We start from the raw sequence: 57671 nt of genomic DNA, 5'->3' as shown, positions 1-57671 counted from the left end.
CTACCTTCTCTCCTCCGATATACACGCCGGAGATCTTCCGAACATTCCGAATATCCGCCAGCGGATCGGCGTCCAAAATCAGGAAATCAGCCCAATGACCTTTCGACAAAGTACCCAAATCTTTCAGGTTCATAAATTCAGCGGCATTTTTGGTAGCCGACTTGATGATTTGCATCGGCGTGAGGCCAGCCTCGGCCATCATTTCCATTTCCAACTGCTCGAAATAGCCCATGAAACGCTTCGGGATGCCGCTGTCAGTACCAAAGACGATAGGTACCCCCTGGTCTTGAAGCGTTTTTAAATTTGCCATGGCCGTCGGAAGCTGTTGCTCATACATCTGGGCAGCCCGGCTCCCACGTACTTTCTTCTGGCTGGCCGGATCAAGCAGTGGCTCGATGGTGGCCTGGTCGTATTCTTGCAGAAAATAGGGGTCGGAAAAGAATGCCGCCGTGTCGCCATAGACGAAGGTCGAAAGTTCGCGGGTCAAAGTCGGACAGTAGCCGACGTTTTTTGCCTTGATGAGTTGAATGAATTCTTCATCGACGGGCAGGTCGCGTACGCTGTGCGCCAGAAAATCGCTACCCGCCTTAAGTAGTTTCTTGGCATCGGCGAGGTAGTACATGTGGGTGGCGATTTTATAACCCAGTTCGTGCGAACGCTTTATCACCGCACGATAGACTGTTTCGGTCATTTTGGGAGAGGTACCCAGGTTGTCATCTACCCTTATTTTCATCCAATCCACGCCCATTTTTGCATTCTTTCGGATGACCGCCACGGCTTCGGCGGGGGTTTCTCCGGTAATCACTTCACCCGCGATAAACAGACGCGCCCGTTGGGTGGCAGACGAATCGTTGACCGCCCGCAACGGCACAGCTTCGGACTGATCACCACCCAGGCTTACGACGGTGGTAATACCGTAGCGGGCGTAAGTCGCTAGATTGTCGATGATATTTTGGGTGGAGTAATGCCCGCCTTCGATGCCCTGTACGTCGCCCACGTGGCCATGGGCGTTAATAATGCCGGGCATAATGAACTTGCCCGATGCATCCACCACTGAGGCTTTCGCAGGAACTCCGACATTCTCTTTCGTGCCAATTGACACGATTCGGCCGTTTCGGATGACCAATACGGCATCCCGAATCGGTTCCCCTCCGCGACCATCAATGATGGTGGCTCCGGTGAAGGCAGTGTAGCTTTGGTCAGCCGATGGCTGACTTTTGCACTCAACCATACTGAGATACAGCAGGAGAACAATTTTGGCAGAAAATTTCATTGGGATTGATGTTTATATATCAGCTCTCTGTATGCCTTAAAATTATCGCGCCGGAATCCTGAAAATCGGGTACCGCATATACTCCTTTTCGCGGTAGGCCGAGTGCTCATAAATATAATCAAGCTGTGCATCGGCACTCTTGGCAAACGCCTCATCTCCCGCAATTTTCTCTTTCATAGCTTTTTGCAGTTCAGGTGAATCGCTTAGCAGTTTCGCCGCTAGGTCTTCAAACACATAAGCCGAAAATCCTTCTTTCGCCTGCAAAATGGTATCGAAAAAATTCCACTTGAAAAATGAATCCACGCCCTTCGGTTCGAGGGTCTCGACGATATAGCGATTCATTTCCTGGTTTACGGGAACGTACCAATCGCCTTTTCGAAACGATAATTCTTTCGATTCTTTGTTCATATCTACGCTTGTGTGCCAGTAATGCCCTTCGTAGGGTTGAGATGAAGTTTTTACATCTCCAATCTGATACACTTCTACCTTCATGACTGAATCCTGCGTCAATGAGCGCATCTGAACACCATTCAGTTTTAGCAGCTCGATTACGTTATGCCAGCCCTGCGGAATGACGTAGGCTTCCGGCCTCTCCACAGTCTCGACGGGTTCGTATTGGTTATAAAAAGGTATCGTTTTGGTAAAAGGCTTGTCCCGGTTATAAAAAAGCCGCTTTTGGCCGCTTACCTGGCTATTGGGGTACTCTGCTTCAAAACCTTTGAATTCGATCTGAGAAGGCTTTTCGCGATTAACCTGCCAGGTCAGGGGAAACGTTTTCTGTGTCTTCACGGCTGCTTTGGTTTCCCTTCGCATCGCAAGAATTGAGCGGCGGTACTGCGCCAGTAGTTTAGTGGTACCTTCCAGATACGCGTAGGTTGCTTTCACCCGCTGGTCGTAGGGTTTGAGCATATGGGTTTCGGTCATCACGCCGATGGTGTGAAACAGGGCCGCGTAACCCGTGGAATAGCGGGGCCAGTCAGGAAACTGCACGAAGCCTTTGTCCGGCGTCTGCCCCCAGGCATTAACATAGGGCGTAGCTTCGTAGCCCGCTTCTTTCATGTGTTTATACAAATACGGCAGGAAAGTGTTACGCTGAAAATCACCCAGGACGCCGCCAAGTTTGTTCTCTTGCGTATAGTCCAGCGTCATCACATATTGGTAATCGGCTCCGTTGCTCACGTGGGTATCGACAAACAGATCAGGGTCGAGCTCGTGAAAAATGGCGGCGAAACTACGGGCGTTGCGGGTGTCGGCTTTGATAAAATCACGGTTGAGATCGTAGTTTCGGGCATTGCCTCGAAAGCCGTACTCCTCCGGCCCGTCCTGGTTGACGCGGGTGGTGCTGTTGCGGTTCAAAGCTCCGCCAATATTGTAAAAAGGAATGATGGCCAGCACTATGCTATCGAGTTGAGGAAAGCGTTCCGGGTGCAGGGCCAGATTACGTAGCAGCATCATGGAGGCATCTACGCCGTCGGACTCACCGGGGTGAATAGCGTTATTGATCAGCAAAATAGCTTTCCCCTGCGCTTTGAGTTTAGCAATGTCGAATTGCCGGTTCCGGGAGTAGAGTACAAGGTGCAGCGGCTTGCCACTATCGGTAGGCCCTTTAGTCTGTATCTGGATCTGCGGAAAATCCTTTGCCAAGCGCTGGTAGTACGCAATTCCCTCTTCGTAGGTAGGGGTTTGGGTACCTTTGCTTTTTTCAAAACGGGTTTCGTATTGGGCAAAAGCGCAGGTACTTGACACAAGTAAAAAGGTGATTAATAAAAATTTTGGCATCGTTTCAGGTGAGAACGGATTAGTTTCAATTCTTTTGTAAAATGGCAAGGTGGGATTGACGTCCAATGTAAGACAAATTTTCATTCAGCAGGAGTTTGGTTATTCACCCCGGCCATTTTCTTATTTTAATCATCAAGGATTCAGGCAAAATGAGAAATCCCCTACTTTATCTTACATGTCTGCTTCTGATTATTGGACACCGCACTACCGCCCAAACCGTGCAAATTGACGCCGATGCGGCCGCACGCTACGTCTTGTCTTGCCAAAAGCCAAACGGAGCTTTTGGACCGTACGACATGGACTATACCGATCTGGCCTGGACGTATCCGGCGGTGTATACCCTAAATCTTTTAAAAGTACCCGTTCCCCACGCCGACTCCTGTTTCAAAAATGGGCAACAGGCATGGATTGAAAAAGCTCTCTGGAAAAATGGTCCCTGGTACTGGTCATTCTACCAAAAAGTGGATTTGTACCGATTGTTTGGTCAACCCGGACCGGATGAACCCGGGGTAACGACGAAAAAACCCTGGCAACTTTATTACAAACCCCGAACCAGCTACCTCGAACTACGCAAGTATTCCGAGGGGGAGTTTTTCGATCTGCCTTCGCTTTGGCACCTCGTCGGGTCAGCTAAAACAATGGGAGCCACCATTACCAATCCAGAGGTAGTAAAGTCTTTTATCACGAAACGCCAAGCGCCTGGCGGAGGCTTCGTGGAAGGCTTGGATTCCCTGGCCAGGACAACGGAGGATAACGCCCACTTGATGGCTACCTGCGAGGCGGTGATGACGCTGGCTGCCTTGGGAGTACCCATGCCGAATAAAGAGAAATGCATCGCCTGGCTCCGCGCCTGCCAGACATCATCGGGCGGTTTCCGGTGGAGTCCGTCGGCTACGGCGCACAGTAACCAACCGGACGTGTGGTACACCTGGGCCGCCATCCGGGCTTTGAAAACTTTGGGATCAAAATCAGCGGACGAAAAAGCCTGTCTGCGCTGGATCAATTCCTTACAAAATCCTGACGGCGGCTTCGGCGACCGGCCCGGCTGGAAGTCCCGGTTGTATAGTACCTATTACGCCGTGCATTCTGCGCAACTTTTAGCGGGAAACGCCCGACGTGGTATTACCCAAAAGCAAATGACTGACGAAACTACGGCGACAATTCCGGAAGGAAAGTACCGTATTTTCCAGGCGGAGCACAAGAGTCCTCCGGGCGACAGCAGTATGGTCGATGCGGCCGCTGAAATGGGTTTCAATCTTTTAGCGGTCAAGATTACGGAGAAACAAATCGATACGCTCGAAGGAATGAGCCAGATGGTGAAGCAAGCGCGTGCCTACGCCAAGCGAAAAGGCTACTCCCTGGAAATCGTGGATTTTCCCGAGAATTACAGCCATCGGCTGCAATGGCCCAGCGGACAGCGGGCCGACCATGTTTCCAATTTGCTCATTCCTCCCAATCTCTCGACCTCGGAGTTATCGGCTTACAATGCGGCTTATCAAGCGGGAAAAATTGGCCTGCCCTGGACAGACTTTAAGGAGCAGGTCATCAAACCCATGCTGAAACTGAACACGCTTTTTTACCCGGAACTCGATTATACCATGACCAACGCGTACCAAGTTTACGACGACGGCTTGGATGGACAAGCGGGCTACAACGCCATTCCGGGGGCGCACTTCGGCAATTCCGACTGGATGCGTCACTTTCCTTATAAGGAACGGTGGATCGGCCAATTGCCCATCGTGGCCGACGCCGATGCCCACGGTGACATCAACCAATGGCGGAAGTACCTCGATGAGTTTCGTAACGTATACATTGCCGAAGATTATCACTACGCAAATTACATCGACGCCGCGCAAAATGGGCGACTGGTCTGCGTGATCCGGTACGAGTCGGGCGAAATCCGGTACTACGGTGCTCCGGCGGCGGTGGCGTATCTCAAAAAACATCGCTCGGAATGGCAGTGGTGGTAGTTGGCTACCTTCTCACTCCACTTCCGATTCGTCACCTTTCTTTTTCCCGGTAGGCAAAGGCTGTCCCAGCAAATCCCGGTTGGGTGTGAAACCGTTGCCATCTACATCCACGAAAATAGGATTCGCGAGGGCAATGGGCAGCGCCGTTTTCATTTTCCCACCCGTCACCAGACCAATATTCTCGTCCTTTCCGTAAGCCATCACAATAATATGACCATCCGTTTTCAAAACCAGGGGAATGGTTTCTGCGAAAATGGCGGGTGATTTTTTGAACATGACCGGATGCGTTTTTTGGCTAAAAATAAGGCTGCTGTCCGCCCGGCCATTGACTAGAATCTGGACCGTATTGACGGGCGCCCAATCGGCGGTCAGTACTTTCACCAGAATATTGACCTTCCCGTCCTTCGCTTTAATCTCTTCACCGGGCAGCGCCCCGTTTACCCTGGCATCCAGAAAAGGCCCGTCGCTGATCACTACCCGACCTTTTTTGACCTGTTCAGCAACTTCCACCGGGTCGATTTCGGCGGGTTTGTCGTGCTTGACGTACACGTAGTTGAACAGCGAACCGCTACCATGACCCACCGTGTGATTGTCCGAATTGGCGGTGCCAAAAATCCGGTAGCCCATGTTCAGCATCTGCAGCCAGTGGAACGAGCGGGTATCCGTGTTGCCGCCATTGACTGCCTCCGGCAGATCCGCCAGCGTTTCCCGGATTTCCATGACATCCGTAATACTCTCCGTTCCGAAGCCTTTGTCTATTTCACCATCCCGATCCTTGTCAAAATATAGCCAGCCAATATTCGGGTGGTTTTGTTGCATGAGTTTGAATCGGTCTTGATCATAATGGTACAGGCGACTCATTTGTACCAGCGGGTCCTTATCCGTTTTGGGAGCGCCGTACCCGCGCCGACCCGCTTGCGTCCGCAACGGAAAAGCGATTTGGTGGTTGATGTCGCCCGGTCCGGGTCGTCCGCTTAGCTCGATACCCGCCGCTGAGGCAATCAAGTTTTGAAACCCCAACGATCCAATAACGTCGGTATAGGAGCTGATGCGGTTGTGCTCAGTAGCCGGGGCAAACTCAATTCCGGAAGCTGCCAGATTAATGATCCGGTCCTCGCGGCCCACGTTGGAATCGCCGCTACCCGTGGAGTGGTTATGCAAATCGGCAATGATCCAGTTGGGCGTCGAGAATAATCGGTTCATCTGAATCGCCAGAGGTTTGGTTTCTCCCCTAGCTACTGAAATTTTCCTGACTTCGGCCTGGTACTCCGGACCGTGTGATACAATAACCTGGTAGTTGCCCGGCGGTAGCGGTACGGTAAAATCTTTGGTGTGACTGTAAAACAAATTGAAAGCGCCTTCGCTGCGCGTGTCGGGACCCAGCATCGGATTTTTCGTTCCCTTTGTGCCCCGAAACTCCACTTTCACGGGCAGCATGTCTCCATTCGTACCGGTTACTTGTAGCAGCAACTTCGTTTGGGGCTGCATCACGAGGGAAATCGTTTTTTCCGTGGGGATCGAAATTTCCCGGCGTAAAGTATCGTGACCTGGTTTGGTAGCGTCCACGAAATAACGGCCCGGCGGCAGGTACAACCGCGCCCGCCCGGAGGCGTCAGTCAGGGAGGAAGACAGTACCGCCTCCTGCGCATCCCGAACCGTGACAAAGGCTTCCGCCACGGCTTTCCCAGATGTATTTTTCAGATCGATGTTCAGCGACGGGTACTTTTCGCCACTGAAAGTCATGTACTGATTTTGCAAATCCGCTACGTCGGCTCCGGTGAGGAGCACGCGCGAAACCGTAATCTGCTGGCCCGGCGATAGCCGCACGGAATCCTCCGCGTACTGAATTTCGTAGCCCAGTTTAATCAGGTTTTTGCGCCCCACTTTCCCTTCGGTGTAGAGTTTTTGATCGGTAGTAGCTACGCCATAAGCTGCGTGATACCAGTCGTTCTGGAGATAAGCCAGATGACTTGATTCTTTCGGAGCCACGTTGTCCACTTTGTTGTCGCAACGCAATTGATCATAGATGCGAACTGTAACGGGTTCGCTGGTTTTGTTCTCGTAAGTCGTCGTCACCCGCAGGAAACCTTCGCCGTCATTTAGGGTGTAAGTCGTCGAAGAAGTGAAGGGTTCGGCGGGCGTCGGGTACCTGATTGCCCGCAACTGAACGCTGGCCCCGGTGGCCCGCAGAACAATGATGGTGTCGGCGGAAGCCACATCTACCCGCGCGCCCTGCGGGTAGTACACCACCAATTGGTCGTTGTTGGCCCGTCGACTGGTGTAGTCGATCACCGCCCCCTGAATGGACGACACCATCTGGTTGGCCTCCCGGTCAGAATAAGCCGCCCCAATGACGGCCACGACCAGATCATTGCGCATAAGCCAGTCGCCTTCCATGCCATCCACTTCCTTCCCACCCGGAAGCAGCGAAAGGTTTTTTTGATTCAACCGAACGATTTCACCGCCGAGGACCGGGGCCACGGTGAGCAAGCAAACGACCATCAATCCCCATAAAAGAAAAGCACCTTTCCTATTCCTCATATCTTTATCTTATTCTGAAATACTTATCTTTTGAACTTTTGGTCTTTTTGCGCTTCATCAGTGCTTTGCCCGCCTCGATAGCAAGGTCGGCTTCGATGATATCGCCCCCCGAGTCGATAATGGCGGTATAGCCCTTATTCAGGGTACTTTTTACTATTTCTTTTTCGGCAAAATCCTTATCGATGGTGCGGGAACTACCCATGATCGCCATCACGCCCTTATCGTGTAAGTACGGGAAAATAGCAGGATCTTTTGGCTGCGTGTGGGTGACAAATGCGACGATATTTTCCCAGGGAACGCCCGTTTGTCCGAACCGATCGGCGGCGGCCTGGTCGGGGATGAAGACCTCCATCATCACGTCTGGATTCAAGGCATAGCTACGTTTGGCATCGTCAAAGTTGTAAGCCATAACCATCGCATTGGCCTCCGCTTTATGCTTCCTGATTTCCTCCACCCGGGCGGCAATGGGTACATCCTTCTGATCTATGATGAGTACCGTTTTGCCCTTCGCCCATTCCAATGCTTCACCAAGAGTAGGAATAGAATAGTCCGTAACCTGTCCTTCCGTGTCTTTCAGCCGAAGCTTTCTCAATTCTTCAAGCGTGTAGTCAGACACCTTTCCCTGGCCCGTGGTAGTACGGTCGAGCGTCGGATCGTGCATGAGGACAATCGCGCTGTCTTTGGTATAACGCGGGTCAATTTCCAGGATGGCCCAGGTATACTTCATTGTATTCTCGAAAGTAGCCAGGCAATTCTCGGGAAAACCAGGCCTGGGCCCACCCCGGTGAGCGCTCACAAAGGGAATTCGATCAGGACTAAAACGCAGGAAAGCCCGCAGTTGAGCGGGGCTTTCAAGGTCGAGAATGTGAAGCTTTGAAGTCTGGGCAAACGAAGTAAAGCCGGGGATAGCGAAAACGACAATCAGTAGTAAAATCCGGTATCCCCGGTCATAGATCCTGCGCATCAGTATTGGGGGTTTTGCACGAGTTTCGTGTTGTTCAGCTCGGGCAGCGGAATGGGCAGCAGTTCATTCTTCCCTGCCACAAACCCTTCCGAAGCCAGCATGGTAGCGGCGCGGCCTGTGCGCACCAGATCATACCAGCGGTGGCCTTCGGTAGCCAGTTCCAGGCGGCGCTCTTTATAGATGTTTTCCAAAGTGGCGGCTACAGAATTCAGGCCCACGCGGGCACGGACGGCGTTCAGCAGCGTAGCTGCCCGCGCCAGGTCGCCACCTCCCTGCACCAGCGCTTCCGCCTCCATGAGGTAGGTGTCGGCCAGGCGCATTTCAATGTAGTTTTGCGGGTAGTTTAGCGCGGAAGGTCCGGCCCCCTTGCTTTCAAAAACCTTCAATGGCGCGTATTTCTGAATGAAATGTCCGGTATCCTGATAGCCCGGAATATAGGTGGCTTTTTTGGCCTTCACCAGGCTATCCACATCAGCCACTGTGGCTTTGAAACGGGGGTCGTAGTGCAGCGCATTGTAAAGCCCTGGCGTAATCGGGCATCCACCCCAGCCCGAGTAGTATTCCGGGCCATTGTAGCTGCGGGGGCCAAACATTTTGCTGGCCACCAGCCCTTCTACCTTTGAAGTGTTTCCCCAGCCCGACGCGGCGATGGACGTGTGAGGTATCTCGATAATCGATTCGCTGCTGAATGGGTTATCTGGTTTGAACAAGTCGTTGAAATTTTTGACCAACTGATAGCCGTACTTGTTGGTGGCGCCTGGCGTACCGTTGACCTGAGCGAGCAGTTCGGCTGCTTTTGCCCATTTCTTTTCGAACAAATACACCTTTCCCAGCAATGCCCGGGCCATGCCCGCCGTCACGCGCCCGCCGTCGGTAGCGGCAACTATTTTATCCGGCAGGTTGGTTTCGGCAACCGCTTCGGTCAGGTCTTTTTCGATTTGTGCGTAAACGGCCTCCGGTGTGGCCTGCGTCACGTTATAAATCTCACCCGTTTCAAGTGGTGCGGTGAACATAGGTACTTTGCCAAACAGGCGCACCAGTTCAAAGTAGTAGTAGGCTCGCAGGAATTTGGCCTCGGCTGCGTATCTCTTCTTAACCGGCTCGCTAAGTCCGGGAATAGTGCCCTCCATTTTATTCAGAATGGTGTTTACCCGGGAAATACCGGCAAAATCTTTCTCCCAGAAATCGAGCTGCGGGCCGTTGGCGGCGTCCAATGTGAAGGCGTCCATGGTATTCAGAAAGGGTACATCGGAAGAGCTGCCCCCGCCGCCATAGCAATCGTCAGAGGCGGCATTCAGGCAGGCAAAGTTGCCGTACTGGGCGGTCCCTTCCCAACCCATGGGGTCATAAGCGGCCACCAAACCGTTGAAGACCTCCTCGGGATTCTTGTAGTAGTTGGTTTCGACCTGTGTCGCCTTCGTATCCACGTCCAGGAAACTCTCCTGACACGAACTCAGAAGCTGCAGGCTGGTCGCCAGCAGGGCGGTATAAATAATTTGTTGCTTTTTCATACTTTGTGTTTTTCTTAAAATTAAAAACCAAGATTGAGACCCAGCAGGAACGAGCGCGACTGCGGATAAATGGCCCGGTCGATACCATAATTGCTACCCCCGATTTCAGGATCGTAGCCAGTGTATTTGGTGAACGTAACCAAGTTGTTGCTGCTCACGTAAATCCGAGCCTTTTGCAGCCCGATTTTGCCCGAGATGGCCTTGGGCAAGGTATACCCAACCTGCATTGTTTTGATCCTGAAATAGTCTCCGCGCTCAAGATGGAAATCAGAAGGATTGGCGAAATTTTTATTTGCATCCTTGGTAGTCAGGCGGGGGTAAGAGTCCGAAGTACCCTCTCCCGTCCAGCGGTCCAAAACGCTGGTTTGCCAGTTGGCCGTGGGAATATCCAGGCGGCGCAGTCCCTGGAAAATATCGTTGCCGGCTACGCCTTGCCCGAACACCAGGAAGTCAAAGTTTTTCCAGGTAGCATTCGCGGTGAAGCCGAAAGACCAGTTAGGAATAGGATCGCCGATAAACGTGCGGTCGTCCGCATTGATCTGGCCGTCGTTGTTAATGTCCGCCCAGCGAAAATCGCCGGGTTGGGCTGCCGGCTGAACGGGCTTGCCGTCGGGGCCCGTGTAGGCTTCGATTTCCTGCTGATTTTGAAAAATACCCTGCGTCTGGAAACCGTAGAACGAGCCGATCGCATGGCCGACTGCCGTGCGGGTAAGTTCGTAGGTACTATTCTGTAAGGTAGCACCGCCCTGCAAAAACTCTTTGTCCTCACCCAGGTACTTTACTTCGTTTTTCAGGTAGGAGATATTCCCCCGCAAGTTGAGCTTTACGCCTCCGACCTGCTTGCGGTAGCCGAGTTCCAGCTCAACGCCCTGGTTGCTCATGTCGGCCACGTTTCCGAAAGATGAACCCGTCGCGCCAGCGTACCCGGGGAAGGAAACAGTCTGAAGGATGCCCGTCGTGAGTTTGTTGTACCAGTCGAAGGTCAGATTCCAATCCTGGAAAAGAACCATGTCGACTCCGAAATTAAGCTGACTGGTTTGTTCCCAGCGCAGGTCAGGATTAGCGGGAGCATCGGGGCTGTATCCGATAATATAGTTGTCGTTCCCGAAGGTGAAGTTGCGGCCGCCACCCACGGTGGACAGGTACCGGAAATTACCCAGCACATCGTTTCCCGTCAAGCCGTAGGAGGCCCGGAATTTCAGGAAACTGATGGTATTCTTGATCGTCCAGAAGTCTTCCTGGGAAGCGACCCAGCCCACGGAGGCCGATGGAAAGTAGCCGAAACGGTTGTTGAAACCAAAACGCGACGAGCCGTCCCGGCGCAGCACGCCCGTAAACAGGTACTTTTCGTTGTAATTGTAGGTCAGGCGACCGAACAATGAACTGACCTTATGGTTGATCCCTTCGTAGCCGGAAGCATTGATGTCGTTGGCCGAAGTACTGTAATTCATCGAAGCCTCCTCGAAAGTAGTGACCGGCAGATTGAAGTAGGTCACCGTGAGGCCGGAGGAATTGTTGTCGAGATAGGCCCCCTGGCCCACCAATGCCGTAAAGTCATGCTTTCCGGTGGTGCGCCGGTACGACACCGTGTTCTCCAGGTTCCAGTTCATGGTTTTTCCGTTGAAGCGGGTGAAGGAGGTTTGGGTGGATATCTGGTTGGAGTTCAGATAACTCATCGGCGAAAAACTTTCGTTGCCGTTGAAAGAAAGCGTCGTTCCTACCGTGGAGCGTAGTTTCAGCCCTTTTATTGGTTCTGCCTCCACGAACACATTCCCCACGATGTCGTCTGACCAGTTGTAGTTTCCCCGTACCGTTTGGATGAACGCCAGCGGATTGGTCACCTGCTGCGCCACATTATCAGATATTCCGTAGGGGTTCCCTGCCGCATCCCGCACCACGGGCTGCGTAGAATAAGGGACGGCATTGGCCAGTGCGGGGTCAGTAACCACGATAGGCGTCATCGGATCGAGCATGATGGCCGAACTCAGCGGTCCGCCAAAATTGCTGTTGGCGTTGACGCCACTTTTGTTATTGATGTGCGAATAACCGAGCGTTTGGCCAAAAACCAACCAGTCCTTGATTTTATGCGAAGAGTTGAGCCGGATATTATACCGCTTGAAGCCCGAGACTTCCGAGGCAACAATCCCCTCTTGGTCGTAGTAGCCGAATGAGGTATAAAAAGTGGAGCGATCGGTCCCGCCGCTAATGCTCAGTTCGTGGTTCTGAATGCGGGCGTTATTGTCAAAAATCAACTTCTGCCAATCGGTGCCCTTACCAAACGATGACGGATTGGCGAAAGGCGCTTTCTTGCCATCATTGACCGCCTGCTCGTTCATTAGCGTGGCGTATTGGGTTGCATCCAGCAAGTTGAGTTTCTTAGCCGGTGCCTGGCTGCCGTAGTAGCCGCTGTAGTTGACCCGAATTCCTCCCGAGGTACCTTTCTTGGTCGTGACCAGAATAACCCCGGCGGAAGAACGAGCGCCGTAGATGGCCGCCGAAGCAGCATCTTTCAACACTTCAATGGATTCTATATCACTTGGATTCAGGTAATCGATGCCACCTGTGCCCACCACCACGCCATCTACGACATATAGCGGGTTGCTCGCGCCTTCGTTCAGTGAAGTCGTACCCCGAATCCTGACCGTAGCCGTGGAACCGGGCGCACCCGAACTGGATGCAATCGTGAGGCCCGAAGCCCGGCCCTGCAATGCCTGTTCCAGACGCCCGATCTGTTGGTTTTCGAGGTCAGTAGCTTTCACACTGGAAATGGCGCCGGTCACCACGCTTTTCTTCTGGGTACCGTAACCCACTACCACCACTTCCTGCAACGCCTGAATGTCGGCGGTCATGGAGACGTCGAGTAGTTGACGGCCATTGAGTTCGACAGACTTGGTTACGTAACCTATATAGGAGAAAACCAGGGTATTCACGTCGTCATTCAGGCTGATTTTGTACTTTCCGTCGGCATCCGTGACCGTTCCCTGCACCGTTCCCTGCGCCACGATGCTCACGCCCGGCAGGCCCTGGCCATTTTCCTGATCCGTCACCCTCCCGCTCACCGTTTGAACTACCTTCGCGGGGACGATCCTTTCGTAAGGTTGAGTATGGCCCGAAGTGCGAACAAGATTTTCCAACTTGGAGGAAGAGTCGGAGGTTTCCCGCTGACTGGGAACTACCCGGCTTTCAGGCTCTTTGGGATAAATGACGTAGTACCTTTCCCGTAGTTTTTCATATCTCAGTCCCAGCGGATTGAGCAACCGTTGCAAACTCTCGTCGATGTTCGTCGCCTGCTCAAAGGACACCGAACTCACCGTTCTGCCTTTGACTACCTCGACTTCGTAGTTGAGGTATACCTTGTATTTTTTCTGCAGATCGCGCAGCACAGCCTGCAAGGTCCGGGCTTTCAGAGCCAGGTCAGGTTTCTGTGCTTCCAGGTGGGCTTTCTCACCGCTACCAATGGCTGGCATTACGCCGCCCATCGATAACACACCCACCCAAAGCAAGGCCTTGATAAGTAACGAATTTTTCATTGATTTTGAAGTTTATTGATTTGATAATTAAAAAGTTAACTCTTAGCCCGTACTGAATGGCACCGGCCTAGGGCTTGGTTTTGAATACGATTGTCTTCTGCTCGTAGTCGATGTCCGCGTCGAGCGTTTTGGACAGAGTCTGGAGCAGGAGCTGGACGTCATCCGCCGGGAAAGTACCCCGGAAGGTTTTTTGGCCCAGCTGACTAGTCTCGATTTTCACCTCAAAATCGTAGTTGTCTTCCAGCAACCCGGCGATTTCGTCCAACGATATATCGTCGAATATCAGCAGGTTATCCTTCCAGGCGGTGTGCGTGGCTGGGTTCACTACTTCTTTGACCAACGCCTGCTGGCTGGCCCGAACCATATCGCCCGGTTTCATCATCACGGCTTTCCCGGCTACGTTGTCCAACACCTTCACCTTGCCGGTTTTCAAAACTACCTTCGTTTCTCCGCGCCGGTGCCGCACGTCGAAGGTGGTTCCCAGCACTTCCACGGTTACCTCCTCGGTCCGTACCCGGAACTTGCGATAGGCAGGAGCCGAACCGGCTTCGGCTGTTTCCTGAACCACTTTCCTTACTTCAAAGAAAGCTTCACCTTCCAGGTGCACATCACGGCTACCCTTCTGCCAGTCTTTGGCGTAGGAAAGCCGGGAGTTGGCATTCAGGGTCACACGCGAACTATCGGGCAGAAATACAATCTTCGTCTCACCGTAACCACTGCTGATCAGCACATTGGGTTCGGAGAGCAGATTGGGATAAAGGAAAGCGACAAGGCCCGCGATCAAAGCCACCGAAGCCGCCAGCCAGTACCATCTGCGGGTATTGTACGATTGGCCCGCCAGAGGAATCACTTTCTCTCTCTCGTCGATCCTTTGTTGAATCGCGGAATTCATCCGGGCCACGCTGGCTTCGGAAATTTCATCCGGTGTAAAATCCAACGATTGGATGAGGGCTGCGGCTTCCTGCACTACCGGAACCCGGGCAGGATTTTCTTTCTGCCAGTTGGTCCAGAAAGCCGTGTTGGAAGGGTCGGGATGCCTTACCCAGTTGAGAAAGAAATCATCCGTCAGGAAATCCTCCAGAGAATAGTCGTCATACTTCATGAAGAAGAAAAGCTGTTGTACGACAGGAAATGGGAGAAAGAGCAGAAAGTATCCCTGTTTTTTTCAAAAAAATTAGAGAAAGCTGCTATTTTTTTGAAAAAGCGGCGAAACAGCGCTTATAGGAAGTAAAGCAGGATCAGAATTATGGAGCTGCCGATCAGCACATTAGAGGAGGTCATTTTCTTTTTCAGCGATCCTAGCGCCTTATAGGTCAATTTGTACACTGACTTGACGTCGATATCCATCGTATGGGCAATTTCCTCGAATGTTAGCTCATTATAGAAGCGCAGCAGTATCACTTCCCGCTGACGGCCCGAAAGACGGTCGAGTGCTTTCTGTAAAATAGAACTGGTTCGGGCCGAGGATTGCTCCACGATCAGGCGCACCTCGAAAGAATCCTCAGAAAGTACATTCTCCAGAAAAGCAGTACCGGTCGATTGCCGGTTATTTTGCGCCTGACGCCGCAGCAAAGTCCGGCGCAGTACTTTGAAGAGATAGTACCGAATCGAGTCCGTTGTCCCTAAACGTTCCCGTTTTTCCCACAGCTCCACAAAAATATCCTGAATGCAATCTTCCACAAGGTCGCGGTTCTGCGTAAGCTTAAAACCGTAGTTGTAAAGCGCTCTGACCTGCTGCTGATAGACCAGATCCAGTGCATTCCTGTCCCCCGCCCGGAAAGCATTCCACAGCTCAGAGTCGTTTGTGGCAGAAGAAGGAGACATAGGATTATTTTATCTTAAAGCAGTACGTTGCCTGGCCCGAAAGGTACGCATCGTTGCTGCGCCACTGAAATATTCCACATTAAGGAATCTTTAAAATTGAAAAATAAATTAGTTAAATACAATTATTCATTCGATAAAAGCAGGTTCTGCCATTTAACAACGGACAAAACCCAAAAAAGCGCCGGGACATGTCCCGGCGCTTTTTTGCTCTGACCAAATGCCAAGCAGAAGGCCACTTACCTATTTGTAACAAATCAGTAGTATTAAATCGAAATCTGGTACTGCATGATCAACGCCCCGCGGCGACCGTCGGTCGTCAGCCTATTCGGAGTTGACGAAGCCCGGTAGATGGGCCGGTTCTCGTAGTTCAGGCTCAGTTTCGCCGTGTGGCCTTTCATCAACCAGTTCATGCCCAAGTTCACCAGATTCATCCCCTTTTCCAGACGATCGTAGCTGGAATGCTGCACCGAGACATAAGGCTGCAAAGTACCCTGCTCACCGAGCAAACCCTCAGCCATTTTATAGCCCAGTTGTCCATAAATCACATTTCCTGTGCCAAACATCGGGTAGGCGTTGCCTTGCGTACTGCCCACGCCCGGCAGCGGTTGGGTAGTGCCCGTGGCAGGATTCATCAGGCCATTGTAGCGGAGGTAGCCTTTCCCATAGTCTGTACTGAAATAACCCAGGTATGACGAGATAGCCGTTCCTTTTTCCTTGTCGAGCGGCATATCAAGATAAGCCGCAACCGACCACAAATTAAGGTTAGTATAAACCGTATCGGAAGCAGCTGTTTCCTTGGTCCAAGTCGCATTTTTTTGCGTCACAAACCCTGCCTCCAGGTTCAACACTTTACGCTTCCCGAGGTGGGTTCCCGTCATGTAGCCGGGGGTAGTATTGTCCTCGGTATCGAAGATGTTATAGATGAACAGTCCCTGAAACTGCTTCTTGTGATTTTTACGGGCAAAGGTGGCATTCGGCCCCAGAGCGGGTGGCGTACTGCCGTTGGTTTCAATGGGAAAAGGGTCCGTCACGTCCACGCGGTAGTTGAACTTGCCCAGTTGCCCCCGGCTATACACGCTCAATTTGCGCCCAAATTCATCGGTTTGGTCGACCGTGGCCTGGGCAAAAACGGGGACATCCATGGTCATGATGGTACCGATGCTGGGCTGCGAAAAGCGTGACAAACCGCCGACGATCGTCAGGCCGCCACCGAAGCGCACAAAATTAGTACCCTGCCGATGGACTTCGTACTCGCCCAGCGCATCGTGAAAAAAGGCTGCAATCTTTCGGTTGCTGGGCGTACCGTTGGCGTTGTAGCCGGGAAAGGCGTTGTTTTTGTTAAAATTGTTCATGCCGAATTGGGTGTACAAAAACACGCGGTCGGTGATTTGCCCGAACATTTGAATGCGGGTACGGCGTAGCCCAATGTCGAAGGTCTGGGCGGCAGGGTCGCCAAGTGAGGTAGTTCCTGGATTGCTTTCGTTGAATCGCAACCAGGTCTGATTCAGAAACGTAACTTTGAAATAGTGGGAACCGGATTCGTTGAGGTTATAGCGCAGATCGTTGCGGATGTTTGGGTCTTCTTTCTTTTTTTCCTGGGCAAAGGCCGGAATAGAAATGAGGAATATTAGCCAGAGGTTATTTTTCATTCGTATCGGTACGCTTGGGTTGTGTCGGTTGTGTTTTGCCCAAAAGTACTGAAAATAAAAAACCGCGGGGACGGGCGAGCGAAGGATAGTGACCCTTCGCTCGCCCGTCCCCGCGGTCAAATACGCATCTACTTCCACCCACAGAATGGCTCAAGCCACTCTTGACCAGGGTCAATAGGTGAGCCGTCGGGCGCGTCGTTGGGCTTTAGATTGGGCATGCCCTCTTTGTCGCCTTTTTCAAATAAATCGATTTTTTGCAGAGTGTACACCAGCTGGGCGTGATCCTGTTCGGCAGGAAAAACTTGTTGCTCCTGCATCCATTCCTTCAACTGGTTGAGCTTGAAATACGCCATCGACCGCGCCGCCGAAGAAGCCGCTTCCGAAGAAGCCAGATTCATTAACTCCTGCACGACCATGCTTTCCGTCTGGCGCAGGACCGCAGCCTCGTAGGCATCGCCGCTTCCGGACCGGCTCCGTGAATTTGAGCTACGCTTCCAGGTCTGATTGACCAGCGCATCCACTACCTCGCTCAGGCCGGGCAACGACGGGTCCACCGCTTTCTGCGCTTCCAGCCGACTGGCGCGCTGCGGGTGCAGCACAAAACTCAAAGTCAAAGCAGTAGCTGCTTCGGCGGGAGCCAGCGGATCAAACGTCAGGCCTGTCCGACCTGAGAATAATTCGCGTGAATTCCCATCGAAGCCAAACGGACGCGGGGGTAGCAAGGCCAGAATCGGACGGGGCAAAGCCAGTACTTCGGGCTGCATGGAGGCCAACACGGCTTGCAAAGCGCGCCGCTGCTCGCGTCCGTCCACGGGCTTTTGGGCCACTTGTCCGTCGCCGCGCAGGGCGTACGTGTAGTCCACGCCGCCGATCACCTTAGCGGCCGCCTCTACCTGGTAACGATGGAAAAGGTACATTGGCACCAGCACTTCCTGCAAAGTGGCCAGCGGCATTCCAACCGGAATTTTCTTTTCCGAGAAATTGTCCAGGGCGATTTGCCGCACTTTCATAACTCGGTCCAACTCGTCCACCGCATTGCGACCGCCATCCCAAAGGTGGGTTTTGGAATGCGAACTACCCGCCGGGCGAGCGTCCTGATCCGTAAGGAAACCTTCGCCGATTTTCAGATAGTCGGTGATGATTTTACTCAGAGAATCCTTCTCGTTACTACCCTTCGGAAACTCGCGGTAGGCGTAGTTGATCGCGATTTTATCCCAGGAACCAATGCCTTTGGCGTAAGAATCCGACAGGTCGAGCGTGCCGTCACTCTTGATATCTACCTGCGGGTGCGGGTAGTCCATCACCGAAGCGCGACCATTGGTGCTGGCAATGTAGTTGTGCGGTAGTCCCAGCGTGTGGCCCACCTCGTGCGCCGCCAACTGCCGCAGCCGCGCCAGCGAGAGCGCCATCATTTCGTCTGACACTTTTTTCCCTTCTTCGTACTTAGCCACCAGCCCCTGGGCGATCAGGAAATCCTGCCGTACCCGCAGCGAGCCGAGAGTCACCTTTCCCTTCAGAATCTCACCCGTGCGCGGGTCCGAAATACTCCCGCCGTACGACCAACCGCGCGTGGAGCGGTGCACCCACTGAATCAGATTGTAGCGGATGTCCATCGGGTCGGCATCAGGGGGCAGGAGTTTGACCTGAAAGGCATTCTTGTAGCCCGCCGCCTCGAAGGCCTGATTCCACCAGGCCGTACCTTCCATCAATGCCGAACGGATGGGCTCGGGTGCACCGGGATCCATATAGTAGATAATCGGCTTCACCGCCTCGCTCACGGCGGCGTTGGGATTTTTCTTCTGCAAACGGTGGCGCGAAATGTAGCGCTTGATGAGCGGATCGCCCACCGGCGAGGCGTAGTCGAAAAACTCAATGCCATTCACGCCCGACCGCGGGTCGAAGGCGCGGGTTTGGTAGCCGTCGTCGGGCAACTCGACAAACGAATGGTGCTGGTGCATGGTGACGGCATTGGCCGAAGGTACCACCGACCGCAGGTAGCCCCCCGGATTATCACCCGTGAGGGTAATGAGGGTTTCGAATTCGGTGTTTTTGGGAAAATTCTTAGTCCGGTCCATGAACAAGGCCGAGCGGGAGGCATCCATTTTGAAAGTACCCTGCTTGGTACGGCTGATGGCCTGGGCGGCATTGACAGCATCCTGCATCAAAAAAGGCGTGAGTTCCACCAGCACGCGATTGCCCGATTCGGCGGCGACCTCAAAGCCCCACAGCACCGACTGCGCAAAGGATTCGGCAACCGCCTGCCGCTCAAGCGGGTCGTCAGACAGAGCACGGTAGGCGTAGTTGGGCTCCACCATCAGGATTTTTGGTCCGCTGCGCTGGAACTTTACAATGTGTTCGTTGCCCAGTCGCCCCCGGTCGAGGCCGATGTCGTTGGAGCCCACCCCCTGGGCCAGCGTCGGGTAGTAGAGTAGTTCCGTATCCAGCTTACTGATTTCCAGCCAGATCTTACCTTTTTTGGCATCGTAGTAAAACGGCATGTAGCCGTCCTGTTTCGTCATGCCTTCGGTATGTTTTTCGATGGTGGGCGTTTGCGCCCGAACCCCCAGACTAGTCAGTAATGCGGCCAGCAGAAGATAGTAGTATCGTATTTGCATAGTTTTGTTTTTAGGGTTCAATATAAGGGGAATGGTGGAAAGGATAAAGGCCGGGAGCGGATATTCTGAGTTTAGTGATAGAAAATGTAAGGGAGGTGATTTTTAGGATTGTAAGGTTGTTTCTATTGGAAAAACTACTGCTTCCTCGAAAACGGACGCTAAGGATATTTTAACGCAAAGAGATGGACCTGGATGTTGGCTTAGCGAGTCAATAAATTGTTTCAAGGGTGTTCCTGCTTCTTGCGGTTGGAACGACTTTTTTTACAAAAAAGAGCATCCAAAAAACAGAGACAATTGCCCACTCATCCACATCCGATTCAACTAGCGAAATTCCTATGAATAAAGTAACGCTCGCCCTCGACTGGACGCCCAATACCAACCATACTGGCTTTTTTGTGGCAAAGGAACTGGGTTTTTACACTGAAGCCGGATTGGATGTCGACATTCTATCCCCAGCCAGCGACGGGTACGCTACCACACCAGCGAAGAAACTTGAGTTGGGCGAATGCGATTTTGCCATCGCACCTTTTGAGAGTGTCATCAGCCTGAATACCAAAGCCAGAAAAGTAAACGCGTTTGCGATCGCCGCTCTATTACAAGAAGACATCAGCTCCATCGTGACCCTGACCGGCAGCGGGATTACCCGCCCCCGCGATTTGTCCGGGCGTACCTACGCGTCTTACCAGGCCAGATATGAGGATGCCATCGTGACACAAATGATTATTAACGATGGCGGCACCGGGGACCTTGACATCGTGTATCCAGCCAAGCTTGGAATCTGGGATACACTGGTAAACAACGAAGCAGATTCGACGTGGATATTCGACAATTGGGAGGGAATAGAGGCGGAAAGCAACGGGCTACCCCTTACTCATTTCAGATTGGCTGACTACGGCATCCCATACGCCTACTCGCCGGTCATTCTGACGACCAAAGAGGGCCTATCAGAAAACACTGAAGTGTACAAAGCCTTTCTGCAAGCGACCAAGCGGGGATTTCAATCGGCAATCGCCAAGCCGACGCAGGCCGTCGGTATCCTTACCAACCACCTGCCCGAGCGGGATATCAAGATGATCAACGTGGGCAAAAGTCAAGAATACGTATTGCCTTACTACGGAAACGAGGGAAATTGGGGCGTTATGGAGAAAAGTCGTATCGACCGATTTCTGAACTGGCTGGTGGAGCATAAGTTAGAGGATGAAGCTGTACTTCACTTTGAGCTTTTTACCAATAGTCTTCTTAAATAAATACGGGTGTCTTATAGGTAGCTCCCTTCATGATCGAAATGGAAAAATCAGTTGACCACAAAACGGTAGTGAGCGAATTCCGCGTGCCCCCCGGCATCATTCGAAGGTAGACTACGATCGTTTGAAGGCTGAATTGGGAAAGCGGATTCCATAATTCCATAAACATTCCTATCTTTACTAGCACATTTTTCATTAGCTAGCTTCCTCCCTTTGCCCACACAGCCCATTCAACGCAGCCTGCTTCAAACAGAAGACACCGAACGCTGGAACGCGTTTCGGGATGGCGACCGCGCGGCTTTCGGGCAAATCTATGACCAGCACATTCAGGAATTGCTCTCGTATGGGTATCGAATCACCAACGACCGCCAACTGATTCGAGACAGCATCCAGGATCTGTTCCTGCACCTTTGGGCACACCGCGGTAACCTCTCTCCCACCGACTCAGTAAAGTTCTACCTTTACCGATCACTGCGCAATCGGATCATCCGCAACGCCGGAAAATCTTCCCAATTGGCGACCGACCTGCAATTGGCCCCTCAGGATATTCTGGCAGAGCTGTCCGTAGAGAACACCTGGATTGCGCAGGAGAAGCAAACGGAACAGGCAGCCAGGCTACGCGCTGCTATCGACCGCTTGCCCAAGCGGCAGCAGGAAGTAATTCAGCTACGCTATTATCATGATTTCAATGCTGATGAAATAGCCAAACTTCTGGAAATCAACAATCAGTCGGTGCGAAATTTACTATACCAGGCGATCGGACGCTTGCGTGATTTCTTCGGCGAAGGATTCTTCCTCCTCTTTGTTCTTGCCGAATTTTTCAAAAAACTTTAAATTTTTTTTACAAAAAACAGTACAAAAAGACTTTCCCCCGATTTAGGGGGCAAGAACGATTTGTACTATGTATCAAAAATACGCCTCCTTCCAAACCGCCGACTTTGTGGCCGACGCCGATTTCATTGAATGGGTTCGTCGGCCAACAGCTTCCTCCAATCAGTATTGGCAGGAGTACCTGGAAGTATTCCCTTACCAGCAGCCAGTACTGCAGCAGGCCCGGCAAACGGTTCAATTGCTGATCGAGGAAGGCAGAGCGATCCCCCCCGCTTCGGAAGAAGCGGAGCAAATCTGGGAGGCTATCGAGGAAAACCTGTCTGCTTCGCCAATTCGTAGAATGGGTTTTATGGCCAATGGCTGGCAACGTTGGGCGGCAGCGGCGGCGGTAGTTCTGGCGTTGGGCGTGAGTTGGTACTTGATCGCTTTTTCAAATTCAGGCGCGCCAGAGTCCTATCAGGCACTTGTGAGGGAGGCGGAATCCATTCAGCCTTTGCAAGAGGTAGTCAATACTTCTGCTCAGCCACGCCTGGTCGAACTTCCCGATGGAAGTACCATCACACTCGAAAAAGATAGCCGGTTGAGTTTTGCAAAAAGCTTTGTGGGTAAAAACCGCGAGGTCTACCTGACCGGGGCCGCCTTTTTCGACGTGACTAAAAATCCTGACAAGCCTTTTTTAGTCTATACCAATGAATTAGTCACCAAGGTTTTGGGCACCAGCTTTCGGATACAGGCTTTTGAAAAAGCGAAGAATATAGTGGTGTCAGTCAAAACCGGACGGGTGTCGGTGTATCCTAAAAAAGCAAAAAAAAACACGGACCCCGAAACGGCAGGGATGCTGCTTACGCCTAACCAGGAAGTCAACTTTGCCCGCGCCGAAGAGCGTTTCAACCGGACACTCATAGATAAGCCAACTGTGTTGCTCACCAAAGAAGAATTGCGACAATATTCCTTCGACGATGCCCCCGTCAGCCAGATTTTCGCGGCCCTGGAAAAAGCGTATGGCGTGGATATCGTCTTCGACGAAGAAGTCATGGCCAGCTGCCACCTGACTACCTCGCTCTCCGCCGAAACACTATTCGACAAGCTGGAAGTGATTTGTGAAGGCATCGGCGCCACCTACAAAGTGGTGGACGCGCAGGTAGTAGTCACCGGGAGGGGATGTAATCAATATTGAATGATAGAATGAGTGAATATTGCTTTCGCCAGCTTACGTCTATTCTATCATTCTATCATTCTATCATTTAAAACAAAATAATGCCTATGTAACAAACTACCTAATCCAAAAAAAGGCCAGCGACGGTTGCAGCGTCGCTGGCCTGAAAAAAGATTCCTCGCTTTGTGTTTGCAGCACAAACCGTTTGCAGCGGTGGCAAGGAGTGTTTTTGCGATCTCTTAAAACCCAAAAACCTTTCAAACAATGAAAAAAACCTTACAAAAACAAGGAAAACTGTTCCTGCTCATGAAAATCTCGCTTGTTCAGCTCTGCATTGCGTTGATTTTCGCGGGGCTTACCCAAGCCCGCGACGCCTCGGCGCAAGAACTGCTGAATCAGAAGGTAAGTCTGAACGCGGTGAACCGTGAAGTCAAGTCCGTACTATCGGACATCGAGCAGAAAACCAAGGTTCGCTTCACGTACCGCCCCCGGCTCATTGAGAATGAGCCCCATGTGACGCTGTCGGCCCAAAATGAACCCTTAGGTGAGGTACTGGAAAAATTGCTGACACCGCTGAAACTGAAGTACAAAGTAATCGGTAAGGAAATCGTCCTGAGTAAATTGGCGGTTTCTTACGAAATTTCTAAGCCTCTGTTGCTGATTCCGGTCGTTCCGCCCGACCGCCGAATCACCGGAACTGTTACAGACGAAAAGGGCGCCGGATTACCCGGCGTGAGCATAGTCGTGAAAAGTACCCAGCGCGGTACCACGACAAATGTAGACGGTGAATATACCATTAATCTACCCGATGGCCCCGCCACCCTGATTTTCTCCTATGTGGGGTACCTATCCCGAGAAATAGCGGTAGGAAACCAAACCACGATAGATATTTCCCTCGAAGCTGACACTAAAGCCCTGGAAGAGTTAGTGGTGGTTGGCTACGGTACCGTGCAAAAGAAGGATCTCACGGGGGCAGTTTCGATGGTACAGGGCGAAGCTATCACCAACCGCAAAACGACCCAGATTTCACAGGCCCTTCAGGGCTCTATGCCCGGTGTGATGGTGACGCGCAGCAGTAACGCACCGGGCGCGACTGCTCAGATCCGGGTGCGGGGCATTACCACGATCACTGACGCGGGTGCCAATCCCCTCATTATCCTGGATGGTGTCCCGATTGACGACATCAATTCCATAAACCCCAACGACGTCGAGAGCATCTCAGTCCTTAAAGACGCCGCCTCGGCTTCAATTTATGGCTCACGGGCGGCAGCCGGCGTCATTCTTGTTACGACCAAGCGAGCCAAGAACGGACAACTGAACCTGGAGTACACAGCGGAGTATGGTTTAGAAAAACCCACGGTACTTCCTGACTATGTCGATGTAGTGCGCTACATGCAGCTTTCCAACGAGTTGCGCTGGAACGATAACAATAATAACGCCAATGAGTACCCTACGTATTCCAAAGACGTCGTAGATAACTACTCCCGGTTGCACGCCGAGGACCCAGACTTATACCCCAATACCGACTGGCGATCGCTGATTTTGCGAAATTCTGCTCCCAGAAACAGCCACATTTTGAGCATTTCTGCAGCAGGAAAGGCCATCAGTACCCGTGTTTCGCTGGGGTACGATAAGACCGAAGCACTCTATGCCGACCGGGACTACCAGCGAGTGACCGCCCGGATCAACAACGATATCACCATCAATAAATTTCTGTCGGCATCTGTCGACCTGAACTTCCGGCGCTCGGTGGTCAAACAACCTACTGTCGATCCCCTTTACCGGGTCGGAATCACTCCGCCCATTTATGCTGCAACGTGGGCCGATGGCCGGTTAGCTTCCGGTAAAGACGGAGATAATATCTACGGTATGTTGCATTACGGCGGATTTAATCACGCCTGGTACAACCAGGTAGGGGGAAAAATAGGCATTAATTTCACCCCAATTGCTGGCTTGAAATTCTCGGGAATACTTTCTCCTTTTTTCAACTTCGATAAGGTGAAAAATTTCAGAACCAAAGTACCCTACTCGGCCTCGAACGATCCGGATCGCCAGTTGGGATTTCTGAACGGATATAACCAAACCAACCTGGACGAGGATCGCAACGACAACTACCGATATACTACCCAATTCCTGGCCAACTATGACAAACAGTTTGGCAAGAATGGATTTAGCCTCCTGGCTGGTTACGAATACTACTACGCCTTCAACGAGAGGCTTGGGGCTTCCCGGGATCAGTACCTGCTGAGCTCGTACCCATACCTGGACATCGGCCCCCTGGAATTTCGTAACAACAGCGGAGGAGCCTCGGAGAATGCCTACCGCTCCTGGTTTGGGCGGGTGATGTACAACTACAACAGTAAGTACCTATTCCAGGCCAACATCCGGTACGACGCCTCTTCCCGCTTTGCTCCGGGATACCGCTGGGGGGCCTTCCCATCCTTTTCGGCGGGCTGGGCTGTCTCCGAAGAGTCGTTCATGAAGGGCAGCGTTTCCAAGTGGCTCTCTTACCTTAAACTACGTGCCTCCTGGGGTTCTCTGGGTAACGAACGGATCGGTAACTACCCCTATCATTCCATTCTGCAGTTCGAGAACAACTCTTTGTTCTACCGGGGGAATGATATTATATCTGCCCAATCAGCCGCCCAGTGGCAGTACGCCATCCGGGATATATCCTGGGAAACGACTGAGTCGTTCGACATTGGTTTTGATGCCAACTTTTTTCAGGATCGCCTGAAAGTGACAGGCGATTACTACAAGAAAACAACCCGGGATATGCTTCTGCAGCTCCAGATTCCTATGTTCCTGGGATTTGACAATCCTAACCAAAACACCGGAAAGATGCACACCAATGGGTGGGAAGGACAGATTAGCTGGAACGAACGCAAGGGTGACTTCAGCTATTCGGCCTCCTTCAACCTATCCGATTTCCGTTCGAAAATGGGCGACTTGGGCGGAACGGAATTCCTGGGTGATCAAATCAAGATTCAAGGTAGCGAATTCAACGAATGGTTTGGATACGTCTCTGATGGGCTTTACCAAACCCAGGACGAAGTGGACAACTCGCCCAAACTCAACGCCAATGTGAAGCCGGGCGACGTGAAGTACCGGGATATAAGTGGCCCCGAAGGGACACCCGACGGGCGCATCTCGCCCGAATACGATCGCGTCCTGCTGGGCGGATCTCTACCCCGGCTCATGTACGGAGCCAATTTTAACCTGAGCTACAAGAACTGGAGCCTGGGGGTGGTACTTCAAGGGGTGGGTAAACAAAACTCGCGCTTAGGCTCGCATATCGTAAGGCCTTTGCAGGAAAACTGGGGAAACTTCCCGGCGATCCTCGACGGCAACTCGTGGAGTTCTTACAATACCGAGGAGCAGAACCGCAACGCCATCTACCCCCGGTATACCAATACGCTGTCCGGTAACAACTACACCATGTCCGACTTCTGGCTTATCAACGGAGCCTACTTACGAATGAAAAACATCAGTTTGAGTTACAGAATACCCAATGCACTTACCAAGCGGATAGGTATCCAGAACCTCCGCCTGTACGGCACCGCAACCGATGTATTTTCTATCCACAATTTCCCAAAAGGCTGGGACCCAGAAATGAGTTCTTTCTCCTACCCGATCACCACTTCCATCGTTTTTGGGGTTTCTGTTCAATTTTAATCCGATTAATCATGAAAAGCAATATACTTTTATTTTGTACGCTCCTCCTCGCCCTGGGCTCCTGCGACTCGCTGGACCTGAATCCGCTTTCACAGGGTTCCAGTGAAACCTGGAACTCCAACGCTGATGAAATCGAGATGTCCCTGAACGGTATTTACAAAGATGCCTTCTGGATGACCGACGACGACGCCTGGACTGATGACCAGAACTACCGGGACAACCTAACAGAGATCACCAACGCTACGCTGACCGGTCAAGCTGGTTTTATCCGCACCTGGTGGCTCAATACGTACAAGGCAATCTCGAGAGTGAACCTTGTCATCAGCAGCGTAGACAGAGCTTCTGGCTCGCTTACACAAGCCCAAATAGATCGCTACCGGGCCGAGGCCCGGTACCTGCGAGCATGCCAGTATTCCCGGCTACTTTCGCACTTCGGCAACATTGTCTATACCGACGAGCCACTGGACATAGAGGAGGCGCTGGCCTTGAAGCAAGCCGACCCGCAAATGGTACTTCAGAAGATCTATGAGGATTTTGATTTTGCCGCGGCCCAACTACCCACCAGCTCTAGTTCTTCCCAGGTCAAGCGCGCTACGGCTGGTGCCGCGCTGGCGATGAAGGCCCGCATTGCGCTGCATATGGGCGACTGGGCCACGGCCGCTCAAGCTGCCAAAGCCTGTATGGATTTGGGTAAATACCAGCTGCATTCTGATTTCGGAGATCTGTTTTTGACAAAAACCAAAAATTCGCCCGAAACGATTTTCAGCCTACCTCGCTCCCTAGCCCTCAACGTAACCTTAGGAGGCCGACAAAACTACGTACCTCGCCTGGGCGGCGGCTGGGGGGCCATCTACCCTTCCTGGGAACTCTTTTGCTCCTTTCTTTGCACGGATGGGCTGCCTGTGGACGAATCGCCTTTGTTCAATCCGCACCAACCTTTCGAAAACCGCGATCCCCGTTGCACGGCCACCATTGTAGAATTCGGTACGCCTCATCTTGGTTTCGTTTACCAGCCACATCCGGATTCTCTACGGGTATTGAACCTCAACACCAACGCGTTCGTAATGAATAACGACACTCGCGCCAACGCCCAGTTTGCCTCGTTCAACGGAATGCTCTGGAAAAAAGGCGTGGCCGAAGATTGGCGGCAGAATAACTGGCAGATCGAGCAGGAAAAAATCATCATCCGCTACGCCGATGTGGTACTTATGTACGCAGAAGCGAAAATTGAATTAAACGATATTGATCAATCCGTGCTGGATGCCATCAATGCGGTGTGGGCTCGCGCGTACAAAGTAAAGCCTTCCAATACCGCGGCTTATCCGGCTGTCACTACGCAAAGCCAAAGCGAGCTCCGTAAGATTGTCCGAATTGAACGTCGGATGGAGTTTGCCATGGAAGGCATCCGGTACATGGACATCATCCGCTGGAAACTGGCCGAAAAGGTACTTAACCTACCCGTGTATGGTATGCTCGATCCCAACGAGCTCCGCGAAAAAGTAGTGAAGCCCGGGCTATGGTTTTTCCCCCAGGTTCCCCCCGTCGACGAAGACGGTGTTTCTGATTTTGGTCCAATGTATCGGGCTGGACTCATCAAACAGATCACGGTCCGGAAATTCGATCCCTCTCGCCAGTACTTGTGGCCCATTCCCACGCCCGAAGTACTTACGAGTGGATTGGCACAAAATCCTAACTATTGATCCGAACCTACTTCCCACAACGGCATAAAAACAATCAAATGCTGCTGGAAATAAGGCCAATCTTAGTGTAATGTGTGTCTTCGACCAAATCCACCATTTGTTGGTCTTATAAATTGAATCCATCCCCGGCCGTCGCCGTTATCGACGACGGCCGGGGATAGAGTAACTGCGTCAGGCATGTTAGCCAAATCATTTCGCCTGACCAGGCGAAAGCGAGACGATCATTCACCAGAGTTCGACCGCCCCGACGTGGTCTGTTTACTAAAAACCTTTATTTTCTAAATCCGCCTCTTATGCAAAAGTGTGCATTGCTTTTATTCCTTATTTTTTTCACAGCTTGCCGTACATCCAAGAATGAACTTGTATCGGACAAGACCTCAATTAGCGGCATTTACCCGCACCTGGCCTACTACAACAACGAAGGCGAATGTGGCACCGGAGCCGTGGTACCCTGGGCAGGAAGCCTGTGGGTAGTTACCTACGGCCCGCATTTTCCATACGGGTCTTCGGACAAGCTGTACGAGATCACGGATGATCTGAAACAAATTATCCGCCCCGAAAGTACGGGCGGTACTCCCGCTGACCGGATGATTCACCGCGAGAGCAATCAGCTTTTTATCGGCCCGCACGCCATCGACAAAGACCGCAACGTCAGGACGGTTTCGTACAAAGAGGCACCGGGACGTTATACCGGGCTGGCCCGTCACCTGACCGACCCGGCAAACAAAATTCTGCTGGCCACGATGGAGGAGGGTTTTTACGAAGTGGATGTCAAAACCCTGAAAACGAAGCTACTTTATACAGACGGCAACGTGTTGCGGAGAGAAAACGACATGGCGCAATTTGGCCCCCTCCTGCCCGGAGCCCACGGAAAGGGGTACTATTCCGGGCAAGGTGTGGCCGTGTACTCCAACAACGGTGAAGCATCGCAGAAGGCTTTAAAGCAGTTCGACATTGAGTCAGGGGCTTTGGCAGAGTGGGACGGCAAGGAATGGAAGGTTGTCCGCCGTAATCAGTTTGTAGAAGTGACTGGTCCGGGGGGTATCTACGGCAATGCCAATCCCGCTACCGACCCGATCTGGGCCACGGGCTGGGATCACAAGTCGGTACTTCTGGGAGTGCGCGATGCTGAACAGGGATGGAGTTTCTTTCGCCTGCCCAAAGCCAGCCATAGTTACGACGGCGCCCACGGCTGGAACACGGAATGGCCCCGCATCCGTGATGTGGGTACCGAGGGCAAGCCCGATTACCTGATGACCATGCACGGAATGTTCTGGAAATTCCCCCAAACTTTTACCGGAAAAAACACGGCGGGTATCCGCCCCCGCTCGGCGTATCTGAAAGTTATTGGCGACTATGCCCGCTGGAACGACCGTCTGGTGTTCGGCTGCGACGATTCGGCGCAAAAGGAGTTTTTGAACACCCGAAAAATCAAGGGTGATATCGGTGGACCGGGTCAGTCGAATTCCAACCTGTGGTTTACCTCCCTGAGCCAACCCGACGAGTTGGGCCCCAGTACCGCACAGGGGGCAGTGTGGCTATCTGAAAATGTGGAAGCCAACACCCCTTCCGACCCCTTCCTGTTTGCTGGTTGGGACAACCGCATGGCCTGGGTGAAAAACGAAGGCACCCAATCGGCGACCTTCGCATTTGAGGTGGATAAGTCAGGAAACGGCGATTGGCAATCGCTGCGTTCGGTAAAAGTAGAGCCAGGTCAGTCGCAGGCAGTTGTTTTTGAAGGCAATGATCAAGGCGAATGGGTGCGCGTAAAAAGCAATAGCGCGACCAAAGCCACTGTTAACTTCAACTACCACGATGCATCCCGTTTTGTCAAAAATCAGGATAAGATGTTTACTGGTTTGACCGGCGTCGGCACTTCCGGGTACTTGGGCGGACACATGTATGGCCTGGGTGATGACCGCCGCGCCCTCGGGTTGCTGGCAGGGGCATTTTCAAACGGCAAGTACATCGAAAGCGGCTACTACGAACTGGACAGCCAACTGAACCTGGTCAAGAAAGACGACCCCGGAACGGCGAAGTTTATCCGTGAAAAATTCGCTATTCCCAAAGATGTAGTCCATGTGGAAGCCTCTTCCGTATTGATTGTGGATGACAGCGGTCGTCGCTGGCGGCTGCCGCTTGGTGATGACAAATTCACCAAAGAAATCAACGCGGGTAATCTGCGAATCGCCCGCGAGGTGGCCACCGAGCGCGACTTACTAAACGCCCACGGTACTTTCTACGAACTACCTGCCGAGAACGCCGACGGGTTTGCTAAAATCCGGCCCGTTGCTTCACACTCGCTGAGTATCCACGACTACGCTTCCTACCGGGGGCTTCTGGTGATGACTGGTTTGAATAAAAATACCAATGCAGGCCAACACATCGTCACCTCGGCAGATGGACAAGCCAAAGTATGGGTCGGGGCAATCGACGACCTCTGGAAACTCGGCAAACCCGTCGGGCATGGTGGACCCTGGAACGATTCCCAGGCAAAAGCCGACATCCCTTCCGACCCTTATCTGATTGGTTTTTATGATCAAAAAAGTCTGCAGTTGACACACAAATCTTCGCAGCCAGTTACCTTTCAGATCCAGGTCAATCCCATCGGTCACGGGCCATGGATGACGTACAAAGAAGTGACGGTAAAGCCCGGTGAAACCTTTTCGTACTCATTTCCAAAAGAATTCGAAGCGCGGTGGATTCGGTTTGCGGCGAGTGAGGATTGTACGGCGACCGCCTGGCTGAAATATGAGTGAAAAGCATATGAAAAAGAGCTTTGAGAAAGCGATCGCACAGCACTAGAAGAAGGCCATGATGTCTTCCAAACGCTAAAACACACTCGGGAAATTACGCTGGCAGGCGTCTGCGCGTTTCGACCGCAGACGCCATTTAATCAGGGAGAAGTCACCAGCAAGTTTTCAGGACCGGATACTTTGGGGCTTATGCCGGTAAAATCTACAAAAGCCGAAAAAGCTTTTTGGTTGTCCGATTGAATACGGGCTTTTTTAAAGCGAAACCCGGATCCCTCCCCCACATAAACGGATTGTAATTCATGATCACCCGTAAGGGTAACTACACCATACCTGCCCGTGAAGCTGATGCCCGAAGGCTCGTCCTCGAAGGAAGCGTCAGGTTTATCTGCCACTATAACGTATTGAACAACCGTGTTCCCCGAGACATTTGAGGTTATTTTCAAAGCTTTCAAAACGTTGTTTTGCCTGATACTCTCCACCGACTCTACACTCCCCTTGTCAGCAGAGTAAGGTTCATACACTACCGCAAACGGTTGCTGCCATGCTCCTCCCTTCTGCCGTATTACCAGCGTAGGGTTATCCCGCTCCCCATAAGGTTTCGCGACTTCCCTGGACAGCGGTGATACAGCTCTGGTGTACTCCCGATCTTTGGGGTTATTGATGAACAACTTCATTTTTACTGGCTTTTCACCCAGTCGATTAGCCGAAAACAATGCCGTAACCTCCCCGCCATCCCGCAGGCGGGCCGTTTCCACCTGCTTGAAAAAGTGCCACCCCGGATGCCTGAACGTCCGATTCCGTACCCACTCTTTTGCCGCCGGGGCCCTAAACCGCACCGAGTCTTTTTGGAAGTCAACTGTCCTGCCGCTGTGTTCCAGGATAAGCTTGTCGGCCAGATTTCGGTAGATGTAGTCGTGGTACTCATCGGGGAGGTCTGATTTTGACCTGAAAATATCCACGTAATAGCCCGTAGTGGGAGAAGTTCTGACAATTCCCAGGGTGCGTTCCTGCGCAGCTTCGGCTTTCTCTCCTTTATCATCCCTGAATTGGCTGGTGCTGAAAGAATAGTTTTCTGATACCGGCTTTTTCCTGACCTCTGGCTCAGCGGCTATCCGCTCGACCCGGTTTATGCCGAGGTTGACCCAGCCCCCGTCGGTTTCGGAGGCTCCATTGACAACGACGGTATTGTGGCTGGCAAACAGGCGATAGTAATTCTCGTGCAAATCCGTGGTGTAAGTACCACGGCCCGCTTTGGGGCCCAGCACGTAGCCTTGGCCGTATAGTTCCATAGTCATGCCCGAGCCATGACCGTGCACGTGGGCTCCACCGCCCACAAACCCCATCAAAGCATCCTCTGAACGGCCCGTCGGAGACAAATTCCTCTGCAATGTGATACCCGCAAAGGGTAGTTCGTCCGTAACGGGCAAAGGGTAGTTTTTCACTTGGCCCGCGATAACCGGTGCGTGCCACAGCAAATGCAGCGGTTCCCGGTACACTTCGGCTCCATAGTTTCTTTTCCCAAGCCGACCTCTGTCGTATGTTTTGTGGTGAATCGCACTATTGAGCAGATTGCCAAACTCAGTCATCATCTTTTGGTTTTGGCTGAGCTGACCCAAATGGTAAGCTGTCTCGAATGAATCGTAATCCGACTCGAAATGGCGGTGGCCGTCGCCGAAAAGCACGGTTTCATCACCGTTTGGATACGTCAGATAATAGGGTGTGGTAAGCGCGAAAGGGATTTGGGGGTACTTGTTGCCCAGGTTGAGGGTAGGGTCGTTCTTGGTCAGCAAGGTCATCAGGTAGGTAGAAAGCGAGGCGACCGCACCGGAATACCCCAGGCTTTCGGGCCAGAAGCCCCGATAATCGAGGTAGTGGCCGGCCACTTTTTCCAATGCATCCTGATGAGGCGTATTTTTGGTGAGGTAGTATTCCAGGAAACTATCGCGTTCATGGTCATCGCTGAGCGCAAGGGTGTTTCCCACCAGACTCGACGATTCCAGTACGGGCCAATTGTTATTTGTCCCCCCCTGTTCCAAGGCCAGTTGGATATACGTTTTGAAGACGTTGTCAGCGTGGGGGTGCGAGAAAGCTACCTTTTTTTTCTGAGCGATATCGTAGGGCATCCCTCCTTTCTGGATGAAAGGGTACACAAAGTCATAAATGATGGGAACGGCAGCTCCGATTTCGCGTGCTTCCCGCAAATGATCCTCCGGGTAGAGGTAGCCGCCGCCGTTGTGCCCATTGGGATTGGGCTTTATCTGGACCAGCCCCTCGATAAGGGTATGGAGTACATCCAGGCTGAGTTGGGCGTACGCTTCGTCGTCGGTGAGGAAATACAAAACCGCACAATCGACGCCCGTCATCATATAATGAAGTACATTCAGGCGACCCGTTGCCACCTCACCGTTGAATCCGGTGATTGGTAGTATTGGTGGAATTGTGCCCGTTGTCCGGGTCCAGTCCAGCGGCATCTTGTCGAGGTACTTCCCGGCGTCTTGTTGATGGAGAAGCAGATCGCTTTCTACCCGTTTTTTGAAAGCTTGGTAGTAATCAGCAGCCCATGCTTGGCTTTCTATTTTATCCAGAATTGCTTTCCTGTCAGACGCCTTTACCCAGATCATGGGCCGCTGAACTCCCTGGGCTACGGAAGAATTGAACGTCCCCGCCCCCACAAAAGACACGACGAGCACTATGGAGAATACATATTTCATACCCAGGAAACTCAAAAGGGTCTGTTTCTCACATAGTCGTTCAGGATGTGTCCTATGCCATTATTGAACCGGAAATTGTGCGACCTCACGTTGGCGCTGCGGACTGTAGTGCTCAGGCTGGTCGTGTTATTTACCGAAATGGAGTACCGGTCATTCCGCTGTAGCACTATTTTTCCGTCCTCTCCGGAAATCAAAGTCTGGAACATGTACTCCTGATTGATGACTTCCAGGGTTGGTATTTGCAAGATGTACTCCTCGACAATATGGTACAGCAGTACGTTCTTCAACCGCCCAACATCGGCATCTTTCAAGGTTTTCTTGGTAGAGCCGGTAAGTGTCTGAAGGATTTCGTTGGCGTCATCGAACGCATTGTTGTTCAGGAGCAAAAAAGTTCGTTTGTCCCCTTTTCGGTTGAACTCTTCTTTCAAGCCGGTAAGCTCGATGGCTTCGATCAGGAAGTCAAACTTGTACTGATCGACCGCGGCCAGTCCTCCGGGGCTTTTCTGGGTCTGCAGCCAATCCCAGACCGTTTGATTTTCGAACGTAGCCAACGGAAAAACCTCGGGCTGAAAATCATACGGTTTCTGAACTTCCAGGTCGCAGCCTGTCATCAGAAGTACTAACCCAGAGCAGGTTAGAATTTTTAGTAAGCTTTTTACTTTCATGATTTTCCAATTTTATTATTTACACGAATCAGTAGCCTGTGGTTTGGGTGAGCAGGGGGTTGTCGATCAGATGTTTGTCAAAAATCGGGAAGAGCAGCTTTGCCTCCGTCTGGCCATTGATCGGCCCCATCACCTCTACGGCTTTTCCGGTGCGGCGCAAGTCCCACCAGCGTACTCCCTCCCCGATCAATTCCAGTTGCCGCTCGTTCAGGATCAGGTTTTCAACGGCCGCTTTGGTAGTGTAGTCCGTCGCTTTTGCGAGTGGTAGTTGCCGGGCAGTCCGAACCTGGTTGACATACTCGATGGCTTTCGCAGAATTCCCCAGTTGGTTCTCAGCTTCCCCCAGCAGGAGCAGAGAATTGGCATAGCGGAACACGTGAATATTGCTGTCGTCAAACGAAGGCGAGATATTGGTCTTGGTGTATTTGGCCAATCGCGCCAAACCGATTTCCCGGCCGGCTTCCCGGCTTTCCAAGTACCGCCAGTCGCCGTAGATGGGCTTGCCATCGGGTCCCTTTGTTTTTGGCACGAAGGTGGGGTACCTGGTGACCCAGCCGAGCGAGTCCACCGGAAATTCGGCGAGCCATCTGGTTTCCAGGGCGGGGGAAATATAATAGGTAGGCAGTCCGGCAAAAAACACGCTGTAAATCCCCGATCGGTCGGAGTCCTCTGTGACGCTGTACTTTATAGAAAAAATAAGTTCGGGGCCTGTCATAAATTTGCCGCCCTGCCCGGGATCGTTGAGGAACATTTTGGCCCAGACATCGCGGGTGGTGGCGAGGCTGAACGCATTCAGGCCCACCAGCCGGGTCAGGGCTGCCTTGGCTTTTGTGAAGTCTTTCAGGTACATGAATACTTCTCCCTGAAACGCATACAGACTGGCTTTTGAAAAGCGAAAGGGATTGACGGTCTGAACCATCAGTTGTTCCGCTTTCTCGATATCCGGCAGAATTACGTTGTTCAGAATCTCGGAGGCTTTGGTTTTGGGCTTCAGGATTTCCTGATCCAGACCCGTGATGGCCTCGGTAAACAAAGGCACGTCGCCCCAAACCCGTATCGCATGAAAGTAAGCATAGGCGCGAATGGCGTGCGCTTCGGCCAGCAGTTGCTTATTGTAGCCCGGAATCTGAGGTATTTTTTCGATGGCGATATTGGCCCGGGCGATAATGAGGTAGAAATTATTCCAGCGCAACGTCCCGGAATTTGCCGCCGAAAGGCTGTTGGTCAGCAGTTCCAGCCCATCGGCCGAGGGAGTGGCGGAGGCCACAAAATTATCGGCCCGAAACTCACCCCAGGCATAGTACTTGGAATTGTAGGTCTTCTGCATGGCGTCGTAAATGGCCGACACGCCGCTTTCTGCATCCGCATTGGTTTTCCAGAACTGCGCATCGGAGAGCTGGCTGTAAGGCTGTTCGTCCAGGACACTATCGCAGGAACTGACCAGCCCCAGAAGGGAAAGGCTTAGAAAAGTGGCAAGTATGTATTTAGCGGGCTTCATGAGCTTCGGTATCTGTTTCATAAAAATTAAAGGCCGATTTTTATACCGACGATAAAGTCTCTTTTGTTAGGGTACCTCAGGTTGTCCTGCCCGATCTGCAGGGCATTGCCCCGTGAGCCCAACTCCGGGTTGAACCCGGGGTAGTTGGTGAACGTGACGATGTTGTTGACCGAGAAAAATACCGAGGCATTGTCGATGAAACCGGTTTTCTTGGCAAACCGGACGGGTAGTCTGTAATTCAGGCGGACGTTTCGCCAGCGGATGTACTCCCCTTTGCTGACATACTGGGAGTTGGGGCCTAGCCTGTTTTGGGTCCGGTTGCGGTCAAGGCTGGCGTACTCGGCGATGTCGCCGCTCTGCAGCCACGCGCCTTCAATGCGCTCGGGGCCGGGGGTTTCGTTGGCAGAGTTCAGGTCGTTACGCTGCTGATCGTAGTTTCTGAAAATGTCGTTGCCAAACTGGTAGTCGATCAGGGCAGAAAGGGTGAATGATTTGTATTTGAACTCGTTGGAAAAGCCCCCGAATATTTTGGGAAGACCGTTGCCTATAACCTGACGATCGAAACCGTTGATCACGAAGTTATTGTCCAGGTCCTGCCAGTAAATATCACCACCGCCCAGGGTGGTACTTCCCACCTTCAACTGGTTGATGCTTCCGGTGTAGGCACTTCCCCCCAGGGTGTAGCCGTTGAGTTTTCCGGCGTCGTCGAACACGGGGGTAAGCTGCGTACCGTCGTCAGCGAAAGCGTTGTGTTCCGTCGTGGGAAAGATGCCAAGGTTTTTATACCCATATATATTCCCCAGAGATTCACCCTCTTTGATGAAGAAATTTCCGCTTTGGAAACCATCCTCGTCGGCCAGTTCCAGTACTTTGTTTTGGATGAATGAAACGTTGAAGCTGCTGTACCACTCAAAGCTCCCTTTTCTCAGGACAATGCCTCCCAGGTTAAGATCGACCCCTTTGTTTTCGACCGAGCCAATATTCTGCCGGGCTTCCGTAAAGCCCGACTCCTCGGGCAACGGAACGTCGTACAATAAATCCCGCGTGACTTTTTTCCAGAAATCGACATTGAAGTTCAGGCGGGTCTTGAAGAGGGAAAGATCGAGCCCGAGGTTGCTCGAAACGGTACTTTCCCAGCCCAGATCAGGATTGGAAAGTTGGAAAGTAGCCACGCCATTCGTACCGTCGTAATAAAAACCGGGGCGGTAGAGCAGCAATGATTCGTAGTTCCCGATTCGTTCATTTCCGGTGGTTGCATAGCTCGCTCTGAGCAACAGATTGTCGATGAGTGAACCGCTTTTAAGGAAAGCTTCGTCACTAATGCGCCAACCCGCCGAAAAAGAAGGAAACAAACCGTACCGCTTGTCAGCACCAAATCGTGAAGACCCGTCTCTGCGCAGCGTTCCTTTTAGCAGGTACTTGCCTTTGTAATCGTAAGAAAGGTCGCCGAACACACCCAGTAAGGAATGCCGGTACTTATCGGTGTTGGTCTGCCCCAGGTTCAGCTCCGCTACGTTGTTGAAGGTTTCAATATTATCCGAAAGGAAGGAGATGGCCCTCAGATTGGAAATTTCGTCGTTCCACCTTTGGGTGGACATACCCGCCAATGCGCTGATCGTGTGGTTGCCCAGTTTCTTTCTGAAATTGAAATAGTTCTCCTGCAGGATGTCGTAGCTCAGGGCCTGAAATTCACTCCCCGTAGCCGGACGACCGACCGTCTGCACTATGGAAGGATCGAAATCATTGTCCTTCCTCAACCGGAAATTCACCCCCAGAGTAGTTTTGAATGTCAGGGAGGGCAGGATTTCCAATTCTATAAAATTAAATGCCTGGGCGCGGAAATTTCGCTCGTCCCTGCGGGTAAACAGCGCCTCTGCAATGGGATTCTGCCTTCCGGCGATTTCGGGCGTATAGGTTCCGTTAGGCTCGAAGATCGGGAAGTAGGGAATCCGCTCAGCGATCTGCTGGAATACCGTGTTTTCGTTCAGGCCCTTGGTCAACTCGTAGGACAGGTTGAGGGTGGTGCCTGCATTCACTCGCTTATTGAGCTCAATATTCAGCTTATATCTTGAATTAAGACGAGTGTACTTGCTATTCAGGACTACCCCTCCTTCGTTCATATAGCCATTGTTCCAGTAAAAACGCGTCTTGGGGCTTCCGCCGCTCAGCGACACATTCACCTGGTCGCGAATACCGGTTTGCGTGAGAAGATCCTGTAAATCATGCGAGTTCTGATACACCAGGCTCAATGAATCGGCATTGCGCTGGTCAGGAGCATTCCCGCCCCGGACATTTTCGTAGAAAAACCGCTGCCGGGTGTTGGCCGTAGGGATTGAACTCGCCAGTGTGCCATAGACTCTTGTATAATCGACATCCAGCTTCAACTCACCGGGCTTGCCGGACTTGGTAGTGATAATTACCACGCCATTGGCCGACTTTGATCCGTAAATGGCCGCCGAAGCACCATCTTTAAGCACTTCGATGGAAGCAATATCTGCCGGATTTAAATTATTGATGTCGTCCAATTGCTGCCCATCCACGATATAAAGCGGATTGACGCCACCCGAGAAGGTGGAAGTACCCCGGATCCGGATTTCAGCTCCCGCACCGGGGCCGCCGTTGGACGAAATCTGCACGCCGGCCAGTCGGCCCTGCACCGCATCGAATGCGTTGACGGGGGTAGTTTGCTCGATCTGATCCGCTTTCACCGAACCCACCGACCCCAGGATGTTTTTTCGGGTGGTGGTATTGTAGCCCACCACTACCACCTCTTCCAGACTCTTGAGATCTTCTCCCAACACTACATCCACCGTGTTGCGATTTCCTACGGTGACCTCCTGCGAGACAAACCCGACAAAGCTGAATACCAGCACCTGCGCTTCGCCATTGACATCCGGGATTTCCAGAGAATAGGCTCCTTCGGTATTGGTGGTCGTACCCCGGCTGGTCCCTTTGATGATCACGTTTACGCCGGGCAGGCTCTCCCCTTTCTCGTCCGTAACCCGCCCCGTGACAGTACGGTCCACTACCTGGACGGGCCTGCGATTGGCAAGCAAACTGACGCCTCCGGACGTTTTTATAGCAATATTGGCGGAGGAAGAAGCGGCACTTTCCTGGTGCACATCATTCAGGATGCCTGTGTCTGACTGACCCGTGCTTTCCCCCTTCGACACGACGACATAGGTACTGCGGTCTATCTTTTCGAATAAGAGCCCATAAGGCTTCAGAACTGCTTTAAGAGCGTCTTCGACCTTTTTTACCGGACGGAAAGTACCGGTTTTCCCATCCAGCAAGCGGGCGTCGGCCAGTATGTTGATCCGGTAGTGGGCTTCCAGTTCGCTCAGTATCTTTTTGAGCGATTGGGCGGGGGCTCCCTTGTCAGCTGTTTCAGCTTGTAGCTGGGGAGGACTTTGGTAGCTCAGCAACATACTATGCGCCAGGGTCTGACCGCACACGATCTGCGTAGTCAACAACCAGAAGCCGCTTAGTAGTAAAGTAATGTTTCGGTTCATAAGGATTGAAATCTGGTGAAATTCAGGAAAAGTCAGTGGGCTTCGATCAGAAGTTCATCGCCACGTTCGGTGATTTGTAAATCAAAAGCTCGGGACAGCGCTTTCGTCAGTCGGGTCAGGTCGTCGCTGGGTATGGTTCCGGTAAGGCGGCGGCTCATCAGGTTGGCGTCGCCAAAAGTGACCGTCTTTCCGTAAGTGTGCTCAATAATCTCGGCCACCTCAGCGAGTGGGGTGTTGTCAAACACCAGCCGGTTATCCCGCCAGGCATCATGAAGTTGGGTGTCGGTCTGCTGCCGGCTGACAAGGCCGTTGCGCTGTGAATAAACGACCGCCTCGCCGGGAGTCATGTCGAGCAGAAGCTGGCTGTTTTCGGTAGACCGGAGACGGACTTTACCCTCTTCCAGCACAACCTGGGTGCGTTCGGCCCGATTGAGGACATTGAACTGCGTGCCCAGAACTTCGATGGCCAGTTCTCCGGCCCGGACGGTAAATTTGATTGGCTTCCCAGCTACCTGACGTTTGGCGACGTGGAAAAAGGCTTCTCCTTCGAGCCAAACCTGCCGGATTTCCCCTTCGGGCCAATCAGGTTGGTAGCGCAAGGTAGAGTTGGCATTCAGAGTGACTTCTGAACCGTCGGGCAGAAAGAAGTTTCGCTTTTGACCGAAATCAGTTTTGAGGACGGTCTGGCCGGGGTGACTCAACTGCTGAGTTAGAAACCAACCGCCACCCGCTAAAAATAGCACCGCCAGCATGGCAGCCACGGCAAAAGTACCTCTTTGCCATCCGGCGAAGATCGGGTAGCGAACCGGGCTGGGCTCATAGGAAGAATTGTTGACGGGCAGCTGCTCTATAAGCCGCCGAAGCTCGGCTTCTTTGTCGGGAAGGGGCTGGGTGCGCTTTGGTCCGGCGAGTAGCCTGACCAGTTCGGTGGCTTCCTGAATCTCATTTTCCTTGTGAGGATGCCGGGCCAGCCAATTGGTCCAGAAAGCTACCGCCTCAGGGTCAGTACACAGAACATAGGCCTGAAAGGAATCATCCAGGACAAATTCAGAAACATGATAGTGATTGTAGGGCATAGGTTGCGACAGCGCTCATTTTCGCTGTTTTGCCCATACCACGGAATAAATGAAACGATCTACCCAAAATTTTATAAAAAATATTGAAAGAATAGAAAGTAGGTGCCCGAATGATCAGTTTGACAGGGGTAGTTTTTTAATTAATTGTTCGCACCGATCAGCAGGAGAAGAAAGAAATTATCGCGCAGTGCCTGTACTGAGCGATATAGCAGGTTGTACACGGACTGATCCGAAAGATTCATAATTCGGGCGATCTCGCCCGGCTCGAAATTCTCGAAGTACCGCAGGTGAACTGCCTCGCGCTGCCGTTTGGTAAGCTGGTTCAGGGCGGCGGTCAGGCGGCGTCGCTGCTCGTCGTCAATTTGTTGCGAGATAAGGAAATCCTCGTGGGAGAAAGTGACTTCCAGCCGTTCTTCGTCGCCGGGTGTCCATAGCCTGAAACGTCCGGATTTTTCCCGGAGGGAATCCACGATCGTCCGGCGTAGCGCCTGACAAAGGTAAGGTGTCACCTCGCGAACCTCACCCAACGACTGGCGCTTATGCCACAGTTTCAGGAACAGCTCCTGGATGCAGTCCTTAATGACGTCCTCATCGGAATACAGCCGAAAACCATAGCGATACAGTTTGTCGTATTGAGCCAGGAACAAGTCCGCCAAAGCCTGTTGGTTCCCGCTTCGAAATGAAGTCCAAAGGGTCGAGTCCTGTTCTATGTCAAAGGCTGATAATTTTACCATGATCTGCCAAAGGTGCAAAATTATTCCTGAATAAATCTATTTGATTTACCCCGTACTTTCCAATCCCCTACTAAGTATCAACCGGACATTCCGGTGCTATCATGACGACTCAGCCAAGAAATTTTTCCGCAAAATCCTCTTTGTACGATCTCCCGATCGGTACAATCGCCTCATCGTCCAGGTAAATTTGATTGCCTGATACCTTGACGATCTTTGTAGTATTGACGATGTAGGATTTGTGAACCCTTACAAACTGGCGACCGTCCAGTACCTCCAGCCAATTCCTGAGCGGCTCGGACGACAGGTGCTTCTTTTGGGGCAAGAAAATTTCTGTGTAGTCAGCATCCGACTTGATGTACAGGATATCGTCCGTTACGATTCCGATGTGTTCGTAGCCCGACTTGATGAAGATTTTGGGCCGGAAGACAGGTGCCGCACTTTCGTGTAATTGCGATTCTGCCGTATTGTGTGAAGGTACTTTGGAAACCGCCTTGACAAACCGTTGAAAGGAGAAAGGTTTCAACAGATAATCCACGACGCTGAAATCATAACTCACCAGGGCATAATCCGAAAAGGCGGTGGTGAGTATGACAGGAGGAAGTTCAGGTACCGCTTTCAGAAAATCAATACCCGAAATTTTTGGCAAATGAATATCCAGAAAGATCAGATCCACCGGCGCCGATTTAAGGTAGTCCATCGCCTGAATGGCATCTGAATAGGTACCTGCCAGATGGAGGGTGCCGATGTCTTCGATGTACTTTTTCAGAATGCGCTGGGCGGGCGGCTGATCTTCAATAATGATACAATTCATGCCGGGTTTGCTGGGTCAACTGCATTGATAGGTATACCTCATATTGATCATCAGAATCTTCAATCGTCAATTTGTGAGCTTTCGGATAGAGAAGCTTAAGCCTTTTCATGACATTCTCCAGCCCAATGCCCTTGGCAAGATTCTCAGTATTGCCCATGGGCCGAAAACTATTCTTACAGGAAAAATGCAGTTCGCCGTCTTCCAGAAGCTGAATAGTTATATCGATCCGGATATTGTCGGATTGGCTGGCCTGGCTGTGTTTAAAGGCATTTTCAATAAATACAATTAATATCAAAGGTGCAATCTGAAATTCCGGATATTGGATGTGGGCGGAAAAATTGACCGTTCCGCGTTCTTCAATCTGCATCTCGTACAACTCCGTGAAATTCTCCAATTGCTCGACTTCCTTCGATAAAGAGACAAACTTCTCCCGGCACTCGTATAACATATACCGAAGCACCGAGCTAAGTTTCAAGATGATTTCGGGTGTTTTCGGAGAAAATTCAATCGCGTAAGAATAAAGGTTGTTCAGGTTATTGAATAAAAAATGAGGATTGATCTGTGATTTTAAGAATTTAAGTTCGCTCTCCCGGATCGTACTTTTTAATGATTCCACTTCCTGCTGCTTTCCTATGGCATCCCAGGCAAACTTGAACCCCGACAGGACGGTGATAACAGGCAAAACGGCCCAAAGGCTGAAAAAAACCCCCAAAAAACGCCGGCCCCTGGTATCCGGAAAATAGATTCTTTCTATGACTAATTCTTCCAGAAGGATCACAACCGTAATCGCAACTACCACACCAAGGATAAATTGCCAATGCTTTTTTTGGTATAAAAAACGAGGCAGCAATGAATAATTGATTACGAAAGCTGCCGTCGCATATGTCGCAAAAAAAACGAATTGATACGGTTCTATCCGCGGATTCCGTCTGTCGTAAGAATAAAAAATAAACACTACGACATGCAGCAGTACCTGGAACAAAACCTCTTTGTAGGGCAGTATTGAGGTATGATTTTTAATAGTCATAATGATCAAAGATAAACATTATCCCTGCGGATCAGAACAATTTGAGCCGAACGACACTTTCAATACTGTCAACGTCAGTTCTAGTCTGGTTTTAGCAGATTTGCGGTTGGGAGGGCAAGTCGGGTCGTTCACAGATTTTATTTTTCTACGCCTTGGTATTCCCTTTTCTTTATAGTGGTATTAAAAAAAGATAATCAAAATTAAATAATGTAATGAGCAGATATATAAGACATTTGGGAATACTTTTAAGCATACTACTGAGTACTGGAATAGCGAACGCTCAAAATGAAGAAGTAACCGTCACGGGGATTGTCAAAGAAAAGGCAAGCCAGCAGCCTATTCAATTTGCCACGGTCATGATTGGGAATAAAGAGACGGGAGAAGCCATCACCGGCACCACAACCGGCGAGGATGGGAAATTCAGTATAAAAACCACGGCGAGTGATTTTTTTGTGGAAGTAACCTTTATCGGTTATGAGTCGCAGGCAAAGCGAGACATCACTATCAGAGACGGAAAGGTGGATGTCGGGGTCATTCAACTGGCCGAGGATAGCCGATCATTGAAGGAAGTGGTAGTCAGAGGTGAAAAGTCGAGGACCGAATTCCAGCTGGATAAGCGGGTGTTCAACGTGGGCCAGGATTTGGCCAGCACCGGAGCGGGTGCTCTGGAAGTACTGAATAATGTCCCCTCAGTAAACGTGACCATCGAGGGCCAGATCACGCTGCGGGGCAGCGCCGGAGTCCAGATACTCATCGACGGCAAACCCTCCGTGATGGCCGATCAGCAGAGCAATGCGCTGGGCACGATTACCGCCGACATGATCGAAAGTATCGAAGTCATCACCAATCCATCGGCCAAATACGCCGCCGAGGGTACTTCGGGTATCCTGAACATCATTCTGAAAAAAGAAGAGAAGAAGGGACTCAACGGCTCAGTAACCCTGAATACGGGAGTCCCCCAAAACCATAGTGTAGGGGTAAGCCTGAACCGGAGAACTGAAAAATTCAATCTGTTTACCCAACTGGGCGTAGGGCATCGCTCCCTCCCCCAATACTCCGAATCCATAAACCAGGACCGCATCAACAACACTACGGTCAGGAGCGATGGCACCGAATACCGGAATGAAACATTTTACAACGTCATTCTTGGCACCGACTACCACATCAACCCACTGAATGTTATTACTCTGTCCGGTAATTTTGCCTACGAGGTAGAGAAGCAGCCCTCCCGTTACGATTTCAGCTTTTCGGATAGTACCGGCGCTATCGTCTCGCGATGGAATCGTCAGGAGACTACCCAGGCGACCAATCCGAAGTACCAGTACGAGCTGCAATACGAGAAGAAATTTGAGGACAACGAAGACCATGTGCTGCTATTCAGCGCGATTGGTAGTTTCTTCGGAAAAGATCAGTCTTCCGAATTTATCAATACGCCGGTATTCGGTGAAAATTTCAATAACGACCAGCAAACCAATACTAAATTTCAGCAGGCTGATTATACCTTCAAGCTGGATTACACCAACCCGCTCACTGAGAAAGTCACGATAGAGACGGGCGCTCAGTACCTGATCAATGACGTGGGAAATGACTTTGCCGTGCGGGAACGCATTGATGGTACTTTGGTGACGATCGACCGCCTGACCAATAATTTTGAATACAACCAGAAGGTACTTGGCGTGTACGGAACCGGATCGTACGAAGGCAAAAAGTGGGGCGTGAAAGCGGGCCTCCGAGTGGAAAACACGGACCTGAACACTTTGCTAACCACCACCAACGAAGCCAATAACCGGAACTTCACCAACTTGTTCCCTACCCTGCACAGCTCGTACAAGTTAACCGAAAAAGTATCGGTGCAGGCGGGGTACTCCAAGCGTATTTACCGGCCCCGGCTTTGGGATTTGAATCCATTTTTCAATATCAGGAACAACTTTAATATCCGCGTCGGCAATCCGGATTTGCTACCTGAATTCACTGATTCTTTTGAGCTTACCAGCATTTTTAATTTAAAAACGGCCTCCCTCAATGCCACGGTCTACCACCGCGCTACTTCCGATGTGGTGGAAAGGGTATCTACCTTCGAGAACAATGTGAATACTACCCGGCCCATGAATATCGGTACGAACAAAACTACCGGCTTTGAACTGAACGGCGATTACAGCCCGAATAAATGGCTTAAAATAACGGGGGATCTCAACATCAACTATTTTGTGCGTGAGGGCGAATTTCAGCAGCAGTCGTTCGATTTCAGCGGAGATCAGTGGTCGTCCCAACTGACGTCCAAAATCGGTCTTCCCGCTAACTTTGATCTGGAAATCAGCGGCAACTACCAGTCCAGCTACCGGACGGTGCAAAGCCGGGTTACCGGCTACGCCTTCGCTGATTTGGGAATACGCAAAAAATTGAAAGGCGGCAAAGCGGTCATCAATTTGGGAGTCCGTGACATTTTTGCCTCCCGCATCCAGGAAAGTGTAATCGAGCGATCGAACTTCTACCTCTACGATTTCGGTCAGCGCGGACGCTTCGTGACGTTAGGCTTCAGCTATGGCTTCGGAAAAGGCGAAGCGATGACCTATTCGGGGAGTCGGAGGAGGTAGAAACTACCATTTTTGCTTGTTAACTAAAAAGGCTTCTACATCACGTAGAAGCCTTTTCTGCTATATCAATCAATTTGAAAACGTTGTTTGCAATCATATTTACCCCTTTACCTCCATCGTCCCTTTTCCTATTTTCACGTTCTTCCCAACTACCTTATCGGGCCGGTCCTTACCTGCTTTCACCGTGAAAGTACCCTCGCCAAATACCCTCGGTTGGTACTCTTTTCCCTGCACCCGCTCGGTATATAAGATTTCGCCCGAAGCCTCGTCCACCACCTGAACTACCGGATTTTCGGTAGTGAATTTTAAAGTGGGTAGGTAGCCCGTCACTTTACGGCCGTCATTTTCTGTTACCGGGAATCTCCTAGGCCAGCCGGGAAACTGCTCGCCATCGCCCAGCGCAGCTGCGGCAAAGCGGGGCCAGCATTCAAATGTAATTTCCCTTGTCTTTTTGTTGAAACGCACCAGTCCGTAGCCATCGGCGCGGGCGTTCCGGTTTTCGGCCAATTCTTTGCCATTCTTAGGCTTGGGATTGGCGTAGGCGTACATCGTAATCTTGTTGCCTAGACCATCCTCGTAGTCACCCGTCCAGGGAAGTGCATTGTTTATGGGTTCGCCACCGCCCGCCTTCTCATCCAGCGGCCACCACCAGCGGCCATAGACGGTGTTGACCAAGGCCGGATTGGTAAACGACATGGGCCCGTCGCGGTAGGTATCGATGCCATGTTTCACGATCACGCTCAGGTGCTGATCGCCACAGAGGTGCGTAGCTCCGCAGCGGCGCAGTTCCCGCAGGGCATTATTGCGGCCCGTTTGCGGCCAGCCGTTGCAGTCGAGGTCGGCCAGCAGTCGGTTCTCCATAGTTCCGTGCAGGTGGACAGCCCCACAGAAGGCCGTTTGGGATAAAACGGCTTTCATTTCGGCACCTTCCCAGTTCTGCCCCCATTCGTGCAAAAACTTGATCTGCCGCTCACCCAACAGTTCTAAGCCTGGCACATCCACCGCCTTTCGGTCGTAAGCGGGATCCACGATGTGGTCGGGACGTGGTCCCATTTTGGGAATGGTGCCGTTAGGCCCAGTCTTGAACTTACGGTCTTCGACGATGGCAAAATCCACCCCGCCGATTTTGAGATTAGTATAGTATACACCGATCCCCTGCTTGATGGGTGTCGGGTCGTAGGCATCCGGCAAGTGCCAGGTCTGGCAGCGTTCCACCATCTTGACGTATTCCGGCGGATAATAGTACCCCCCCGTATCGCCCGCCGGGCTGTCGGCCACGCCGCCGCCTGCGCCCCAGAAGTTTCCCTGCCCTACATCGTGATCGTCGGGAATCATGATGACGGGGCGGTCTTTCATGATCTCGGCAAACTGCACGCCGAATAGTAGTATTCCGTAGGTGTGGTACTGGTGGACGTACGATTGGTCACCCGCAAAAAATAAGATATCGGGATCATGGTGCTTCAGGTTTTCGATGTACTCGTTCCGCGCCTCAACGGTTTCATCTCTCGGGGAGTTGCACGACATCGTCGCGATCTTGATTTCATCCTGATTGATCGGATCGGGCCGTATGGTTCCCTCGAAAGTCGCTTGCTTTCCCAGACTCACCCGGTAGGGTACTTCGGCCGTATCATCCCACTTCTTGACCCGGAAATGGGCACTCCACCCGGGATAGACGATTTTCTCCTGAGCAATTTTCTTCCATTTGCCGTTCATCTTCATTTCCAGCGTCACAGCTTCGGGCTCATTGGGATACAATGGAAAAAGCTGGGCGGTCATTTTCAGCACGCCCCGGTCGTGGGTGTACACTGCGTAGGCGATCACCTTATCACGGGGCCGCTCCTGCATGAAGCGGCTCATCTGTTTGTCCCCCTTCCAGTTCCACCATTCGCCGGTGGCGCAGGCGTCCAACGGCTTGCCCCGCTCGGTTCCGAACGGAAACGGATCGTTCATCTTATCGTACGCGCTGGCGTATAGCGATGGCAGGTATGCGGCCAGGGCCAGCCCGGAGGTTTTTTTTATAAATTGACGGCGGGTATTTTTGTCGGGGGTCATGGGAATATCTCAGATAATTAGAAAAGCTTTTGCATCAATAGAGATAGAGAAGTCCTTCCATTACCCATTTCGCTGGCCGATTTTTCCTGCAAAACAGGTTTTGTAAAGCACGATTGACCAAACAATCGTAGAACCATTGTTGTATATTTGTGTACTTTTCAGTGTTTAACAACGCGTTTTAACTTGAAAATAACTTTACAGACAGATCTGGAAATTTGGAACATGTTCCGCGCCGGCGACCGCGAAGCATTTGCCAGGATATTTGAGCAGCATTACCGGCAGCTCTATTCCTATGGCAAGCAATTCCTGGTGGACGTATCTCTGACGGAAGACGCCATTCAGGATCTTTTCATCAACCTGTGGCGCACCCGTGAAAACTTATCCGAAGTTGACAATATCAAATTCTACCTTTTTCGCAGTCTGCGCCGCAACATCCGGCGTCTGTCAGAACGCGAAAAACGGCTTCAGCATCAGGATGTATTCCAGACTGACGGTTCTGAAAACAGTCTTATTCATTCACCTGACTTTGGTGCAGAGAGCGAAGAATCGCTACTGACCCGCCGGTTGAAATCCCTCATCGAAAACCTTCCTAAACGACAGCGTGAAGTGGTCATGCTGCGGTACTACGAAAACTTCTCGACCCATGAGATCGCCCTCATCATGGGTGTTACAGAAAAGACGGTCCGCAACACTCTGTTCAATGCCATGACCACATTGCGAGGAAGCTCCAGTCTTCTCAAAGCCTGCCTCGGTGCGATTTTGCTCTTTCTTTTTCTCTCCTGACAACAACCGTTGCATCGGGGGACTTCAATCATTTGCCATTCGGTGCTTTTATATAAAAAAATTGCATTCAAATGGGTCATGTCAGGATCATAACGTCTTTATCATTCTATAACCGTTAGCGGTCGCTGCCGCTGAACAATCATTTACCCTTGGAAAACTACCAGCACTACACCGTTGAAGAATTCATTCACGACAATCAGTTCAGGACGTGGGTATCAACCGAAAATCCCGAAGCAGAAAAATTCTGGCAGGCATTTCAGGAGCGGTATCCGGAACAAAAACCAACTTTGAAAGCCGCCCGCTCACTTTTTCTGGCACTGCATGAGTCGCAATCCATCCCTACCGATGAGCAGGGACGGCGGATATGGCTGGCCATCAATGAGGCAACTGCGCCGGGTGTCTATGATGAACCAAGCGAGGAAGAACTACCGGAAGCAAACCTTAGCCCCATATGGGGGTGGCTTAGGGCTGCCGCCGTTGTCCTCGTGGTATTGGGTGTGGGATGGCTCGCATTCTGGAAAGGAAACGAAGCGCCCGCGACTTATTCGGCCCAGGCACTGGAATCCAACATACCACTGGTTGAGCGAAAGAATGAGACTGGAAAGCCTTTAAATATTGAGTTGAGCGACGGCAGCCGGATCGTGTTGTATCCCGACAGTCGGCTTAGCTATGGAAAAGCTTTCGAGGATTCAAAGCGGGAAGTTTTTCTGTCTGGCAAAGCCTATTTTGAAGTAGCGGAAGACACGACCAGGCCATTCCTGGTTTTTGCCGAGAATCTGGTCACGAAGGTAGTCGGCACCAGTTTTTTTGTCGATGCTTTTGCCCAGAACCAAACGCCGACGGTGGAAGTCCGCACGGGCAAAGTGAAGGTGTTCACGCTGGAAAAATTCCGCGAGTCGCAGCAGGGAAAACCTGAGGAAATGCTGATACTTACCGCAAACCAGCAAGCCAGCTACGATAAAGTCAAGAAAGGTTTTTCTGCCAGTCGCGTGCCGAAGACCGCTCCCGTCAAACCTGCCGAGAGTAAATCTGATTTCAATTTTCAGAATGTAGCCGTAGTGGATGTATTCAAAACGCTGGAAACATCTTACGGCGTAAAAATCGAATACAAGGACAAGGCCCTGACAGGTTGCAACATTACCGCACCGCTGGGTGCAGAACCCCTCTTTCGTAAACTCGATATCGTGTGTCAGACCATTGGCGCCACCTACGAAGTCTTTGAAACCAGAATCGTGATAACAGGGTCAGGGTGCATGTAATACGATGGCGCCGATCCGCCTGAATTCTTTCCTAAAAGCCTTATCAATTTTCCATTATCTAACCCAAATCTTTATGCAAAACTTACTACTCCTATTTCCTCAACCGCGCAGAATGATGGGCATTGCTTTTTTGCAATGCGCCTTCGTTCTCATTTTTGCGAGCCTTTCTCTGGCTCGCGATGGCATGGCGCAAAAAGTTCTGGATCAGAAAATCACGGTGCAAATCCAGAATCAAAAACTACCCGCAGTGTTGCGAAGCCTGGAAAAAGCAGCCAATGTGCGTTTTGCCTACATTCCGCAGCTTGTCTCAACGAACAAGCGTGTTTCTGTCAATGCAAAGGATGAAGCGCTGGGCAGCGTGCTGAATGGATTACTACTTCCCAACGGACTGGCGTACGAAGTTTCGGGGGATTTTATTGTACTGAAAAAATACGAAGGTGCCGAAAAAGGCAGTATGTCCAAAAACAGCTCAACTAAAAACGTAGACATCACTGTGAACGGCAAAGTTACCGACGAGAATGGCGGTCCGCTACCCGGCGTAAGTGTAGTGCTGAGAGGTACCCAACGCGGCACTACGACCGACACGCAGGGCGACTTTTCGCTCAATGTGCCCGATCAAACGGCGGTACTTGTTTTCAGTTTTGTGGGCTACAAGAGCCAGGAAGTAACCGTAGGCAGCCAAAGTACTATAAACTTATCCCTCCTACCCGACGAAAGCGCTCTCGATGAGGTAGTTGTCGTGGGTTACGGCACGCAGAAGAAAGTGAATGTGATTGGCTCAGTTTCCCAAATCGGGGAAAAACAGCTTGAAAATCGGCCCGTGACTCAGGTATCACAAGCCATAACTGGCCAGATGCCCGGAGTTACCGTTACCCAGAATACCGGTCGTCCCGGCGTAAATGGGGGTACCATTCGGGTTCGGGGCGTGGGTTCTTTTGGTGCAACGCCCAATGCACTGGTGCTGATCGACGGCATTCCGGGTGACATGAACGATGTCAATCCCAATGACATCAAGACCATTTCGGTCCTGAAAGATGCCTCATCGGCGGCCATTTATGGCGCTCGTTCGGCGAATGGGGTCGTTCTGATCACCACGAAAATGGGCGTTTCGGATAAGTTGTCCGTCAGCTATGACGGCTATACCGGGTTCAACACCGCGACCAAACTACCTGATTTCGTCAATTCATGGGAATACGCCGAGATGTTCAACATTGCCTCGGGGAGTAATAGCTTTCCGGCGGAAGAGATCGCAAAGTACCGGGCTCAGAATGACCCTGACAATTACCCAAACACCCGATTTTTAGAAGATTTGTTCTCAAGCAGCGGACAGCAAACCCAGCACACGATCACGCTCAACGGCGGCAACGAGAACAATAAATTCTTTCTGTCCGGCGGTATTTTGCAACAGCAGGGAATCGTTCCCAAGAACAAGTACCAGCGATTTAACCAACGGTTGAATCTGCAAAACAAAATCGGCAACCATTTCGAGATAACTACCCGCCTCTCCGGTTCCATTGATAAAAGAGATGAGCCGCAGGCTACGGGAAACAAAGGCGGAGATATCACTAACCAGCTCATCCAAAATGCCGTACGATACCCGGCTATTTTCCTGGGCCAGGCCTCCAATGGTGATTTTGGTTTAGGACCCGAAAGTGGAGGGACTCCGGCTGCCTGGCTGGCCTCCGATTCCTACCGTCGGGCTCCCACTTCACGATTCGGGATCAATACTAAGCTGGATTGGAAGCCTTTGCCCGGCCTGATTTTTTCGGCCATTGGCGGGTATAACTTCTCGCTGCTTGAGGAGCGTTCCTACTACGCTTCGCAAAGGCTCACCGACCAGATCACCCTCAACCAGTCGTCCTTGAATCAGGAAAGCAATAAGCAGATTTACAAGACGATGCAGTTCACGGGTGAGTACAACAGGGAACTTAAAAATCATTTTTTCAGCGCTCTATTGGGTTACTCTTTTGAACAGCAGGATTTCTCCTACTTCAATTCTTACCGCCAGGATTTTCCCAGCAACCAATATACCGTATTGGACCTGGGAGGTCTTGAAAACCAGCAGAATGGCGGATTTGACGCAGCCTGGGCGATCCAGTCGGTATTCTCGCGTTTGAAGTACAGTTTTATGGAAAAGTACCTCGTCGAGGTGACGGTCAGGAACGACGGATCGTCCCGCTTCCCGGATGGCCAGAAATACGCTCTTTTTCCCTCGGCTGCCGTTGGCTGGCGCTTAGGCCAGGAGGACTTTATGAAGTCTATCCCCTGGCTTTCCAATTTGAAGCTGAAAGCCTCCTATGGTGTGCTAGGTAATCAGAACATCGGAAACTACCCCTACCAGCAGGTGCTGGCGGCGGGCCGAAACTACCCCTTTGGCAACACACTTAACATCGGAGCGGCTTATGCCAACTACACTGACCCCAACATCAAGTGGGAAAGCACCACAACTTTCGATCTCGGCGTCGAATCCGGCTTTTTCAATAACAAGTTGTTGTTCAACGTCACGTACTTTGACCGGCAGACCGACGACATTTTATTCAGACCTTCTTCGAGCGTATCTTCAGTGTTAGGAGTCAATATTGGAGAAACCAACACCGGAGCAATGAGCAATAAAGGCTGGGAATTTGACCTGAGCCACAGAAACCGCATTAAGGATTTTGGCTATTCGTTCAATGCTAATTTCTCAATTATTAACAACGAGGTGGTTACGCTTGGTTTAGGTAACGTTACCCAACCCAACGGCCTGGTAGGCAATGGATCCAATTTGTTTATTGGCTATCCGATGCAGATGTTCTACGGGTATCTTTCCGATGGCGTGTTCCTTAACCAGGATGACATTACCCAATGGCCTGACCAAACTAAGGTTACCCCCAAGGCCGAACCTGGCGACATCCGCTATAAGGATATCAGTGGCCCGGAGGGAGTACCGGATGGAAAGGTAGACCCCACCTATGACCGCACCTACCTCGGAAGCCAGATTCCGAAATATACCTTTGGAGCCAACCTTGGATTTACCTACAAATCATTTGACTTCTCGACTTTCCTGCAAGGCGTGGCGGGCGTGAGCGGCCAACTGGGTGGCTATGCGGGCTATGCCTTCAACAATCTTGGAAATATTCAACGCTGGCAGATGGACGGTCGCTTCAATCCTGACAATCCAACCCGTTACCCTGACTACCCACGTCTGGAAGTGATTACCAACAGCGGAACGCCCAATACCGTCGATTCGGATTTCTGGGTATTGAACTCTTCTTACCTACGAATTAAAAATTTACAGTTAGGCTACAGTTTGCCTGAAAATTGGCTCAAACCCCTGCACATCAGTCGAACCAGAATCTATGTAAGCGCTGAAAACCTTCTTACATTCAGCAAGTACCGTCAGGGCTGGGATCCCGAAATCAATGGAGTGGATATCCCCGGATCCGGCAATAATGGCAACGGTGCGTATTACCCCATTCTCAGAACGGTAACCTTTGGTATCAACCTCAAACTTTAAAATATTATGAGAACTTATAAAAACCTGGCAAAAAGCGCCAGTCGCCTTTTCATAGCCTTGCTGGTGCTGTTTTCCTTTTCTTGCGGAGAAGAACTGGAACAATTTCCTACCAACTCCTTCTCAAAGGGTAACTTTTGGACTTCTGAAGCCAACGCCAACATCGCGTTGACGGGAATGTATCGGGGATCCCTGCTTTATAATGTCACGGTAAATCCTTCGGATTGGTGGTCTTACACAGGTATCGTATTCCTGGAACATGCCACCGACAACGCCTACGACAGAAGAGGCGATAATGCCAACCAAAATCGCTTGACGAACGGTACGCTGCTACCCAATAACGGGGTGGTGGGCAACTACTGGTCGGCTTCTTACGAGCGGATTACCATCTGTAATGATTTCTTGGAAAACATTGATAAAGTCTCCATGGCCCAAGCCAAAATCGACCGTATGAAAGCAGAGGCCAGATTTGTCAGGGCCACGCAGTACTTTTATCTTTCGCAGTACTTCGGTTCAGTCCCCTTGGTGCAAAAAACGCTGACGCCCGAAGAGGCCAATAACGTGGACAAAGCTCCCAAGAGTGAGGTTGTGCAATTCGTGATTTCGGAAATGACCGCCGCGGCGCAAGCACTGCCGTTTTTCGGCCAGTTGGGAAATAGCGAAATAGGAAGAGCCAGTAAGCAGGCGGCTTGGGGTTTTCTGGGCCGAATTCTTTTGAGTGAGAAGAAATACCCCGAGGCTGCTGCGGCCTTCAAGCAAATCATGGATAAGGGCGATAATATCATCGACCCCGACTATCGCTCCATCTTTCTGCCTACTAATGAGAACAGCAGCGAGAACATTTTTAGCGTGCAGTACCTGGCCGGGCAAGCCCCGAACGGTCTGCCCCAGCACACTTTCCCTGCAATTTTGTCCGGCTGGCATATCGTAAACCCATTGGGTAGTCTGGCAGACGCTTACGGATTCGATGACGGTACCCCGCTTTCCTATTCCGATCCCCGGTTTGATGTCAGTGATATGGGGAAAAATCGCGATCCTCGCTTTCGGTATAATTTGCTATGGGACGGAACGACCTTCGGTGGGCGGAAGTACGTCTGTCATCCCGATTCGTCCCAGTCGCTGGATCAACTTACTTATTCGAAGCAAGCCACCCGGACGGGTTACGGGCTACGCAAGTTTTTTACTGAGGATTTTTCGGGCAACCTGCGTAATGACTACGGAGGAAACTTTCCCATCATCCGTTACGCCGAGGTACTTCTGAGCTATCTGGAAGCCGAGCTGGAAGCAGGCAAGCCCATCACGCAGGAACTACTGGACATGACGATCAACAAAGTCAGAACCCGACCGTCCGTCAATCTGCCGCCGTTGAAAGCGATGTCCGCCGCCCAGCTACGACCCATCATGCGCAACGAGCGACGAATCGAGCTGGCCTTTGAGGGCCACCGCCTGTGGGACATATTCCGTTGGAAAATTGGGGAGGAGGTACTTACGGGAGATTTCTGGGGTGCACCTTTCCCGAACTCTACCCTACTTCCCAAAACTTCCAAGAAAAAAGATCCGACGAATCGAAGTCGCTGGTTCGTCACTTCCAAGAATTTCCGGGCCGACGATTACGTGTGGCCGATTCCGCAGTCAGAAGTCAACGTAAATCCAAAGCTCGGGCAATAGATTTTTCTCATAGGTAAGATTGGATAGCTGTCGGCCCTTGGCTGGCAGCTATTTTTTTTCTCCTGCTTACTGGATTCTACTGCCATGCCTTTCTCAGCAACCGCAGCCAGTTGCCATGAAATACTTTTTCAATGTCTTCGGATGAATACCCTCTCCGGGACAAAATACTTTCGTATTTGGCTAGGTCAGCAATGGTATCCATATCGTAAGGCATTTGCTCGATACCGAATAGTCCGTCGAGGTCAGTGCCAAAAGCAATATGGTTGGCATCGCCGGCCAACTGACAAATGTGATCGAAGTGATCCACCAGCTTTTCCATGTCAATTCCGAGCGATCTGGCACCCTCTGCTTTCCGCTGATGGTAATCCGGGCAAAGCATCCAGCTATCCAAAGCTCCGCCCATGACCGCCCCGCGCTCGATAAGTACTTTCAACTGCTCGTCGCTGAATTGCCGCTCGCCCGGTACGAGGGCGCGGCAGTTCTGGTGACTCGCCCACACGGTTCCCTGGAAAATATCCATTGCCTCGAAGAAACCTTTGTCGGTCAGGTGCGTGGCGTCGAGAATGAGGGAATGGCGATCCATTTCGCGCAGCAGATCTTTTCCAATTGGGGTCAACCCGCCGCCGCCGCCGTGGGTGCCGGGCGCGTATCTGCCCGGTCCGTAGTGCGCCGGACCAATGGCGCGCAGGCCTTCTTCTACGTACCTTTCCAGGTAGTTGACATCAATGACTGAGTCAGCACCTTCGAGGCTCAGAATATAGCCAACGGGTTTCTGGCTGTTCAGAATGCTTTCATCCTGCCACAATTGCAGGTGGTTCTCCAGCTGCTGCCGATCCGTGATCTGCACCATCTCGCCCTGCTCCTCCATCACCCGATACCAGGCCAATTGCCCCTGCGCGAACGCAAAGGCCTGCTCGGGGGAGTGCCAGCCTACGAGTTTGGAAGAGGAGTGCGACGCGCCTTCCGCCGCGACGCGCGAGATAATCGTCGCCACCACCAGGCCTACATTGCCTCTTCGGAGATCTGGCAACGCCACCGATCCGTTGCCCCGGTCGGGCGTGTCGTCCATTCCCAGAGAGCGTTCCCTGTTACGAATTTCCTGCACGGATTTTTTTAAATCGCGATTCAGGCTCAGGGCGTTGGTCGCGAGGTCGAGGTGGGCGTCGATGGTAAACATCTATCGGGCTGATCGTGGAAAATTGAAATTAAAATGCACTTACATCCGCTCAGGTACTTCGATGCCAAGCAGTCCCATGGCGTGGCGGATGGTTTTGGCGACGGCATCGGACAGGGCCACGCGCATCTGTACGGCCTGAGGATCAGGGTCGGAGAAGATAGAAAGTTCGGCGTAGAACTGATTGTAAACTTTGGCCAACTCAAAGGCATAAAGCGAAATAAGCGCAGGCGAAAACTCCGCTCCTGCCGCCTGCACCCGCTCCGGATACTGCGACAAATGGAAGATCAACTCTTGTTCGGCCGGATGCAGCGCGTAGTTTTCCGAAACTACCTTTGCTCCAATACCGGCCTCATCAGCCTTGCGCTGGATGGAACGCAGACGGGCGTAGGTATACTGCACAAATGGTCCGGTATGCCCCTGAAAATCTATCGACTCCGCCGGATTGAACAGCATCCGCTTCTTGGGATCAACTTTAAGCAGATAGTACTTCAAAGCCCCCAGGGCCAGAATGTCATACAGATTTTTGGCTTCCTCGCTGTTGAAATCCTCAATCTTACCCAATTCCCGGGTGCGGTTTTCGGCCGTTTTCACCATTTCATCCAGTAAGTCGTCAGCATCCACTACGGTGCCTTCCCGCGACTTCATTTTGCCTGAGGGCAGGTCCACCATGCCGTAGCTGAGGTGGAAGCAGCCGTCGGCATAGGGTCGGCCCAGGCGTTTTAGAATAGCAAAAAGAACATTGAAGTGGTAGTCCTGCTCGTTGCCCACTACCCACAGGTAGCGGTCGTTGTGGTAATCCTGGTACTTCAGTTCCGTGGTTCCCAGGTCTTGGGTAATATAGACGGATGTGCCGTTGCCGCGAAGTACCAGTTTATGATCCAGCCCTTCTTCGGTGAGGTCGATCCAGACGGAGTTGTCTTCTTTTTTGTAAAAAACGCCCTTGGCCAGTCCTTCTTCGATGATATCTTTCCCTAACAAATAGGTGTCCGACTCGTAGTAAGTCTTATCGAAAAGGATTCCCATCTTGTTGTAGGTTTCCTGAAATCCGGCATAGACCCAGCCGTTCATTTTCTGCCAGAGCGCCACGGTTTCGGCGTCGCCCTTTTCCCACTTAATGAGTAGTTCCTGCGCTTCCCGAATCCAGGGGGCCTGTTTGGTAGCCTCCTCCTCCGTCAGGCCATCGGCGATCAGGTCTTTGATTTGTTTTTTGTACTCTTTATCAAAAAGCACGTAGTACTTGCCCGCCAGATGGTCCCCCTTTAAGCCTGATGTGGCCGGAGTCTCGCCTTGCCCTAGTTTTTGGTAGGCCAGCATGGATTTGCAGATATGGATGCCCCGGTCGTTGACCAGGCAGGTCTTGATGACTCCGTAGCCGTTGGCGGCCAGAATGCGTGACACCGAATCGCCCAGGCAGTTGTTTCTGAGGTGGCCCAGATGCAGCGGTTTGTTGGTATTGGGAGATGAAAACTCCACCATCACCGACTGCCCGTTCGCCGGAAGGCTGCCAAAGGATTCATCCTGATGTATTTCTTCGAGTACATTGAGCCAGGCTCCGGCTTTAACGCTAAGGTTGAGAAAACCCTGTACCACGTT

33 protein-coding genes (2 of these 33 cut by a window edge) are annotated in these 57671 nt (G+C 51.6%); 12 read left to right on the top strand and 21 right to left on the bottom strand.

The window, feature by feature from the left end:
- Window positions 1–1273, bottom strand: partial view of an amidohydrolase family protein gene (locus tag IE117_RS14690; RefSeq protein WP_189565183.1) — the 5' portion only. 14 nt of this gene lie to the left of the window's left edge; only the first 1273 of its 1287 coding nucleotides appear in the window; its start codon is at window positions 1271–1273; the stop codon falls past the left edge of the window.
- A gap of 42 nt (window positions 1274–1315) precedes the next feature.
- Window positions 1316–3019, bottom strand: a complete 1704-nt coding sequence (locus tag IE117_RS14685; RefSeq protein ID WP_308439289.1) for a M14 family metallopeptidase — start codon at window positions 3017–3019, stop codon at window positions 1316–1318.
- A gap of 182 nt (window positions 3020–3201) precedes the next feature.
- On the opposite strand from IE117_RS14685, the gene IE117_RS14680 reads away from it, so the two are divergent.
- Window positions 3202–5022 (top strand): prenyltransferase/squalene oxidase repeat-containing protein, encoded by a 1821-nt coding sequence (locus tag IE117_RS14680; protein ID WP_189565181.1) that lies wholly within the window; start codon window positions 3202–3204, stop codon window positions 5020–5022.
- A gap of 12 nt (window positions 5023–5034) precedes the next feature.
- On the opposite strand, the gene IE117_RS14675 is transcribed toward IE117_RS14680, so the two are convergent.
- From IE117_RS14675 to IE117_RS14640, 8 genes are all read right to left on the bottom strand, one after another.
- Window positions 5035–7563, bottom strand: coding sequence for a CehA/McbA family metallohydrolase (locus tag IE117_RS14675; RefSeq protein ID WP_189565180.1), 2529 nt, complete (start codon window positions 7561–7563; stop codon window positions 5035–5037).
- A 4-nt stretch (window positions 7564–7567) separates the two neighbouring features.
- The gene (locus tag IE117_RS14670; protein ID WP_189565179.1) at window positions 7568–8527 is read right to left on the bottom strand and encodes a glycerophosphodiester phosphodiesterase family protein; all 960 of its coding nucleotides are present in this window, start codon (window positions 8525–8527) and stop codon (window positions 7568–7570) included.
- A complete protein-coding gene (locus IE117_RS14665; RefSeq protein WP_189565178.1) occupies window positions 8527–10038 on the bottom strand; it encodes a RagB/SusD family nutrient uptake outer membrane protein in 1512 nt (503 codons plus the stop codon). Before IE117_RS14665 ends, IE117_RS14670 begins: the two co-directional genes overlap by 1 nt.
- Window positions 10039–10058: 20 nt before the next feature.
- The gene (locus IE117_RS14660; RefSeq protein ID WP_229580890.1) at window positions 10059–13568 is read right to left on the bottom strand and encodes a SusC/RagA family TonB-linked outer membrane protein; all 3510 of its coding nucleotides are present in this window, start codon (window positions 13566–13568) and stop codon (window positions 10059–10061) included.
- A gap of 67 nt (window positions 13569–13635) precedes the next feature.
- Window positions 13636–14670 carry a FecR family protein gene (locus tag IE117_RS14655; protein WP_189565177.1) on the bottom strand — a complete coding sequence of 345 codons (1035 nt, stop codon included), beginning with the start codon at window positions 14668–14670 and terminating at the stop codon, window positions 13636–13638.
- A 116-nt stretch (window positions 14671–14786) separates the two neighbouring features.
- Window positions 14787–15392: an RNA polymerase sigma factor gene (locus tag IE117_RS14650; RefSeq protein WP_189565176.1), complete on the bottom strand. Its 606-nt coding sequence runs from the start codon at window positions 15390–15392 to the stop codon at window positions 14787–14789.
- A gap of 263 nt (window positions 15393–15655) precedes the next feature.
- Complete coding sequence (locus IE117_RS14645) at window positions 15656–17041, bottom strand: hypothetical protein (protein ID WP_189565175.1); 1386 nt, start codon at window positions 17039–17041, stop codon at window positions 15656–15658.
- Window positions 17042–17169: 128 nt separating this feature from the next.
- Complete coding sequence (locus IE117_RS14640) at window positions 17170–19656, bottom strand: zinc-dependent metalloprotease (RefSeq protein ID WP_189565174.1); 2487 nt, start codon at window positions 19654–19656, stop codon at window positions 17170–17172.
- A gap of 335 nt (window positions 19657–19991) precedes the next feature.
- Here IE117_RS14640 and IE117_RS14635 point away from each other — a divergent pair, with 335 nt between their 5' ends.
- The 6 genes from IE117_RS14635 (at window position 19992) to IE117_RS14610 (ending at window position 31021) form a co-directional block, all read left to right on the top strand.
- Window positions 19992–20903 carry an ABC transporter substrate-binding protein gene (locus IE117_RS14635; protein ID WP_189565173.1) on the top strand — a complete coding sequence of 304 codons (912 nt, stop codon included), beginning with the start codon at window positions 19992–19994 and terminating at the stop codon, window positions 20901–20903.
- Window positions 20904–21113: 210 nt separating this feature from the next.
- Window positions 21114–21734 (top strand): RNA polymerase sigma factor, encoded by a 621-nt coding sequence (locus tag IE117_RS14630; protein WP_189565172.1) that lies wholly within the window; start codon window positions 21114–21116, stop codon window positions 21732–21734.
- Window positions 21735–21801: 67 nt separating this feature from the next.
- Complete coding sequence (locus tag IE117_RS14625; RefSeq protein ID WP_189565171.1) at window positions 21802–22908, top strand: FecR family protein; 1107 nt, start codon at window positions 21802–21804, stop codon at window positions 22906–22908.
- Window positions 22909–23151: 243 nt separating this feature from the next.
- Window positions 23152–26562, top strand: a complete 3411-nt coding sequence (locus IE117_RS14620) for a TonB-dependent receptor (protein ID WP_189565170.1) — start codon at window positions 23152–23154, stop codon at window positions 26560–26562.
- 11 nt (window positions 26563–26573) lie between these two features.
- Window positions 26574–28262: a RagB/SusD family nutrient uptake outer membrane protein gene (locus tag IE117_RS14615; RefSeq protein ID WP_189565169.1), complete on the top strand. Its 1689-nt coding sequence runs from the start codon at window positions 26574–26576 to the stop codon at window positions 28260–28262.
- Window positions 28263–28555: 293 nt separating this feature from the next.
- Window positions 28556–31021 (top strand): hypothetical protein, encoded by a 2466-nt coding sequence (locus IE117_RS14610; protein WP_189565168.1) that lies wholly within the window; start codon window positions 28556–28558, stop codon window positions 31019–31021.
- Window positions 31022–31158: 137 nt separating this feature from the next.
- Here IE117_RS14610 and IE117_RS14605 read toward each other — a convergent pair whose 3' ends face one another.
- The 8 genes from IE117_RS14605 to IE117_RS14570 form a co-directional block, all read right to left on the bottom strand.
- Complete coding sequence (locus IE117_RS14605) at window positions 31159–33729, bottom strand: endo-acting ulvan lysase-like protein (protein ID WP_189565167.1); 2571 nt, start codon at window positions 33727–33729, stop codon at window positions 31159–31161.
- An 11-nt stretch (window positions 33730–33740) separates the two neighbouring features.
- The gene (locus IE117_RS14600) at window positions 33741–34394 is read right to left on the bottom strand and encodes a fasciclin domain-containing protein (protein WP_189565166.1); all 654 of its coding nucleotides are present in this window, start codon (window positions 34392–34394) and stop codon (window positions 33741–33743) included.
- Between the two features lie 28 nt (window positions 34395–34422).
- The gene (locus IE117_RS14595; RefSeq protein WP_189565165.1) at window positions 34423–35913 is read right to left on the bottom strand and encodes a RagB/SusD family nutrient uptake outer membrane protein; all 1491 of its coding nucleotides are present in this window, start codon (window positions 35911–35913) and stop codon (window positions 34423–34425) included.
- 5 nt (window positions 35914–35918) lie between these two features.
- On the bottom strand, window positions 35919–39404 hold the full coding sequence (locus IE117_RS14590; RefSeq protein ID WP_189565164.1) for a SusC/RagA family TonB-linked outer membrane protein: 3486 nt from the start codon (window positions 39402–39404) through the stop codon (window positions 35919–35921).
- A 32-nt stretch (window positions 39405–39436) separates the two neighbouring features.
- Window positions 39437–40480 carry a FecR family protein gene (locus IE117_RS14585; RefSeq protein ID WP_189565163.1) on the bottom strand — a complete coding sequence of 348 codons (1044 nt, stop codon included), beginning with the start codon at window positions 40478–40480 and terminating at the stop codon, window positions 39437–39439.
- Window positions 40481–40620: 140 nt separating this feature from the next.
- Window positions 40621–41214 carry an RNA polymerase sigma factor gene (locus tag IE117_RS14580; RefSeq protein ID WP_189565162.1) on the bottom strand — a complete coding sequence of 198 codons (594 nt, stop codon included), beginning with the start codon at window positions 41212–41214 and terminating at the stop codon, window positions 40621–40623.
- Window positions 41215–41323: 109 nt separating this feature from the next.
- The gene (locus tag IE117_RS14575) at window positions 41324–42025 is read right to left on the bottom strand and encodes a LytR/AlgR family response regulator transcription factor (protein ID WP_189565161.1); all 702 of its coding nucleotides are present in this window, start codon (window positions 42023–42025) and stop codon (window positions 41324–41326) included.
- Window positions 42006–42707: a sensor histidine kinase gene (locus IE117_RS14570; protein WP_229580888.1), complete on the bottom strand. Its 702-nt coding sequence runs from the start codon at window positions 42705–42707 to the stop codon at window positions 42006–42008. The genes IE117_RS14575 and IE117_RS14570 overlap by 20 nt, the downstream gene beginning before the upstream one ends.
- Before the next feature lie 557 nt (window positions 42708–43264).
- On the opposite strand from IE117_RS14570, the gene IE117_RS14565 reads away from it, so the two are divergent.
- Entirely contained in the window at window positions 43265–45646 is a 2382-nt protein-coding gene (locus IE117_RS14565) for a TonB-dependent receptor (RefSeq protein WP_189565159.1), read from the top strand.
- A 99-nt stretch (window positions 45647–45745) separates the two neighbouring features.
- On the opposite strand, the gene IE117_RS14560 is transcribed toward IE117_RS14565, so the two are convergent.
- Window positions 45746–47698, bottom strand: a complete 1953-nt coding sequence (locus IE117_RS14560) for a hypothetical protein (protein ID WP_189565158.1) — start codon at window positions 47696–47698, stop codon at window positions 45746–45748.
- Between the two features lie 183 nt (window positions 47699–47881).
- On the opposite strand from IE117_RS14560, the gene IE117_RS14555 reads away from it, so the two are divergent.
- The 4 genes from IE117_RS14555 (at window position 47882) to IE117_RS14540 (ending at window position 54901) form a co-directional block, all read left to right on the top strand.
- Window positions 47882–48481: an RNA polymerase sigma factor gene (locus IE117_RS14555; RefSeq protein WP_189565157.1), complete on the top strand. Its 600-nt coding sequence runs from the start codon at window positions 47882–47884 to the stop codon at window positions 48479–48481.
- Between the two features lie 149 nt (window positions 48482–48630).
- Entirely contained in the window at window positions 48631–49740 is a 1110-nt protein-coding gene (locus IE117_RS14550; RefSeq protein WP_189565156.1) for a FecR family protein, read from the top strand.
- A gap of 73 nt (window positions 49741–49813) precedes the next feature.
- Window positions 49814–53236 carry a SusC/RagA family TonB-linked outer membrane protein gene (locus IE117_RS14545; RefSeq protein ID WP_229580886.1) on the top strand — a complete coding sequence of 1141 codons (3423 nt, stop codon included), beginning with the start codon at window positions 49814–49816 and terminating at the stop codon, window positions 53234–53236.
- Between the two features lie 6 nt (window positions 53237–53242).
- Window positions 53243–54901, top strand: a complete 1659-nt coding sequence (locus IE117_RS14540; RefSeq protein ID WP_189565155.1) for a RagB/SusD family nutrient uptake outer membrane protein — start codon at window positions 53243–53245, stop codon at window positions 54899–54901.
- 76 nt (window positions 54902–54977) lie between these two features.
- Here the strand turns inward: IE117_RS14540 and IE117_RS14535 are convergent, their stop codons facing one another.
- On the bottom strand, window positions 54978–56078 hold the full coding sequence (locus tag IE117_RS14535; RefSeq protein WP_189565154.1) for a dipeptidase: 1101 nt from the start codon (window positions 56076–56078) through the stop codon (window positions 54978–54980).
- 39 nt (window positions 56079–56117) lie between these two features.
- Window positions 56118–57671 carry the 3' portion of an arginine--tRNA ligase gene (gene argS / locus IE117_RS14530; RefSeq protein WP_189565394.1) on the bottom strand. Its footprint extends 225 nt past the window's final position, so only the last 1554 of its 1779 coding nucleotides appear in the window; the start codon falls outside the window, past its right edge — the gene reads right to left on this strand; the stop codon is at window positions 56118–56120.

It is taken from the genome of Persicitalea jodogahamensis (assembly GCF_014651615.1).
GTDB classification, from domain to species: Bacteria; Bacteroidota; Bacteroidia; order Cytophagales; family Spirosomataceae; genus Persicitalea; species Persicitalea jodogahamensis.
This window is presented reverse-complemented; position numbering and strand designations above follow the sequence as displayed.

What these genes read in the sequence shown, in the direction of transcription:
- IE117_RS14680 (WP_189565181.1), top strand. Translation starts at nt 3,202, where the DNA reads ATGAGAAATCCCCTACTTTATCTTACATGTCTGCTTCTGATTATTGGA.
- IE117_RS14675 (WP_189565180.1), bottom strand. Translation starts at nt 7,563, where the DNA reads ATGAGGAATAGGAAAGGTGCTTTTCTTTTATGGGGATTGATGGTCGTT.
- IE117_RS14670 (WP_189565179.1), bottom strand. Translation starts at nt 8,527, where the DNA reads ATGCGCAGGATCTATGACCGGGGATACCGGATTTTACTACTGATTGTC.
- IE117_RS14665 (WP_189565178.1), bottom strand. Translation starts at nt 10,038, where the DNA reads ATGAAAAAGCAACAAATTATTTATACCGCCCTGCTGGCGACCAGCCTG.
- IE117_RS14660 (WP_229580890.1), bottom strand. Translation starts at nt 13,568, where the DNA reads ATGAAAAATTCGTTACTTATCAAGGCCTTGCTTTGGGTGGGTGTGTTA.
- IE117_RS14655 (WP_189565177.1), bottom strand. Translation starts at nt 14,670, where the DNA reads ATGAAGTATGACGACTATTCTCTGGAGGATTTCCTGACGGATGATTTC.
- IE117_RS14650 (WP_189565176.1), bottom strand. Translation starts at nt 15,392, where the DNA reads ATGTCTCCTTCTTCTGCCACAAACGACTCTGAGCTGTGGAATGCTTTC.
- IE117_RS14645 (WP_189565175.1), bottom strand. Translation starts at nt 17,041, where the DNA reads ATGAAAAATAACCTCTGGCTAATATTCCTCATTTCTATTCCGGCCTTT.
- IE117_RS14640 (WP_189565174.1), bottom strand. Translation starts at nt 19,656, where the DNA reads ATGCAAATACGATACTACTATCTTCTGCTGGCCGCATTACTGACTAGT.
- IE117_RS14635 (WP_189565173.1), top strand. Translation starts at nt 19,992, where the DNA reads ATGAATAAAGTAACGCTCGCCCTCGACTGGACGCCCAATACCAACCAT.
- IE117_RS14625 (WP_189565171.1), top strand. Translation starts at nt 21,802, where the DNA reads ATGTATCAAAAATACGCCTCCTTCCAAACCGCCGACTTTGTGGCCGAC.
- IE117_RS14620 (WP_189565170.1), top strand. Translation starts at nt 23,152, where the DNA reads ATGAAAAAAACCTTACAAAAACAAGGAAAACTGTTCCTGCTCATGAAA.
- IE117_RS14615 (WP_189565169.1), top strand. Translation starts at nt 26,574, where the DNA reads ATGAAAAGCAATATACTTTTATTTTGTACGCTCCTCCTCGCCCTGGGC.
- IE117_RS14610 (WP_189565168.1), top strand. Translation starts at nt 28,556, where the DNA reads ATGCAAAAGTGTGCATTGCTTTTATTCCTTATTTTTTTCACAGCTTGC.
- IE117_RS14605 (WP_189565167.1), bottom strand. Translation starts at nt 33,729, where the DNA reads ATGAAATATGTATTCTCCATAGTGCTCGTCGTGTCTTTTGTGGGGGCG.
- IE117_RS14600 (WP_189565166.1), bottom strand. Translation starts at nt 34,394, where the DNA reads ATGAAAGTAAAAAGCTTACTAAAAATTCTAACCTGCTCTGGGTTAGTA.
- IE117_RS14595 (WP_189565165.1), bottom strand. Translation starts at nt 35,913, where the DNA reads ATGAAACAGATACCGAAGCTCATGAAGCCCGCTAAATACATACTTGCC.
- IE117_RS14590 (WP_189565164.1), bottom strand. Translation starts at nt 39,404, where the DNA reads ATGAACCGAAACATTACTTTACTACTAAGCGGCTTCTGGTTGTTGACT.
- IE117_RS14585 (WP_189565163.1), bottom strand. Translation starts at nt 40,480, where the DNA reads ATGCCCTACAATCACTATCATGTTTCTGAATTTGTCCTGGATGATTCC.
- IE117_RS14580 (WP_189565162.1), bottom strand. Translation starts at nt 41,214, where the DNA reads ATGGTAAAATTATCAGCCTTTGACATAGAACAGGACTCGACCCTTTGG.
- IE117_RS14575 (WP_189565161.1), bottom strand. Translation starts at nt 42,025, where the DNA reads ATGAATTGTATCATTATTGAAGATCAGCCGCCCGCCCAGCGCATTCTG.
- IE117_RS14565 (WP_189565159.1), top strand. Translation starts at nt 43,265, where the DNA reads ATGAGCAGATATATAAGACATTTGGGAATACTTTTAAGCATACTACTG.
- IE117_RS14560 (WP_189565158.1), bottom strand. Translation starts at nt 47,698, where the DNA reads ATGACCCCCGACAAAAATACCCGCCGTCAATTTATAAAAAAAACCTCC.
- IE117_RS14545 (WP_229580886.1), top strand. Translation starts at nt 49,814, where the DNA reads ATGCAAAACTTACTACTCCTATTTCCTCAACCGCGCAGAATGATGGGC.
- IE117_RS14540 (WP_189565155.1), top strand. Translation starts at nt 53,243, where the DNA reads ATGAGAACTTATAAAAACCTGGCAAAAAGCGCCAGTCGCCTTTTCATA.
- IE117_RS14535 (WP_189565154.1), bottom strand. Translation starts at nt 56,078, where the DNA reads ATGTTTACCATCGACGCCCACCTCGACCTCGCGACCAACGCCCTGAGC.